50 protein-coding genes and 1 tRNA gene (2 of these 51 running past the window's edge) are annotated in these 56,699 nt (G+C 65.4%); 22 read left to right on the plus strand and 29 right to left on the minus strand.

Going from position 1 to position 56,699, the window contains the following annotated elements:
• A protein-coding gene (locus tag Ga0080574_RS22270; protein ID WP_076704784.1) for a sulfotransferase family protein crosses the window boundary here: on the plus strand, positions 1-754 show its 3' portion. The gene continues 98 nt to the left of window position 1, outside the view; the window shows 754 of its 852 coding nt (coding positions 99-852); its start codon lies off the left edge, out of view; its stop codon occupies positions 752-754.
• Between the two features lie 106 nt (positions 755-860).
• Here Ga0080574_RS22270 and rpsI read toward each other — a convergent pair whose 3' ends face one another.
• The 3 genes from rpsI to Ga0080574_RS22285 form a co-directional block, all read right to left on the minus strand.
• Entirely contained in the window at positions 861-1,349 is a 489-nt protein-coding gene (rpsI, locus tag Ga0080574_RS22275; protein ID WP_076704786.1) for a 30S ribosomal protein S9, read from the minus strand.
• Positions 1,350-1,351: 2 nt separating this feature from the next.
• Positions 1,352-1,810 (minus strand): 50S ribosomal protein L13, encoded by a 459-nt coding sequence (gene rplM, locus Ga0080574_RS22280; protein WP_076704788.1) that lies wholly within the window; start codon positions 1,808-1,810, stop codon positions 1,352-1,354.
• Between the two features lie 171 nt (positions 1,811-1,981).
• Positions 1,982-3,406: an aminotransferase-like domain-containing protein gene (locus tag Ga0080574_RS22285; RefSeq protein WP_083716925.1), complete on the minus strand. Its 1,425-nt coding sequence runs from the start codon at positions 3,404-3,406 to the stop codon at positions 1,982-1,984.
• A 68-nt stretch (positions 3,407-3,474) separates the two neighbouring features.
• Between Ga0080574_RS22285 and Ga0080574_RS22290 the strand changes: the two genes are divergently transcribed.
• Positions 3,475-3,702 (plus strand): DUF1127 domain-containing protein, encoded by a 228-nt coding sequence (locus tag Ga0080574_RS22290; RefSeq protein WP_076704797.1) that lies wholly within the window; start codon positions 3,475-3,477, stop codon positions 3,700-3,702.
• A gap of 67 nt (positions 3,703-3,769) precedes the next feature.
• On the opposite strand, the gene Ga0080574_RS22295 is transcribed toward Ga0080574_RS22290, so the two are convergent.
• Positions 3,770-4,198 carry a PaaI family thioesterase gene (locus Ga0080574_RS22295; protein ID WP_076704799.1) on the minus strand — a complete coding sequence of 143 codons (429 nt, stop codon included), beginning with the start codon at positions 4,196-4,198 and terminating at the stop codon, positions 3,770-3,772.
• A 57-nt stretch (positions 4,199-4,255) separates the two neighbouring features.
• On the opposite strand from Ga0080574_RS22295, the gene Ga0080574_RS22300 reads away from it, so the two are divergent.
• From Ga0080574_RS22300 to Ga0080574_RS22310, 3 genes are all read left to right on the plus strand, one after another.
• Positions 4,256-5,041 carry an enoyl-CoA hydratase gene (locus Ga0080574_RS22300; protein WP_076704801.1) on the plus strand — a complete coding sequence of 262 codons (786 nt, stop codon included), beginning with the start codon at positions 4,256-4,258 and terminating at the stop codon, positions 5,039-5,041.
• Between the two features lie 96 nt (positions 5,042-5,137).
• Positions 5,138-5,335 (plus strand): YgaP family membrane protein, encoded by a 198-nt coding sequence (locus Ga0080574_RS22305; RefSeq protein ID WP_076704803.1) that lies wholly within the window; start codon positions 5,138-5,140, stop codon positions 5,333-5,335.
• 117 nt (positions 5,336-5,452) lie between these two features.
• Entirely contained in the window at positions 5,453-5,812 is a 360-nt protein-coding gene (locus tag Ga0080574_RS22310; RefSeq protein WP_076704805.1) for an excinuclease ABC subunit A, read from the plus strand.
• A gap of 65 nt (positions 5,813-5,877) precedes the next feature.
• Here the strand turns inward: Ga0080574_RS22310 and uvrA are convergent, their stop codons facing one another.
• Positions 5,878-8,748: an excinuclease ABC subunit UvrA gene (gene uvrA / locus Ga0080574_RS22315; RefSeq protein WP_076704807.1), complete on the minus strand. Its 2,871-nt coding sequence runs from the start codon at positions 8,746-8,748 to the stop codon at positions 5,878-5,880.
• Between the two features lie 152 nt (positions 8,749-8,900).
• Here uvrA and Ga0080574_RS22320 point away from each other — a divergent pair, with 152 nt between their 5' ends.
• A complete protein-coding gene (locus Ga0080574_RS22320; RefSeq protein WP_076706102.1) occupies positions 8,901-9,260 on the plus strand; it encodes a rhodanese-like domain-containing protein in 360 nt (119 codons plus the stop codon).
• A 61-nt stretch (positions 9,261-9,321) separates the two neighbouring features.
• On the opposite strand, the gene Ga0080574_RS22325 is transcribed toward Ga0080574_RS22320, so the two are convergent.
• From Ga0080574_RS22325 to Ga0080574_RS22345, 5 genes are all read right to left on the minus strand, one after another.
• On the minus strand, positions 9,322-10,413 hold the full coding sequence (locus tag Ga0080574_RS22325; RefSeq protein WP_076704810.1) for an ABC transporter ATP-binding protein: 1,092 nt from the start codon (positions 10,411-10,413) through the stop codon (positions 9,322-9,324).
• Between the two features lie 16 nt (positions 10,414-10,429).
• Positions 10,430-12,088 carry an alpha-amylase family glycosyl hydrolase gene (locus Ga0080574_RS22330; protein ID WP_076704830.1) on the minus strand — a complete coding sequence of 553 codons (1,659 nt, stop codon included), beginning with the start codon at positions 12,086-12,088 and terminating at the stop codon, positions 10,430-10,432.
• A gap of 18 nt (positions 12,089-12,106) precedes the next feature.
• Positions 12,107-13,360 (minus strand): carbohydrate ABC transporter permease, encoded by a 1,254-nt coding sequence (locus Ga0080574_RS22335; protein ID WP_076704832.1) that lies wholly within the window; start codon positions 13,358-13,360, stop codon positions 12,107-12,109.
• Positions 13,361-13,362: 2 nt separating this feature from the next.
• Positions 13,363-14,337: a carbohydrate ABC transporter permease gene (locus Ga0080574_RS22340; protein WP_076704841.1), complete on the minus strand. Its 975-nt coding sequence runs from the start codon at positions 14,335-14,337 to the stop codon at positions 13,363-13,365.
• A gap of 75 nt (positions 14,338-14,412) precedes the next feature.
• Complete coding sequence (locus tag Ga0080574_RS22345; protein ID WP_076704843.1) at positions 14,413-15,762, minus strand: ABC transporter substrate-binding protein; 1,350 nt, start codon at positions 15,760-15,762, stop codon at positions 14,413-14,415.
• A gap of 258 nt (positions 15,763-16,020) precedes the next feature.
• On the opposite strand from Ga0080574_RS22345, the gene Ga0080574_RS22350 reads away from it, so the two are divergent.
• From Ga0080574_RS22350 to Ga0080574_RS22400, 11 genes are all read left to right on the plus strand, one after another.
• Complete coding sequence (locus Ga0080574_RS22350; protein WP_076704845.1) at positions 16,021-17,052, plus strand: LacI family DNA-binding transcriptional regulator; 1,032 nt, start codon at positions 16,021-16,023, stop codon at positions 17,050-17,052.
• A gap of 11 nt (positions 17,053-17,063) precedes the next feature.
• A complete protein-coding gene (locus tag Ga0080574_RS22355) occupies positions 17,064-18,389 on the plus strand; it encodes a GH1 family beta-glucosidase (RefSeq protein WP_076704847.1) in 1,326 nt (441 codons plus the stop codon).
• 2 nt (positions 18,390-18,391) lie between these two features.
• A complete protein-coding gene (locus tag Ga0080574_RS22360; protein ID WP_076704849.1) occupies positions 18,392-19,360 on the plus strand; it encodes a glucokinase in 969 nt (322 codons plus the stop codon).
• 95 nt (positions 19,361-19,455) lie between these two features.
• A complete protein-coding gene (locus tag Ga0080574_RS22365; protein ID WP_076704851.1) occupies positions 19,456-21,843 on the plus strand; it encodes a glycogen/starch/alpha-glucan phosphorylase in 2,388 nt (795 codons plus the stop codon).
• Between the two features lie 59 nt (positions 21,844-21,902).
• Positions 21,903-24,086: a 1,4-alpha-glucan branching protein GlgB gene (gene glgB, locus Ga0080574_RS22370; protein WP_076704853.1), complete on the plus strand. Its 2,184-nt coding sequence runs from the start codon at positions 21,903-21,905 to the stop codon at positions 24,084-24,086.
• Positions 24,087-24,153: 67 nt separating this feature from the next.
• Positions 24,154-25,419, plus strand: coding sequence for a glucose-1-phosphate adenylyltransferase (gene glgC / locus Ga0080574_RS22375; RefSeq protein WP_076704855.1), 1,266 nt, complete (start codon positions 24,154-24,156; stop codon positions 25,417-25,419).
• Complete coding sequence (gene glgA / locus Ga0080574_RS22380) at positions 25,416-26,828, plus strand: glycogen synthase GlgA (RefSeq protein ID WP_076704857.1); 1,413 nt, start codon at positions 25,416-25,418, stop codon at positions 26,826-26,828. Before glgC ends, glgA begins: the two co-directional genes overlap by 4 nt.
• A complete protein-coding gene (gene glgX, locus Ga0080574_RS22385; RefSeq protein ID WP_076704859.1) occupies positions 26,825-28,882 on the plus strand; it encodes a glycogen debranching protein GlgX in 2,058 nt (685 codons plus the stop codon). Before glgA ends, glgX begins: the two co-directional genes overlap by 4 nt.
• Complete coding sequence (gene malQ / locus Ga0080574_RS22390) at positions 28,879-30,738, plus strand: 4-alpha-glucanotransferase (protein WP_076704861.1); 1,860 nt, start codon at positions 28,879-28,881, stop codon at positions 30,736-30,738. The genes glgX and malQ overlap by 4 nt, the downstream gene beginning before the upstream one ends.
• Positions 30,739-30,750: 12 nt before the next feature.
• Complete coding sequence (locus tag Ga0080574_RS22395) at positions 30,751-32,385, plus strand: alpha-D-glucose phosphate-specific phosphoglucomutase (RefSeq protein ID WP_076704864.1); 1,635 nt, start codon at positions 30,751-30,753, stop codon at positions 32,383-32,385.
• Positions 32,386-32,391: 6 nt separating this feature from the next.
• Entirely contained in the window at positions 32,392-33,264 is an 873-nt protein-coding gene (locus tag Ga0080574_RS22400; protein WP_076704866.1) for a DMT family transporter, read from the plus strand.
• 10 nt (positions 33,265-33,274) lie between these two features.
• Here the strand turns inward: Ga0080574_RS22400 and Ga0080574_RS22405 are convergent, their stop codons facing one another.
• Positions 33,275-34,432, minus strand: a complete 1,158-nt coding sequence (locus Ga0080574_RS22405) for a mechanosensitive ion channel family protein (protein WP_076704874.1) — start codon at positions 34,430-34,432, stop codon at positions 33,275-33,277.
• 238 nt (positions 34,433-34,670) lie between these two features.
• Here Ga0080574_RS22405 and eno point away from each other — a divergent pair, with 238 nt between their 5' ends.
• A complete protein-coding gene (eno, locus tag Ga0080574_RS22410; protein ID WP_076704876.1) occupies positions 34,671-35,945 on the plus strand; it encodes a phosphopyruvate hydratase in 1,275 nt (424 codons plus the stop codon).
• A 90-nt stretch (positions 35,946-36,035) separates the two neighbouring features.
• Here eno and Ga0080574_RS22415 read toward each other — a convergent pair whose 3' ends face one another.
• A complete protein-coding gene (locus Ga0080574_RS22415; protein ID WP_076704878.1) occupies positions 36,036-36,437 on the minus strand; it encodes a cell division protein ZapA in 402 nt (133 codons plus the stop codon).
• Positions 36,434-37,027, minus strand: a complete 594-nt coding sequence (locus tag Ga0080574_RS22420) for a hypothetical protein (RefSeq protein WP_076704880.1) — start codon at positions 37,025-37,027, stop codon at positions 36,434-36,436. Before Ga0080574_RS22420 ends, Ga0080574_RS22415 begins: the two co-directional genes overlap by 4 nt.
• Before the next feature lie 233 nt (positions 37,028-37,260).
• Between Ga0080574_RS22420 and tkt the strand changes: the two genes are divergently transcribed.
• Positions 37,261-39,279, plus strand: a complete 2,019-nt coding sequence (gene tkt / locus Ga0080574_RS22425; protein ID WP_076704882.1) for a transketolase — start codon at positions 37,261-37,263, stop codon at positions 39,277-39,279.
• Between the two features lie 350 nt (positions 39,280-39,629).
• On the opposite strand, the gene Ga0080574_RS22435 is transcribed toward tkt, so the two are convergent.
• Positions 39,630-40,598: a DUF808 domain-containing protein gene (locus Ga0080574_RS22435; protein ID WP_076704886.1), complete on the minus strand. Its 969-nt coding sequence runs from the start codon at positions 40,596-40,598 to the stop codon at positions 39,630-39,632.
• A 241-nt stretch (positions 40,599-40,839) separates the two neighbouring features.
• Between Ga0080574_RS22435 and gap the strand changes: the two genes are divergently transcribed.
• The gene (gap, locus tag Ga0080574_RS22440) at positions 40,840-41,847 is read left to right on the plus strand and encodes a type I glyceraldehyde-3-phosphate dehydrogenase (RefSeq protein ID WP_076704889.1); all 1,008 of its coding nucleotides are present in this window, start codon (positions 40,840-40,842) and stop codon (positions 41,845-41,847) included.
• A gap of 86 nt (positions 41,848-41,933) precedes the next feature.
• On the opposite strand, the gene Ga0080574_RS22445 is transcribed toward gap, so the two are convergent.
• From Ga0080574_RS22445 to Ga0080574_RS22465, 5 genes are all read right to left on the minus strand, one after another.
• Positions 41,934-42,482 carry an NADPH-dependent FMN reductase gene (locus Ga0080574_RS22445; RefSeq protein ID WP_076704891.1) on the minus strand — a complete coding sequence of 183 codons (549 nt, stop codon included), beginning with the start codon at positions 42,480-42,482 and terminating at the stop codon, positions 41,934-41,936.
• A gap of 150 nt (positions 42,483-42,632) precedes the next feature.
• Positions 42,633-43,841, minus strand: a complete 1,209-nt coding sequence (locus Ga0080574_RS22450) for a beta-ketoacyl-[acyl-carrier-protein] synthase family protein (RefSeq protein ID WP_076704893.1) — start codon at positions 43,839-43,841, stop codon at positions 42,633-42,635.
• Positions 43,838-44,098, minus strand: a complete 261-nt coding sequence (locus Ga0080574_RS22455; protein WP_076704895.1) for an acyl carrier protein — start codon at positions 44,096-44,098, stop codon at positions 43,838-43,840. Before Ga0080574_RS22455 ends, Ga0080574_RS22450 begins: the two co-directional genes overlap by 4 nt.
• A gap of 38 nt (positions 44,099-44,136) precedes the next feature.
• Positions 44,137-45,228 (minus strand): UDP-3-O-(3-hydroxymyristoyl)glucosamine N-acyltransferase, encoded by a 1,092-nt coding sequence (lpxD, locus tag Ga0080574_RS22460; protein WP_076704897.1) that lies wholly within the window; start codon positions 45,226-45,228, stop codon positions 44,137-44,139.
• A gap of 30 nt (positions 45,229-45,258) precedes the next feature.
• Positions 45,259-46,893, minus strand: coding sequence for a L,D-transpeptidase family protein (locus Ga0080574_RS22465; RefSeq protein ID WP_076704899.1), 1,635 nt, complete (start codon positions 46,891-46,893; stop codon positions 45,259-45,261).
• A 332-nt stretch (positions 46,894-47,225) separates the two neighbouring features.
• Here Ga0080574_RS22465 and mepK point away from each other — a divergent pair, with 332 nt between their 5' ends.
• Positions 47,226-47,795 (plus strand): peptidoglycan L,D-endopeptidase MepK, encoded by a 570-nt coding sequence (mepK, locus tag Ga0080574_RS22470; protein WP_076704902.1) that lies wholly within the window; start codon positions 47,226-47,228, stop codon positions 47,793-47,795.
• Positions 47,796-47,933: 138 nt separating this feature from the next.
• On the opposite strand, the gene Ga0080574_RS22475 is transcribed toward mepK, so the two are convergent.
• From Ga0080574_RS22475 to Ga0080574_RS22490, 4 genes are all read right to left on the minus strand, one after another.
• Positions 47,934-48,506, minus strand: a complete 573-nt coding sequence (locus Ga0080574_RS22475) for a GNAT family N-acetyltransferase (RefSeq protein ID WP_083716926.1) — start codon at positions 48,504-48,506, stop codon at positions 47,934-47,936.
• A gap of 115 nt (positions 48,507-48,621) precedes the next feature.
• Positions 48,622-48,891, minus strand: coding sequence for a 50S ribosomal protein L27 (gene rpmA, locus Ga0080574_RS22480; RefSeq protein WP_076704904.1), 270 nt, complete (start codon positions 48,889-48,891; stop codon positions 48,622-48,624).
• Between the two features lie 18 nt (positions 48,892-48,909).
• On the minus strand, positions 48,910-49,518 hold the full coding sequence (locus tag Ga0080574_RS22485) for a 50S ribosomal protein L21 (RefSeq protein WP_076704918.1): 609 nt from the start codon (positions 49,516-49,518) through the stop codon (positions 48,910-48,912).
• Positions 49,519-49,711: 193 nt separating this feature from the next.
• A complete protein-coding gene (locus Ga0080574_RS22490; protein WP_076704920.1) occupies positions 49,712-50,530 on the minus strand; it encodes a DUF2059 domain-containing protein in 819 nt (272 codons plus the stop codon).
• 169 nt (positions 50,531-50,699) lie between these two features.
• Between Ga0080574_RS22490 and Ga0080574_RS22495 the strand changes: the two genes are divergently transcribed.
• Positions 50,700-50,789 (plus strand) — tRNA-Ser (locus Ga0080574_RS22495).
• Positions 50,790-50,884: 95 nt separating this feature from the next.
• On the opposite strand, the gene Ga0080574_RS22500 is transcribed toward Ga0080574_RS22495, so the two are convergent.
• The 6 genes in view from Ga0080574_RS22500 to Ga0080574_RS22525 are tightly spaced (at most 57 nt apart) and all read right to left on the minus strand, a layout consistent with a single transcriptional unit that may run on beyond the window.
• Positions 50,885-51,625 carry an HAD-IIA family hydrolase gene (locus tag Ga0080574_RS22500; protein ID WP_076704923.1) on the minus strand — a complete coding sequence of 247 codons (741 nt, stop codon included), beginning with the start codon at positions 51,623-51,625 and terminating at the stop codon, positions 50,885-50,887.
• Positions 51,625-52,479, minus strand: coding sequence for a phosphodiesterase (locus Ga0080574_RS22505; RefSeq protein ID WP_076704925.1), 855 nt, complete (start codon positions 52,477-52,479; stop codon positions 51,625-51,627). The genes Ga0080574_RS22500 and Ga0080574_RS22505 overlap by 1 nt, the downstream gene beginning before the upstream one ends.
• A gap of 57 nt (positions 52,480-52,536) precedes the next feature.
• Complete coding sequence (locus tag Ga0080574_RS22510) at positions 52,537-53,775, minus strand: ABC transporter substrate-binding protein (RefSeq protein ID WP_076704926.1); 1,239 nt, start codon at positions 53,773-53,775, stop codon at positions 52,537-52,539.
• A gap of 35 nt (positions 53,776-53,810) precedes the next feature.
• Positions 53,811-54,704, minus strand: coding sequence for a carbohydrate ABC transporter permease (locus Ga0080574_RS22515; protein ID WP_076704928.1), 894 nt, complete (start codon positions 54,702-54,704; stop codon positions 53,811-53,813).
• Entirely contained in the window at positions 54,701-55,648 is a 948-nt protein-coding gene (locus Ga0080574_RS22520; protein ID WP_076704931.1) for a carbohydrate ABC transporter permease, read from the minus strand. Before Ga0080574_RS22520 ends, Ga0080574_RS22515 begins: the two co-directional genes overlap by 4 nt.
• Positions 55,641-56,699: the 3' portion of an ABC transporter ATP-binding protein gene (locus tag Ga0080574_RS22525; protein ID WP_076704933.1), read on the minus strand. The gene runs 81 nt beyond the window's last position; the window shows 1,059 of its 1,140 coding nt (coding positions 82-1,140); the start codon falls outside the window, past its right edge; it ends in the stop codon at positions 55,641-55,643. The genes Ga0080574_RS22520 and Ga0080574_RS22525 overlap by 8 nt, the downstream gene beginning before the upstream one ends.

The following is a 56,699-nucleotide window of genomic DNA, read 5'->3' on the forward strand; positions in this document are numbered from 1 at the left end:
CCCGCTTGGCGAGATGCAGGTCTGGGATGCGGCCACGGTGCCGGAAAAGGCGCATTTCCTCATGCCCTGCCCGCCCGCCTTCCGCCGCGTGCAATTCGCGTTGGCCCGCCGCCTCGGCCTGCCCCTGCGCGGCAAGGAGCTGCGCTGGTTTCTGCAACAGGATCTGACGCGCTACATCCCCTATTTCACCGGGCTGCTCGCCCGTCCGGGGATCGGTCTCACCGGCGACGTGACCCCGGGCTATGCCGCGCTCTCCGCAGACACGCTGCGCCGCATCGACGAGGGCTTTGCCGCCGAGGGCGTGACGGTGAAAACCGTCTTCACCCTGCGCGACCCGATCGAACGCGCCTGGTCGCTGCTCAAGATGTATCGCCGCAAGAGCAGGCTCTCGGAGGATCTCTCCGACCGCGAGGCATTCCTTGCGATCTTCGCCCCCGGCGGTCGCGGCACCACCGACCCGGACTATCACGTCACGCTGACGCGGCTCGACGAGGTATTCCCGAAAAACCGCCAGTTCGTCACGCTTTACGAGACGCTCTTCACGCCGGAGACGATCACAGCGCTCTCCGCCTATATCGGCATTGCCGCCCGTCCCGAGGCCGGCGGCGCTGCGGTCAACGCCGCCGGCGACCGCAGCGCGCTGCCCGCAGGGCTGGCAGAGCAGGTCTTCCCGAGCTTTGCGAAAGACTATGAGACCGTGCTGAAACGGCTGCCCCAGGCGGAAACGCTCTGGCCGCACGCGCATCTGCTCTGACCCCGCGCCGGCAGAGATTTTTCGTACGAAAAATCTCAAGCCCCCCGGCAAATGCAAAAGGGCCGCCCCAGCGGGCGGCCCTTCGCAATTCCGTATCGCAGAAATATCAGCGCTTCGAGAACTGGAAGCTGCGGCGCGCCTTGCGCTTACCGAATTTCTTCCGCTCGACCACACGGCTGTCGCGGGTCAGGAAGCCTGCCGCTTTCAGCGCGCCGCGCAGCGACGGATCGTAAAGCTGGAGCGCTTTCGAGATACCGTGCTTGACCGCGCCGGCCTGACCGGAGAGGCCACCGCCCTTGACGGTCGCCATCACGTCGAACTGGTCCTCAACACCGGCCACGGTGAAGGGCTGGCGCAGGATCATCTGCAGCACCGGACGGGCGAAATAGGTGTTCAGCTCCTTGCCGTTCACCGTCACCTTGCCCGAACCCGGCTTGATCCAGACGCGGGCAACCGCGTCCTTCCGCTTGCCGGTGGCATAGGAGCGGCCCAGCTCGTCGCGGACGGGCTCGCGGGGTTCTTCGAGGATTTCCGGGGCGGCTTCGATGCCTGCGGCGGAACCCAGTTCTTCCAGAGAGTTGATCTGTTCGGCCATGATTACACCCGGGTGTTCTTTTTGTTCATCGACTTGACGTCCAGCACATCCGGCGTCTGCGCCTCGTGCGGATGCTCGGCGCCGGCATAGATGCGCAGGTTGGTCAGCTGCTGGCGCGCCAGACGGTTGCCCGGCAGCATGCGCTTGACGGCCTGGAAGACCACCCGCTCGGGATGCGCGCCTTCGAGGATCTGGGCCTTGGTGCGGGACTTGATGCCGCCCGGGTGGCCGGTATGCCAGTAGAAGTTTTCCTCACGCTTCTTGCCGGTCATCTGCACCTTGTCGGCGTTGATGACGATGACATTGTCGCCCATATCCATATGGGGCGTGAAGGTGGCCTTGTGCTTGCCACGCAGACGCATGGCGACGATCGAAGCGAGACGGCCGAGAACGACGCCTTCCGCGTCGATCACGATCCATTTCTTCTCGATGTCTGCCGGAGTCGCAGAGAAGGTTTTCATCGTGGGTGCCCTTGAGCTTGTAGTGACGGGGCCCGTGCGGGGGCCCGAATTCCGATTGCGCGGTTATACGCGCCGGGAAACGCCAGTCAAGGGACACATATCCGAATTATAAAAGCAAAAACAGTCACTTAAAATTATGGTATCAATATACCCCAAATTTCAGGGTAGTTTTCAGACCAAAATCTGCTCCGGCGGGTTGTCGAGCAGCCGGCGCAGCCGCGCCAGTGCCGCCTCGAAATCCGCCAGCGCCACCTGGGCGTTCATGCCGATGCGCACCGCATGCGGGGCAAAGCCGTTGCGCGGGGCGAAATCCTCGCCCGGGCGCACCTGCACCCCCTGCGCCTCGGCGGCGCGGCAGAAGGCGGCGGCGCGCCAGCCCGGCGGCAGCCGCAGCCAGACAAAGGGCGCGTGCTCGTGCCAGCTCAGATCGTGTCCGCCCAGCACATTCAGCGTCGCGCGCACATAGACGGCATTGCGCCGGCGCACCGAGCGCACGATCTCGCGGGTCTCGTCACGCGACAGCAGATACTCCGTCAGATCCGCCAGCGGTCGCGCCAGGCCGAAAAACCCGTTCTCCGCCACCCGGCGCAGCTCGGCCCGGCGCGATTGCGGCGCGATGGCGAAACCGATGCGCAGCGCCGGCGTCAGCGTCTTGGAGATCGAGGAAACGAACCAGCCATGCTCGGGCAGCAGTGCGCGATAGGTGGCGTCGCGGCTCTCGCCGAGAAAGGTGCAATCGTCCTCGAGAATGTCGAAGCCGCCGCGCCGCGCCGCATCGGCGATCTCGCGGCGGCGTTTCGGCGGGGTGACCAGCGTGGTGGGATTGTGCAGCTCCGGCGAGGTGCAGAGCAGCTGTGCCTCGTGGCGCCGGGCGATCTCGGCCAGGGCGGAGGGTACAATACCGTATTCATCCATCGGGACCGATACAATCTCGGCCCGCATCAGCTCGGCGGCGCGGCGAAAGCCGGGATAGGCCAGCTCCTCGACCAGAACCACCGGGCGGCGACCGCGCAGCACCGCCTGCATGACCAGCGAGATCGCGCTCTGCGCCCCGTGCGACAGCACCACATCCTCATGCTGAAGCGCCCCCAGCGGCACCCCGCCGAGCCAGCCGACCACCGCCTTGCGGGCCGGCGCGAAGGCGCGCGCCGAGGGGTATTCGAGCAGCGCGCCCGCCGGGCGCTCCGCGAGCTGCGCGAGCCCCTCGTGGATCATTGCAACCTGCCCCAGATCCGGCAGCCTTGCGGTGAAAAGATTGACCATTTCGCCGCCATCCTCGGCATGGCCATGCGGCGAGGACTGGTAGAGCGGCGGGCGCGGCTCCTCGGTGCCGCCGACAAAGGTACCGCGCCCGACCTCGGCGATCAGCACCTCTTCATCGGTCAGGATCGTGTAGGCCCGCGCCACGGTGCCCGGCGTCATGCCCAGCCGCCAGGCCAGATCGCGCACCGGCGGCAGCCGCGTGCCCACGCTCAGCACGCCCTCGGCAATGCCCTGACGCAGCGCCGCGGCCAGTGCCCGGTATTTCGGCCCACCGTTCTGCGTGTCATACAACGCAGATATTGTATCGGTCACAATGTTTTTCTCGACGCTCATTTAGACAGAATGTATCAAGACGCCACGTAAAGCAAGGACATTGTACCAATACAATACTGGAGACGACCATGACCTCGACCACCCAAGCCCCGCTCATCGCCTATCTCGACGCGCAGCGCCCGCTGCCGCCGCAGTCGGCATTTGCGCTGCGCATCGCGGTGGTCCTGGCCAAGTGGTCGGAGCGCCGCCGCACCCGCCGCGCGCTGGCGCAGCTCGACCCGCATTTGCTGCGCGATATCGGATTGGAACGGCACGTCGCCCACAAGGAGGCGCGTCGCATGTTCTGGCAGAGCTGATCCCCGGATCTGCCGGAACCTCTTCCCCTGGGCGCGAGGCACTCCCTCGCGCCTTTTTTGTATATCGCTACCCCGCCGGCACCGGCGGAATCGCATAGGTCAGCGAGGCATGCGCCACCGGCTTCTCCGAGCCGTCGGAGAACAGCAGCACATCGGTGACGCTCAGGCTGCGGCCGATCTTCAGCACCCGCGCCTCGGCCAGAAGATCCCTGCCCGCCTCGGGCTTGCGCATGAAGTCGATCGAGCAATGGGTGGTCACGGTCAGCGGCTGCCGCCCGATCCGCGCCAGCGTCGCCACATAGGCCGCCACATCCGCCAGCGCGAACATCGACGGCCCCGAGACCGTGCCGCCGGGGCGCAGGTGATCGTCCGAGACCAGCAGCCGCATCACCAGCAGATCCTCGCCCATGCGGTCGATGCCGAACATGCCCTCGACCTGCGGAAAGACCTCCGTCAGATAGGCCTCCATCTCCGGAACCGTGAATGCGAGCGCCATGCTTTCCTCCCTGTTGCCCTGCCGCTAAGCTGCCCGCAAACCCAAGGGGAGGACAAGATGGGCCTGCTGGAACGTCACGACACCGGCGCGGTCGCGCGCCTGCACATGAACGCGCCGGAGCGGCTGAACGCGCTCTCCGACGAGATGCTGGCCGCGCTTCAGGCGCAGATCGACGCGCTGGCCGAAGATCGGGCGATCCGCGCGGTGATCCTCTCGGGCGAGGGCAAGGCGTTCTGCGCCGGCCACGATCTCAAGCAGATGCAGGCGGGCCGGCAGGCGGAGGATTCGGGCCGCGCCTATTTCGCCGATCTCTTCACCCGCTGCGCCCGGGTGATGACCGGCCTGCAAAAGCTGCCGCAGCCGGTCATCGCGCAGGTGCAGGGCATCGCCACCGCCGCGGGCTGCCAGCTCGTGGCCTCCTGCGATCTGGCAGTGGCGGCCAAGGGCACGCGGTTCGGCGTCAACGGCGTGAATATCGGGCTGTTCTGCTCGACGCCCATGGTGGCGCTGACCCGCAATATCGCGCCGAAACACGCCTTCGAGATGCTGAGCACCGGCCGTTTCGCCGATGCCGAGGAGGCGCGGCAGATGGGGCTGGTGAACCGCGTCGTGCCGGGCGATCAGCTGGCGGAGACCGCGGAAGAGCTGGCGGCGAGCGTGGCCGGCAAGCTCGGCGCGGCGGTGAAGATCGGCAAGGAGGCGTTTTACACCCAGGCCGGGCTGCCGCTGGACGAGGCCTATGCCTATGCCGGGCAGGTCATGGTGGAAAACATGCTCTGGCGTGACACGGATGAGGGTATTTCGGCCTTTCTCGAAAAAAGAAAACCCGATTGGCAGCAATAAGTTGCGGCTTGTGTGACCAGATCACAGACGCGGCGGCCCGGATGCGGTTAGATGCCGGCACAAGAACGGTAGACCTTTCGAAAAAGGAGAAAGACCATGTTTGCCAAGAATGTCGGCGGGATCGACAAGATCCTGCGCATCGTTGTGGGCGCCCTGCTCATCCTCGCCTATTTCTTCACCGACGGCCCCTATAGCTGGCTCTATCTGCTGGGCATCATCCCGCTGGTGACCGGGCTGCTGGGCACCTGCCCGCTCTACTCGATCTTCGGCATCAACACCTGCCCCCGGAAATAAACCGCCGGCGCGGCATCCGCGCCCGGCGAAGCTCCGCCCATGCGCACCGGTTGCGGAAACCGGACATGGGCGGTCGGCGTTTCTTCTGCAAAGACTTTGCGAAAAAGGAGAAATGCCATGGGTCGCACCCTCGCCATCGCCCTGCTCTCGACCGTCACCGCGCTGAGCCTGCCGCTCGCCGCCAGCGCCTCCCCCAAAGGCTGCCCGCCGGGGCTCGCCAAGAAGCACAATGGCTGCAACCCGCCGGGTCTGGCCAAGAAAAAGACCGTGCGTGACCGTGACGACCGCGATCGTGTCTATCGCTATCGCATCGGCGAGCGGATCTCGGACGATTACGTCATCCTGCGCGAGCCGCGCGATTACGGGTTGGTTCCGGATTATACCTATTATCGAAGCAACGATACGGTGTACCGGGTTGATCCCGAGACGCGCAAGGTGCTGGATGTGATCGGCGCAGTCTCGGCCTTGCTGGACTGAGCCGCGGCTCTCCGAAATACCAAAAAGGGCCTGTCGCGTGACAGGCCCTTTTCACGTCATGCGCCCTATTCGGCGGCCACCCGGCCCGCCGCGAGCATCGGCTTGAGATAGTGGCCGGTATGCGAGCGCTCGACCGCCGCCACCTCTTCGGGGGTGCCGGTCGCGACGATCTCGCCGCCGCCATCGCCGCCCTCGGGGCCGATGTCGATGAGGTGGTCGGCGGTCTTGATCACGTCGAGATTGTGCTCGATCACCACCACGGTATTGCCCTGCTCCACCAGCTCGTGCAGCACTTCGAGCAGCTTGCGCACATCCTCGAAATGCAGCCCCGTGGTGGGCTCGTCGAGAATATAGAGGGTGCGGCCCGTCGAGCGTTTCGCCAGCTCCTTCGACAGCTTCACCCGCTGCGCCTCGCCGCCCGAAAGCGTCGTCGCCTGCTGGCCCACCTTGATATAGCCGAGCCCGACGCGCATCAGCGCATCCATCTTTTCGCGGATGCTGGGCACCGCCTGGAAAAAGCCCTGCGCCTCTTCAACCGTCATATCAAGAACGTCGGCGATACTCTTGCCTTTGAACTTGATTTCCAGAGTCTCGCGATTGTAGCGCGCGCCCTTGCAGGTCTCGCATTCGACATAGACGTCGGGCAGGAAATGCATCTCGATCTTGATGACGCCATCGCCCTGGCAGGCCTCGCAGCGCCCGCCCTTGACGTTGAACGAAAACCGCCCCGGCTTGTAGCCGCGCGCCTTGGCCTCGGGCAGCCCGGCAAACCAGTCGCGGATGGGCGTGAAGGCGCCGGTATAGGTGGCGGGGTTGGAGCGCGGGGTGCGCCCGATGGGCCGCTGGTCAATGTCGATGACCTTGTCGAGATGCTCGAACCCCTTGATCGTCTCGCAGGGCGCCGGTGTCTCGCGCGCGCCATTCAGCTTCATCGCGGCGTTCTTGTAGAGCGTTTCGATGGTCAGCGTCGATTTGCCGCCACCCGACACACCGGTGACGCAGACGAACTTGCCCAGAGGGAAATCGGCCGTGACCTTCTTGAGGTTGTTGCCGGTCGCCTTGACCACGGTGAGTTTCTTCTTGTTGCCCTTGCGCCGCTCCGCCGGCACGGCGATCTCGCGCGTGCCGCAGAGATACTGGCCGGTGAGGCTGGCGGGATCGGCGGCGATGGCGTCCGGCGTGCCGTGGCTGACCACCTGCCCGCCATGCACCCCGGCGCCGGGACCGATGTCGAAGACGTAATCCGCCTGGCGGATCATGTCCTCGTCATGCTCGACCACGATCACCGTATTGCCCTGATCGCGCAGGGATTTCAGCGTACCGATAAGGCGGTCATTGTCGCGCTGATGCAGGCCGATGGAGGGCTCGTCGAGCACATAGAGCACGCCGGTGAGGCCGGAGCCGATCTGCGAGGCCAGCCGGATGCGCTGGCTCTCACCACCCGAAAGCGTGCCCGCCGCGCGGCTCATGGTGAGATATTCGAGGCCGACATTGTTGAGGAAGCCCAGCCGCTCGCGGATCTCCTTGAGAATGGCGCGGGCGATCTCGTTCTTCTGGCCGGTCAGCGCGTCGGGCACGGTGCCGATCCAGGCATAGGCCTCCTTGATCGACATCTGGACGACCTGACCGATATGCAGCAGGTTGCCGGGCTTGCCGATCTTCACCGCCAGCGCCTCCTCGCGCAGCCGGTAGCCGCCGCAGCTGCCGCAGGGGCGGTTGTTCTGGTAACGCTCGAATTCCTCGCGGATCCAGTTGCTGTCGGTCTCGCGATAGCGGCGTTCCATATTGGGGATCACCCCCTCGAACACCCGCTCGACCTGATAGACCCGCCCGCCCTCGTCGTAGCGGAAGGGAATCTCTTCCTTGCCGGACCCGTAGAGAAAGACCTGCTGCACATGCGCGGGCAGATCCTTCCAGCGCTCGTTCTTGTTGAACTCGTAATGCTTGGCGATGCTCTCGATGGTTTGCAGGAAATAGGGCGATTTGCCCTTGCGCCAGGGCGCGATGGCGCCATCGGAGATCTTCAGCGTGGCGTCGGGCACCACCAGCCGTTCGTCAAAGAACAGCTCGACGCCCAGCCCGTCGCATTCCGGGCAGGCGCCGAAGGGCGCGTTGAAGGAGAACAGCCGCGGCTCGATCTCGGGGATGGTGAAGCCGCTGACGGGACAGGCGAAATTCTCCGAGAAGGTGATCCGTTCAGGGTCACCTTCCTTCGGCGCCGTTTCCAGAATCGCGATGCCGTCAGCGAGGTCGAGCGCGGTGCGGAAACTGTCGGCGAGCCGCGTCTCCAGCCCCTCGCGCACGACGATGCGGTCAACCACCACGTCGATATCGTGGCGGAATTTCTTGTCGAGCGTGGGCGGCGTGTCGAGCTCGTAGAACTCGCCATCCACCTTGACCCGCTGGAAGCCCTGCTTGCGCAGCTCCAGGAACTCTTTCCTGTACTCACCCTTGCGGTCGCGGATGATCGGCGCCAGCAGATAGCCGCGCGTGCCCTCCTCCATGCTCATGACCCGGTCGACCATGTCCTGCACCTGCTGCGCCTCGATGGGCTGGCCGGTGGCGGGCGAATAAGGCGTGCCGACGCGGGCAAAGAGCAGCCGCAGGTAATCGTAGATCTCGGTCACCGTGCCGACGGTGGAGCGCGGGTTCTTCGACGTGGTCTTCTGCTCGATGGAAATCGCCGGCGACAGGCCCGCGATGTGATCGACATCGGGCTTTTCCATCATGTCGAGGAACTGCCGCGCATAGGCCGAGAGACTCTCGACATAGCGGCGCTGCCCCTCCGCATAGATGGTATCGAATGCCAGCGACGACTTGCCCGAGCCCGACAGGCCGGTGATCACCACCAGCTCGTCGCGGGGAATGTCGACATCGATCGATTTCAGATTGTGCTCGCGCGCGCCGCGCACTTCGATCTGCTTCAGCTCAGCCATGAGACCTCCGGATCCGGATGCACGTTACATAGGCGAAAGCGCCGGGATCGCCAATCGCAAAATGAGAACATAGCGCGAACTTGAACGCGGCGCCTTTACATTCTTGAAACTGAATGCATATCGCTTGTGCAACCGAGCCGATGGAGATGCCGATGTTCGCCTTTCTGACCGGAAACCGTGCCGCGCGGATGAGCGCCGAGGAGGCGGTGCAGAAATCGCGCAGAGGCGATGTAGTGGTGATCGACATCCGCGACGGATCGGAGCTGGCGGCCACCGGCAAGGCGAAAGGCGCGCTGCATGTGCCGATGGCGGCGCTGGCGATGCGCTGCGATCCGCAGAGCCCGGACTGCCTGCCCGAGCTCAGGTCCGGCAAGCCCATCGCGGTCTATTGCGCCAGCGGCGCGCGCTCGGGCATGGCCTGCGGGACGCTGCGGCGCATGGGCCATGCGGCGGTGCACAATATCGGCGGTCTGGCGAAGTGGCAGCGCGCCGGGGGCGAGATCACCCGCTGAGCGCCGAAGCAAGATCCTTCGAAGGATCTTGCAAATCTCTTCGAAGAGATTTGTCGCGGCCTCACCGGTAGAGCAGCGATGTCCCCTCGGCGAAGAGATGCACCTTGGAGGGGTCGGCGGCCAGCCCGACCTCATCGCCGCGCAGCCCCTTGTGAATGCCGGGCAGCTTGGCGATGACCGGCTCCTTCGCGCCCTCGTCTGCCGCGAAATGCAGCAGCGTCACCTCGCCGAGCGCCTCGGTCATCTCAACCTTGCCGCGATAGAGCGCCGCCTGCTTGGCGATGGTGAAATCCTCCGGCCGGATGCCGACATTCACCTTCAGCCCCAGATCCGCCTCGGTGCTCGGCACATCCGAGGCCGCCGTGCCGCCGCCGGCGAGCTTTACCTTGGTGCGCGTGCCGGTGCCGGTGATCTCGCCGGGCAGCAGGTTCATCGCCGGGGAGCCGATGAACTGCGCCACGAATTCGGACTTCGGCGTCTCGTAAAGCTCCAGCGGCGCGCCGACCTGCGCGATGCCCTTGTTGGCCAGCACCACGATGCGGTCGGCCAGCGTCATCGCCTCGACCTGATCGTGGGTCACGTAGATCATCGTGCGGTCCGGCATCGCCTCCTTGAGCTGGGCGATCTCGATCCGCGTCGCCACCCGCAGCGCCGCGTCGAGATTGGAGAGCGGCTCGTCGAAGAGATAGACCTTGGGATCGCGCACGATGGCCCGCCCGATGGCCACGCGCTGGCGCTGCCCGCCCGAAAGCGCCTTGGGCAGCCGGTAGAGATAGGGCTCCAGTTGCAGCATCTTCGCCGCGCGCTCCACCGAGGCCGTGATCTCCTCCTTCGACTTCTTGGCGATCTGGAGCGCAAAGGCCATATTGTCGCGCACGGTCATATGCGGGTAGAGCGCGTAGCTCTGGAACACCATGGCGATGCCGCGCTGCGCCGGCGGCACGTCGTTGACCTTCTGCCCGTCGATCTCCAGCGTGCCGGCGGTGATCTTCTCCAGCCCCGCGATCATCCGCAGCAGGGTGGACTTGCCGCAGCCCGACGGCCCGACAAAGACGATCAGCTCGCCCGCCTCGATATCGAGGTCGATATGCTTTAGCACCTCGACCGTGCCGCCATAGGTCTTGCCCACATCGCTCAGTTTCAGATCGGCCATCGGCGCCTCCTCCCCGTTATTGCTTCAGTGCCAGCACGGGCTGCCAGCGCCCGAAATGCAGCTTGCCATCCGGTGCCGGCCCCGCCGAGCCCAGCTCGCCGCCGACCTGATGCCAGCGGCCCGCCGGCGCCTCGATGGTCACCGGCGCGTCGCCGATATTGAAGGCGCAGAACAGCTCTTCGCGGTCGAGACAGCGGCGGAAGGTCAGCACCGTGCCCTCGCAGCAGACCTCGGAAATCGCGCCGGTCTTCAGCGCGGCGTGGCTGTGGCGGAAGGCGATGGCACGGCGGTAGTGGTGCAGCATCGCCAGCGGATCCTTTTCCTGATCCGCCACGGTGCGGCTGAGATGATCGTGGCTCACCGGCAGCCAGGGTTTCATATTGCTGCTGAACCCGCCGTTCAGCGCATTCCCGTCCCAGACCATCGGCGTGCGGCTGCCGTCGCGCCCCTTGAAGGCCGGCCAGAAGCGCTTGCCATACGGATCCTGGATATCCTCGAAGCTCAGCACCGCCTCGGGCAGCCCCAGCTCCTCGCCCTGGTAGAGACAGGCCGAGCCGCGCAGGCACATCATCAGCGTCATGTAGAGCCGCGCCGCCTCCTCCGGAATGTTCCAGCGGGTGATGTGGCGCACCACATCGTGGTTGGAGAACGCCCAGCAGGCCCAGCCGCCCGGCGCCTTCTCCTCCACATCGTCCATGACCTGCTTGATATAGGCCGCCGTCGGCGCGTGATCCGACAAGAGCTCGAAAGCATAGGACATGTGCAGGTGCTTGTCGCCGCGGGTGTAATCGCCCAGCACCTCGAGCCCGCGCTGATCCTCGCCGATCTCGCCCACCGCTGCGGCGTCGTAGCCGTTCATCAGCGCGCGCAGCCGCGCGAGGAAATCGAGATTCTCCGGCTGGGTCTTGTCGTAGAGATGGTTCTGCCAGGTATAGGGGTTCACCGCCGGCGCGGTGATCGGGTTGCGCTCTTCGGGCGCGAGCGGAGGATTGTCGCGCAACTGCTTGTCATGGGTGTAGAAATTCACCGTATCCAGACGGAACCCGTCGACCCCCCGGTCGAGCCAGAACTTCGCCACGTCGAGCAGCGCGTCCTGCAGGGCCGGCTCGTGGAAATTCATGTCCGGCTGCTCGGTGAGGAAATTGTGCAGGTAATACTGGCAGCGCGTCGGATCCCATTGCCAGGACGAGCCGCCGAAGATCGACAGCCAGTTGTTGGGCGGCGTGCCGTCGGGCTTGGCATCGGCCCAGACATACCAGTTGGCGCGCGGATTGTCCCTGGAGGAGCGGCTCTCCCTGAACCACGGGTGTTCGATGGAGCTGTGCGACATCACCAGATCCATCAGCACCTTGAGCCCCAGCATATGGGCGGAATGGATCACCTCGTCGAAATCCGACAGCGTGCCGAACATCGGATCGACATCGCAGTAATCGCTGACGTCATAGCCGAAATCATGCATCGGCGAGCGGAAAAAGGGTGAGATCCACACCGCATCGACCCCAAGCGAGGCCACATAGGGCAGCCGCTGCGCGATGCCGAGCAGATCGCCCACCCCGTCGCCATTGCTGTCCTGAAAGCTGCGCGGGTAGATCTGGTAGATCACCGCGCCGCGCCACCAGTCGGGGTCTTTCTTGAGGTAGCGGTTGGCCGCGCTCATGTCCGGCATTTCGGTCATGGTGTCGTGTCGTCCTTGTTATTTCACCGAGCCGGCCAGCAGGCCGCGCACGAGGTATTTCTGCATTGCGAAGAAGACCAGCAGCGGCACCGCGATGGAGACAAAGGCGGCGGCCGCCAGAATGCCCCAGTCGCCCCCGCGCGAGCCCAGAAGATCGTCGGCGATCTTGACCGTCATCACCCAGCTTTCGCTGTTGGACGGCAGGAACACCTTGGCGACCAGCAGGTCGTTCCAGGTCCAGAGGAACTGGAAGATGGCAAAGCTCGCCAGCGCCGGGAATGACAGCGGCAGCACGATCCGGGTGAAGACCTGGAAATCGGTGGCGCCGTCGACCTTGGCGCTCTCGATGATGTCGCGCGGCAGCCCCACCATGTAATTGCGCAGGATATAGACCGCGAGCGGCAGGCCGAACCCGGTATGGGCCAGCCAGATCCCGACAAAGCTCTGCCCGATGCCGATCTTGTTGTGCAGCGTCAGCATCGGCACCAGCGCCAGTTGCAACGGCACCACCAGCAACCCGACGACGATGGCCACCAGCCAGCCGCGCCCGGGAAACTCCATCCAGGCCAGCGCATAGGCGGCGAAGGCGGCAATCAGGATCGGGATCACCGTCGCCGGGATCGTCACCGTCAGCGTGTTGATAAAGGCCTGATCCATATTGTTCGAGGTCAGGATCGTCTCGTAATTCTGCAAGCCGAAATCGGGCGGCTGTGTCGAAACGACATAAAGCGCCGGCGCCCGCCTCGGCTCGCTCGCCTGCCGCCAGACGTAATCGCCATTGGGCTGCATGGTCAGCGCCCGGTCGATCGTATAGCCCTGCACCGCGCGCCCGTCCTCGTCGGTCTCGGGAATCTCGGGCGTGCCGTCCACCGGCCAGGCGGTCTCATAATTCTCGGTATCCGGCTCGCCATCCTCGTCCAGAACCTCGAGCTTCAGCCGACCATAGGTCTGGCCCGCCTCCGCCGCGCCCGGGGCGCGCGAGGTGATGCCGAAGGCGGCGACAGACCCGCTGCCATCCGCACCAAAGACATTGCCCGAGACCACATAGAGATCACCCTCCTGCGTCACGTCGCCCATCTCGGGCGTGATCCGCACCGCCTGCTCGACGGGGAACAGCGCCAGCCACCAGCCGGTTTCCGAGATCTGCTCGCGGTCGCGGAAGGACGACACCAGCAGCCCGATGGTCGGGATCAGCCAGAGCACCACCAGCGCCAGCACGCTGAGATTGGTGACGATGGAGAGCCCGCTTTTCTTGCCCGCGATATTGTCCATCTTTACAGCTCCCTGCGTGCCTGGCGGATGTTCCAGATCATCACCGGCGTGACGATCACCATGATCACAAAGGCCACCGCCGTGGCGCGCCCGTCATCACGGAACATGTAATCCATCATGTAGCTGGGCAGGATCTCGGTATCGAAATTGCCCCCCGTCATCGTGTAGACGATGTCGAATACCTTGAGCGTCAGGAAGGTGATGGTGGTCCAGACCACCACGATGGTGCCGGCGATCTGCGGCACCTTGATGCGAAAGAAGATCTGGAACGGGTTGGCGCCGTCGATGATCGCCGCCTCGATGGTTTCCTCGGGAATGCCGCGCAGCGCCGCCGAGAGGATCACCATGGCAAAACCGGTCTGCATCCAGACCATGATGAACATGATGAAGAAGTTGTTCCAGAACGGGATCTGCATCGGATCCACCGGGGCGGCGCCGAAATAGTCGCGGATGGCATTGATGATGCCGATATCGGGATCGGCGGCATAGACGAATTTCCAGATCAGCGAGGCGCCGACAAAGCTGATGGCCATGGGCATGAAGATCAGCGATTTCGCGATATTGCCCCATTTCAGCCGGTCGGTGAGCTGCGCCACCAGCAGCCCGAAAAACGTCGCACCGGCGGGCACGAACACCACCCAGAGGAAATTGTTGAAAAGCGCCACGCGGAACCCGTGCTCGGAAAACATCTGAACATAATTGCCGAGGCCCACGAATTCCTCGCCCGAACGGTTGTAGAGCGAGCGCAGAAAGCTGCCCACCACCGGATAGACGAGGTAGAGCCCCAGCGCGAGGATCGCCGGCAGCAGAAAAAGCCACGGGCGCACCATGGTGGCGCGACGAATATTGCGGCCCTGATCGTCGGTTTTCGGGGGAAAGATCACACGGTCGAGCAGGATGTTCGAGGCGTAGAAATAGCCGATACAGCCGCCCACCCCGATGATGATGGTGAGAATGCCCTGAACGATTGGCGACATGCGCGATCTCCTCCCTGAGCCATGGCCCGCACCCCTCCGGGAGCGCGGGCCATGAACCTGAGTTAGTGCAAAGGCTTACTTGATCGAGTCCCAGCGCGCCTGAATGCCCGCGGCGACGTCCTCGGCGGACTCGCCGGTGACGTAATCCACCATGCCGCTCCAGAAGGCGCCGGCGCCGATCTCGGCGGGCATCAGGTCGGAGGCGTCGTAGCGGAAGGTCGTGGCATTGGCGATGATCTCGCCCATGGCGCGCTGCGCGTCGGTGGCATAGACATCGAGATTGACCCCCGCATGCGCGGTCAGGAAGCCGTCCTGCGCCATCCACAGCTCATGCGCGATGGGCAGCTTGAGGAATTCGAGCATCGCGCTCGTCGCCTCAGAGGGGTTGGTGATCGAGAACAGCGTCCCTGCCCCCAGCACCGGGCTGCCGAGATCGTTTTCCTCGATCGCCGGGAAGTAGAAGAAATCCGCATCTGCGCCCAGCTCCACCTCGTCGGGGAAGAAAGCCGGGATAAAGCTCGCCTGGCGGTGCATGTAGCATTCCGGCGGCACCGCGAAGAGCCCGTTGGGGCTGTCGCGGAAATCGGTGGTGGCCACTGCCTGCGTGCCGCCCTGCACGAAATCGTCGTTGAGCGCGAACCAGCCGAATTCCTCGATGGCGCCAACCACCGCCGGATCGTCGAACGGGATCTCGTTATCGACCCACTGGTCGTAGACCGAGGGCTCCTGCGTGCGCAGCATCATCTCCTCGACCCAGTCGGTGGCGGGCCAGCCGGTGGCCGCGCCAGAGCCCAGGCCGATGCACCAGGGCGTACCACCGTCATCGACGATCTGCTGGGTCAGCTCCTTGAGCTCTTCCATGGTCTCGGGGATCTCGTAGCCCATCTCGTCGAAGGCGATGGGCGAGTACCAGACGAGGCTTTTCAGATCGACGCGGAAGAACATACCGTAAAGGTCTTCCTCCCCGTCCGGGCCCTCATAGGTGGCCAGATCGACCCAGCTGTCGCCGGCGGCGAAATTCTCCGCCACCCAGTCGCCCATCCCTTCGGGCATCGGCGTCAGGAAGCCCTGGCTGGCCATGTCGGCGGCGAGCCCCGGCTGCGGGAAGACCGCGAGATTGGGCGCGGTGCCGGCGCGGGCCGAGATCACGATATCCTGCTCGAAACTGTCGGAGCCGGAATAGTTCACCGTCGCGCCGGTGGCCTCCTCGAAATAGGAAAAGACCACATCGACCTTTTCCTTTTCAAAGCCGGTCCAGGGGCCGGTGATCTCGACCGTCTCGCCGCTCAGATCGTAATTCTCGGCAAAGGCCTCGTAGCCGTCCCAGTGAAAGCCGCCCTCGCCGGGCGTGAACATCATCTGTGCCTGCGCCGTGCCAGCCGTCAGGGCCATCACCGCGACACCGTTGAGAAAAGTCCGCTTCATGAAGTGCAATCCTCCCGTTGTGTGCGGCCGCGACCGCACCGGATTTCGCTCAAACACCGGCCAAACCTGTGTCAAAGCGCTTTGAAGATACCCGAGCGTCCCGCGATTCAAACCGCATGTCAATCTGAAGCAGCCGGTTTTTTCATCATAAATTATGCTGCACCGCAGCTTTTGAGGGCGCCCAGAAAACCCCTTCCCGCAAGTCACCTTTTGCGGTTACGGTGCTTGACACCCGAAGCGCTTTGGACTTGCAGGACGATGAATCTCAAGATGCTCGCCGCCCATCTCGGCCTGTCGCAGACCACGGTCAGCCGTGCCCTGAACGGCTATCCGGAGGTCAGCGAAGAGACACGCAAGCGCGTGACCGAGGCCGCGCGTGAGCTGAACTATTCGCCCAATGCCCGCGCCAAGGGGCTGGCCACCGGACGGGCGATGGCGATCGGGCATGTGATTCCGATCTCCACCCAGCACGAGATCGTCAATCCGGTCTTCGGGGATTTCGTCGCCGGCGCCTCGGAGGCCTATCTCAAGGCCGGCTACGACATGACCCTGTCGCTCACCGGCGACGAGGACGAGGCGCAGAACTATCGCCGCCTCAAGGCCAAGGGCAATGTCGACGGCATCATCCTGCACGGCCCCAAGATGAAGGACGGGCGCATCCCCTTTCTGACCGGGCTCAAGATGCCCTTTGTGGTGCATGGCCGCGCCTCCGAACTCGACCAGCCCTATTGCTGGGTGGATGTGGACAATGCCGGGGCGTTCCGGCGGGCGACGAATTTCCTGCTCGATCTCGGCCACCGCCGCATCGGGCTGATCAACGGGCTGGAATTCATGGATTTCGCCCATCGCCGGCGCGAGGGCCACGAGGAGGCGCTGGCGGCGCGCGGCCTCTCGCCCGACCCGGCGCTGCGGCGCAGCGGCGAGATGACCGAACCCTATGGCTATCTCGCCGCGCATGAGATGCTGGCGCGGGCCGACCCGCCCACCGCCTTTCTGACCTCCTCGCTGATCACCGCCATCGGGGTGCGCCGCGCCATTCACGAAACCGGACACGAGATGGGCCGAGACGTCTCGGTCGTCACCTATGACGACGATCTCAGCTATCTCTCGAACGGGCGCGACGTGCCGATCTTTACCGCCATCCGCTCTTCGGTGCGCGATGCCGGGCGCATCGCCGCAGAGATGCTGCTGCGCCATGTGGCCACCCCGGCGCTGCCGCCCGAAACCGCGCTGCTCGAAGCGCAGCTGATCATCGGAGGCTCCACCGGGCCGGCTCCGGCAAAACATTAGGATCGAGCGACATGCAACTGAACCGGAAAGACTTTCCCGAAGACTTCCTCTTCGGAACGGCAACCTCGAGCTATCAGATCGAAGGTCATGCCTTTGGCGGTGCCGGGCGCACCCATTGGGACGATTACGCCGACACGCCGGGCAATGTGGTGCGCGCCGAGAACGGCGCCACCGCCTGCGATCACTATCACCGCTATGCCGAGGATCTCGACCTCGTGGCCGCCGCCGGGTTCGACGCCTACCGCTTCTCGATCTCCTGGGCGCGGGTGCTGCCCGAGGGGCGCGGCACGCCCAACCCCGACGGGCTCGATTTCTACGACCGGCTGACCGACGCGATGCTGGAGCGCGGGCTGAAACCCTATGCCACACTCTATCACTGGGAGCTGCCCTCGGCGCTTGCCGATCTCGGCGGCTGGCGCAACCGCGACATCGCGGCCTGGTTCGGCGATTTCACCGAAACGATCATGCGTCGGCTCGGCGACCGGATGGACACCGTCGCCACCATCAACGAGCCCTGGTGCGTCGCCTGGCTCGGCCATTTCCTCGGCGGACACGCGCCGGGTCTGCGCGACATCCGCGCCGCCGCCCGCGCCATGCATCATGTGCTGCTCGCCCATGGTCGCGCCATCGAGGTGATGCGCGGGCTGGGGATGGAGGGGCTCGGCGGCGTCTTCAACCTGGAATGGGCGCATCCCGCCGATGACAGCGAAGAGGCCTATGAGGCCGCCGCGCGCTATGACGGGATCTACAACCGCTGGTTCATGGGCGGCGTGTTCAAGGGGCAATACCCGGATATCGTGCTGGACGGTCTGGCGCCGCATATGCCCGAGGGCTGGCAGGACGACATGGCGCTGATCTCGCAACCGCTCGACTGGTGCGGCATCAACTACTACACCCGCAAGCTGCTCGCTCCCGCGAAAGGCCCCTGGCCGTCGCTCAAGGAGGTGCCCGGCATCCTGCCCAAGACCTATATGGACTGGGAGATCTATCCTGAGGGACTGCTGAACTTTCTCGAACGCACTGCAAGCGAATATACCGGCGATCTGCCGATCTATGTGACCGAGAACGGCATGGCCTCGCATGACGATCCGGTGGCGGGCGAGGTGCAGGACGAGCACCGTATCGCCTTTATCGAGGCGCATCTGGCCGATGTCCGGCGGGCGCTGGCGCGCGGGGTGCCGGTGAAGGGCTATTTCGTCTGGTCGCTGCTCGACAATTACGAGTGGAGCTTTGGCTACGACAAGCGCTTCGGGCTGGTGCATGTGGATTTCGACACGCTTGCACGCACGCCGAAAGCCTCCTACCACGCGCTGAAGAGAGCGCTAACAGGAGAGTAGGCATGAGCCACGGGATCACGGCGGTTCTGGCGGATATCGGCGGCACCAATACCCGCGTCGCGCTGGCGCATGGGGCAGATGTGGAGACCGGCAGCATCCGCCGCTTCCGCAATGCCGAACATGCCGGCATCGGCGATGTGCTGCGCGCCTATCTCGCCGAGGAACAGGTCGCGCCGCAGGCCGTCTGCGTCGCCATGGCCGGCCCGGTGCGCGACAGCGCCGGCACGCTGACCAATCTCGACTGGGAGGTGAACCGCGAGATCCTCGCCGAAGCGACGGGGGCCGAGACGCTGGCGGTGCTGAACGACCTTCAGGCGCAGGGCCACGCGCTGGGCCATATCGCGGCGGACAAGCTCACCACCCTCCTGCCCGGTCAGCCCGCCAGCCCGCAATCCGCGCGGCTGGTGATCGGTGTCGGCACCGGCATGAACGCGGCACCGGTCTATCGCCTCGGCGACCGCACGCTGGTGCCGCCGTCGGAGGCCGGCCATGCCACGCTGGCGCTGCGTTCCGACGATGAGCTGCGGCTCTTTCAATATGTCTCTCGCAAGCATGACGGCGCCGGGGTCGAGCATTTCCTCTCCGGGCGCGGGTTCGAGCGGATCTGGAACTGGCTCTGCGACGAGGACGGCATCGAAGACGAGAAACCCGCCGCCGAGATCATGGCGCTGATGGAGGCCGGCGACGCCCGCGCTACCCGCGCGGTCGAGACGTTCTCGATGCTGCTGGGCCGGGTCTGCGGCGATCTGGGGCTGGTCACCCTGCCCTTTGGCGGCATTTACCTCGTCGGCGGCGTCGCGGCGCATTTCGGCCCGCATCTGATGAATTGCGGCTTTGCCGAGGGCTTCCGCGACAAGGGCCGGTTCAGCACGTTCATGGACCAGTTTCCGGTGCATCTTGTGACAGACGACTATGCGGCGCTTACAGGATGTGCATGCCACTTAACCGAACAGTTGCAAATGCAGGGCTAATACCGGTCCCAAACTTGCCTTTCACAAAATAAGCCTATTGATACCCTAACACTCACGCCAGTGTGCAAGATCCATAATCGAGCGAGTTCAGAACGATGCTTCAGATGAAGACACCGCCCCTCCGCGACGCCATTCTGCGCCATCTGACCTATTCCTTCGGCAAGGATCCCGAACACGCCATCCTCGAGGACTGGCGCATGGCGCTGAGCTATGCGGTGCGCGACCGGATCGTCGACGCCTGGTTCAAGGCCACGGGCAAAACCTATGACACCGGCGCCAAACGGGTCTATTACCTGTCGATGGAGTTCCTGATCGGGCGGCTGCTCGAGGACGGCATCGTCAATCTGGAACTGGTCGAAGAGGCAAAGGCCGCGCTCGCCGATTTTTCCAAGGATTATCACGAGGTGCTGGCCGACGAGCCCGACGCGGCGCTCGGCAATGGCGGGCTCGGCCGGCTCGCCGCCTGTTTCCTCGAAAGCCTCTCGACCATCGGCTGCCCGGCGCATGGCTACGGCATCCGCTACGAGCATGGCCTCTTCCGGCAGAGCTTTGTCGACGGGCGCCAGGTCGAGCAGCCAGAGCTCTGGCTCAAGCAGCGCCACGCCTGGGAATTCGAACGCCCCGAGGTGCGCTATCGCATCGGCTTCGGCGGCCACATCGACACCCGCGGCGAAACCGTGCGCTGGTATCCCGCCGAAGAGGTCGAGGCAGAGGCCTTCGATACGCCCATCGTCGGCTGGCGCGGGCACTGGGCCAATACGCTGCGGCTCTGGTCGGGCCGCGCCATCCACCCGTTCGATCTCGACGCTTTCAACCACGGCGATTACGCGCGTGCCGCCGCCCCCGAGGCGCTGGCGCGCACGATTTCCCGCGTGCTCTATCCCGACGACACCACCGAACAGGGCAAGGAGCTGCGGCTGAAGCAGGAGTATTTCCTGACCGGCGCCGCGCTACGCGACATCCTGCGCCGCTTCAACAACCAGTTCGGCGATCTGCGCAAACTGCCCGAAAAGGTGGCGATCCAGCTCAACGACACCCACCCGGCCATCGCCGGGCCGGAGCTGGTGCGCATCCTGCATGACGAGCGCGGCATCGAATTCGACGAGGCGATGGAGATCGCGCGCGGCACGCTTTCCTACACCAACCACACGCTGCTGCCCGAAGCGCTGGAAAGCTGGGACGAAACCCTCTTTGGCCGGCTGCTGCCGCGTCACATCCAGATCATCGACCGGATCGACAGCACGCATGCGGCCAAGAACCCCTCGCGCACCCAGTCGATGCGGGCCGATCATCAGGTCAAGATGGGCCAGCTCTCCTTTGTCATGGCGCATCACGTCAATGGCGTCTCGGCGCTGCATACCGAGCTGATGAAGACCACCGTCTTCGAAGAGCTGCACCGCCTGCACCCCGAGCGCATCGTCAACGAGACCAACGGCGTCACGCCGCGCCGCTGGCTCCTTGCCTGCAACCCGCGCCTCGCCGGGCTGATCACCGAATCCATCGGCGAGGATTGGGTCGACGATCTCGAACAGCTCGAAAAGCTCGAACCCTATATCGAGGATGCCGGCTGGCTCGACCGCTACGCCCGGGTCAAGCGCGACAACAAGACCGAGCTGTCGAACTGGATGGGCCAGACCTACGGGCTGCATGTGAGCCCCGACATGCTCTTTGATGTGCAGATCAAGCGCATGCACGAATACAAGCGCCAGCATCTCAACATCCTCGAAACCATCGCCCACTGGCAGGAGATCCGCGACAACCCCGATGCCGGCTGGGTGCCGCGGCTGAAGCTCTTTGCCGGCAAGGCGGCGCCGGGCTATTTCTTTGCCAAGGACATCATCCGCCTGATCAACGACGCGGCGGCGGTGATCAATTCCGATCCGGTGACCGGCAAATATCTCAAGGTCGCCTTCCTGCCGAACTACAACGTCTCGCTGGCCGAGCGGCTCATTCCCGCCGCCGATTTGTCAGAGCAGATCTCCACCGCAGGCAAGGAGGCCTCGGGCACCGGCAATATGAAATTCGCGCTGAACGGCGCGCCCACCGTCGGCACGCTCGACGGCGCCAATGTCGAGATCCGCGACCATGTGGGGGCCGAGAACTTCTTCCTCTTCGGCCTGACCGCCGAGGAGGTGGTCGAGCGCCGCAGCGTCGAAAACCATGCCTGGAAGGCGGTCGAGGCCGATCCGCGCCTCAAGCGAGCGCTCGACGCGATCCGCGAGGGCCGGTTCTCGCCGTCGGAGCCCGAGCGCTATCACGGCGTGGTCGATAATCTGCAAGGCGCCGATTACTTCCTCGTCTGCTCGGATTTCAGCGATTACTGGCGCGCGCAGCGCGAGGTGGATCAGGCCTTTGCCGAGCCCACGGGCTGGGCGCGCATGGCCGCCTACAACACCGCGCGCTCGGGCTGGTTCTCGTCGGATCGCACGATCCGGGGCTATATGTCTGATATTTGGCAGGCGAAGAGCCTGCTCGACATCTAAGCCGCTAACAGGCGCCGCCGGGCATTGCAGCCCGCGCGGATCGCACTAAAGTCCGGGGCATGACCGATGCAAATCACCCCACCGCCCCGGACTTTCAACGCCTGATCAACGGGCATCACGACGATCCCTTCTCCATTCTCGGACCGCACTCGCAGGACGGCGCGCGCAGCGTGACCGCCTTCGATCCCGGTGCCCGCGAGATGTGGGCGGTGATCGGCGACAAGCCCCACCCGCTGGCGCCGGTCGACGGCGCGCCGGGAGTGTTTCGCGGCAAGGTGCCGGGCGATAAACCCTATTTCCTGCGCGGCGCCGCCGGCGGCAACAGCTGGGAATTCGAAGACGCCTATCGCTTCGGCCCGGTGCTGGGCGAGATCGACGAATATCTGCTCGGCGAAGGCAGCCATCTGCGGCTCTGGGAAGCGCTCGGCGCCCATGTGATCGAGCATGAGGGCGTGCGCGGCACACAATTCGCAGTCTGGGCGCCGAACGCTAAGCGCGTCTCCGTCGTAGGCGATTTCAACTGGTGGGACGGGCTGCGCCACACCATGCGCCGGCGCGGCGCCACCGGCGTCTGGGAGATCTTTGTTCCCGCGGTCGGCGACGGCGCGCTCTACCGCTACGAGATCGTCGGCCCCGACGGCCAGCTCCAGCCGCATAAATCCGACCCGGTGGGCTTTGGCTCCGAACACCCGCCCGCCAACGCCTCCATCGTGCGCGATATCGAGGGCTATGGCTGGTCGGATGGCGACTGGATGACCTCGCGCCAGGCGGCGCAGAACCGCGAGGCGCCGATCTCCGTCTACGAGGTCCACCTGCCCTCCTGGCGGCGCAAGGACTGGGGCCGCCCGATCTCTTACGTCGAGGCGGCGACCGAGCTGGTCGACTACGTCAAGGAGATGGGCTTTACCCATATCGAGCTGCTGCCGATCAGCGAATACCCGTTCGACGGCTCCTGGGGCTATCAACCCATCGGCATGTTCGCGCCCACCATCCGCTGCGGCCTGCCGCATGAGTTCCGCGATCTGGTCAATGCCGCGCACCGCGCCGGGCTGGGGGTGATCCTCGACTGGGTGCCGGGGCATTTCCCCTCCGACCCGCACGGGCTGGGCAAGTTCGACGGCACCGCGCTCTATGAGCATGCCGACCCGCGCGAGGGGTTCCACAAGGACTGGAACACTCTGATCTACAATTACGGCCGGGCGGAGGTGTCGAACTTCCTGACCGCCAACGCGCTCTACTGGCTGGAGGAATACCATGCCGACGGGCTGCGGGTGGATGCGGTGGCCTCGATGCTCTATCGCGACTATTCGCGCCAGCCCGGCGAATGGGTGCCCAACAAGGATGGCGGGCGCGAGAATTACGAGGCCATTTCCCTGCTGCAACGGATGAACACCGCCACCTATGGCGAGAACCCGGGCATCGTGACCGTGGCCGAGGAAAGCACCGCCTATCCCGGCGTGTCGCAGCCGGTCGATCAGGGCGGGCTGGGCTTTGGCTTCAAGTGGAACATGGGGTGGATGAACGACACCCTGGAATACGTCAAGAAAGACCCGGTCTACCGCCAGTACCATCACCACCAGATGACCTTTGGCCTGGTCTATGCGTTTTCCGAGAATTTCATCCTGCCGATCAGCCATGACGAGGTGGTGCACGGCAAGGGCTCGATGATCGGCAAGATGCCAGGCAGCGACTGGGAGAAATTCGCCAATCTGCGCGCCTATTACGGCTTTATGTGGGGCCATCCGGGCAAGAAGCTGCTGTTCATGGGCCAGGAGCTCGCGCAGTGGTCGGAATGGAACCACGACGCCCAGGTCGACTGGGATTGCCTGCAAAACCCGGCCCATGCCGGCATTCAGGCGCTGGTGCGCGATCTCAACCATCTCTACCGGGACACGCCGGCGCTGCATGCAAAGGATTGCTATGCGGACGGGTTCCAGTGGATCTGCGGCGACGACGCGCAGAATTCCGTTTTCTCCTGGGTGCGACGGGGAGCGCCCGGAGATCCCGAAGTTGTGGTGATCTGCAACTTCACCCCGCAAGAGCAAGGGTCGTATCGCATGGGGATGCCTGCGACCGGACGCTGGCGCGAGGCCCTGAACAGCGATGCCGAGATCTACGGGGGCGGCAATCGCGGAAACTATGGCGCCGTCGAGGCGCATGCGGGGGATCATCACGGTCAGCCGGCCTATGCCGACGTGACCATTCCGCCGCTCTCGACGGTCTATCTGATACGGGACAGTTGATATAAGTTTTACAATCGGTTGTCAGAACTCGGGGCACGACAACCTCTCAGCATGAAGAGGATCTGACATGCCATGGAGAAACCAGAGGCTGGCGGGGCGGAGCATGGCTTTCGTCCTCGCTGGCGGGCGCGGATCGCGCCTGCATGAGCTGACCAATTACCGCGTCAAACCCGCCGTCTATTTCGGCGGCAAGACGCGGATCATCGACTTCGCGCTGTCCAACGCGATGAATTCCGGCATCCGCAAGATCGCGCTGGCCACCCAGTACAAGGCGCATAGCCTGATCCGGCACGTCCAGCGCGGCTGGAGCTTTTTCCGCGCCGAGCGTCACGAGTTCCTTGACATCCTGCCGGCCTCGCAGCGGGTTTCCGAGGGCATGTGGTATCGCGGCACGGTCGATGCGGTGGCGCAGAATATCGACATCATCGACAGCTATGACGTGGATTACATCGTGATCCTCGCGGGCGACCACATCTACAAGATGGATTACGAGCTGATGATCCGTCAGCATGTGGAGACCAAGGCCGATGTCACCGTCGGCTGCCTCACCGTCGACCGCCCCGAGGCCAGCGCCTTTGGCTGCATGGCGGTGGACGACAAGGACCGCATCACCTCCTTCCTGGAAAAGCCGGTGGATCCGCCCGGCCTGCCCGACGATCCGGAAAAGACGCTGGTTTCCATGGGAATCTATGTGTTCGACTGGAAATTCCTGCGCGAGCGGCTGGTCGAGGATCTCGACAACGACGCCTCCAGCCACGATTTCGGCAATGACATGATCCCCGAGATCGTCGCCAAGGGCACGGCCCAGGCGCATCGCTTCGAGGATAGCTGCGTGCGCTCGCGCCCCGGCGCGCCGGCCTATTGGCGCGACGTCGGCACGATAGATGCGTTCTGGAAGGCCAATATCGACCTAACCGATTTCACCCCCGATCTCGATCTCTGGGACACGGACTGGCCGATCTGGACCTATTCCGAGCTGCTGCCGCCGGCGAAATTCATCCATGACGAGGAAGACCGGCGCGGCTCCGCCGTCAGTTCGCTGGTCACCGGCGGCTGCATCATATCCGGCACCGAGATCCGCGAGTCGCTGCTCTCGACCATGTGCCACACCAATTCCTATGCCTCGCTCTATCGCGCGGTGGCGCTGCCCTATGTCTATGTCTCGCGGCACGCGCGCCTTAAAAACGTGGTCATAAATCGTGGGGTACATATCCCCGAGGGGCTCGTCGTCGGCGAGGATCCCGAAGAAGATGCCAAATGGTTCCGCGTCAGCCCCGGCGGTGTGACCCTGATTACCCAGCGCATGCTGGACCGGAGAGAAGCCGAAAAATGACAAGAGTCCTGTCCGTGGCCTCGGAATGCGTCCCCCTGATCAAGACCGGGGGGCTCGCGGATGTGGCCGGCGCCCTGCCCGCCGCGCTGGCCCCTCACGGGGTCGAGATGCGCACGCTGCTGCCGGGCTACCCTCCGGTGATGCAGGCGATCACGCGGAATCACCAGGTGGCCGAATGGGACGATCTCTTCGGCGGCTTCGCGCGTGTCTTTCGCGGCAAGCTCGGCGAGCAGGTGGTCTATGCGCTCGACGCGCCGCATCTCTACGACCGCGACGGCGGCCCCTATATCGACGCGCAGGGCCGCGACTGGCCCGACAATCCCGAACGCTTCGCCGCGCTCTCCAGCGCCGCCGCGATGATCGCCGCCGACGGGATCGAGGGCTGGGCGCCGCAGGTCCTGCATTGCCATGACTGGCAGGCGGGCTTTGCGCCGCTCTATCTGCGCGAGCTCGGCGCCGGCGACCGGGTCGCCTCGCTGATGACGATCCACAATATCGCCTTTCAGGGCATCACCCGCGCCTCTATGATCTCCACGCTCGGGCTGCCGCGCTCCGGGTTTAACGAGAAGGGTTATGAATTCTGGAACAATATCAGCGCGCTGAAGGCCGGTCTTGTCTATGCGGATAAACTGTCCACCGTCTCGCCCACCTACGCATCAGAGCTGATGACGGAGGAGTTCGGCAACGGGCTCGACGGTCTGCTGCGCGAGCGGCAGGAGGATCTGGTCGGCATCCTCAACGGCATCGACGAGGCGCTCTGGACACCGCCCTACAAGACCCCCGTCGGCAAGGCCAAGCACCGCGCCGCCCTGCGCGAAGAGCTGGGCCTGCCCGACTGGCCCGGCCCGGTCTGCGTGCTGATCTCGCGGCTGACCTCGCAGAAAGGCCTCGACATCCTGCTTCAGGCGCTGCCCGCGCTGCTCGATCGCGGCGGCCAGCTGGCGCTGCTCGGCACCGGCGAGCGCGAGCTGGAACGCGCCTTCATGGCCTATGCCGAGGCGCATCCGGGCGTGGCCGTCACCATCGGCTATGACGAGGCGCTGGCGCGGCGGCTGGTCGCCGGCGGTGACGCCATCCTCGTGCCATCCCGATTCGAGCCTTGCGGCCTCACCCAGCTTTACGGGCTGCGCTATGGCACGCTGCCGCTGGTGGCGCTCACCGGCGGTCTCGCGGACACGGTGATCAACGCATCGCCTGCCGGATTGGCAGCCGGCGCGGCAACCGGGCTCCAGTTCCACCCGGTGACCGCGCAGGCCCTTGCGCAGGCCCTCATGAAACTGGTCAAACTCTATGAGGACCGTGCAACCTGGACCAAGATGATGAAAAACGCCATGGCGGCCCCGGTCAGCTGGGAACATTCCGCCGCCGACTACGCGACGCTCTACCGCGAGATGGTCAAAGCTGAATGACCGGCCCCGAGATTCTGGCAGGACACGCCGCACCGCTGGGCGCCACGTTCGACGGCGACGGGGTGAATTTTGCCGTCTTTTCGCAACACGCCGAGGCGGTGACGCTCTGCCTCTTCGACGAACACGGCACCGAAAGCGCCCGCCTGCCGCTGCCCGAACGCGACGGCGATATCTGGCACGGCCGGGTGCCGGGGCTGACCCCGGGCCAGCTCTACGGGCTGCGCGCCGACGGGCCCTTTGCCCCGCGCGACGGCCACCGTTTCAACCCGGCCAAGCTGCTGATCGACCCTTACGCGCGCCGCCTCACCGGCCATCCGGTCTGGCACGATGCGCTGATGGGCGGGGCCGAGGCGCCGGACGAGCGCGACAGTGCCCGGTTCATGCCGAAATGCGTGGTCGAAGACCCGAGCTACGACTGGGGCCGCCACAGCGCGCCCGACTGGCCGCTTGAGGAAAGCGTGATCTACGAGGCCCATGTGAAGGGCCTGACCAAGCGCTTTCCCGGCGCCGACCATGCCGGCCATTTCCTGGCGCTCGCCTCCGACCCGGTGCTGGAGCATCTGGTCAAGCTCGGCATCACCGCCATCGAATTGCTGCCCGTGCAGGCGTTCCTCAACGACCGCTTCCTGATCAAGAAGGGGCTGGTCAATTACTGGGGTTATCAGACGCTCGGCTTCTTCGCGCCCGAGCCGCGCTATCTCAGCCAGGGCCGGCTCTGGGAATTCCAGTACATGGTGGCGCGGCTGCATTCCGCCGGGATCGAGGTGATCCTGGATGTGGTCTATAACCACAGCTGCGAAGGCGACGAGAACGGCCCGACGCTGAGCTTTCGCGGGCTCGACAACCGCTCGTACTACCGGCTGCATGACGACAAGCGCTATTACATCAACGACACCGGCACCGGGAACACGCTGAACCTCGAACATCCGATGGTGCTGCGTATGGTGATGGATTCCCTGCGCTACTGGGCGACGACCATGGGTGTGGACGGGTTCCGCTTCGATCTCTGCTCGACGCTGGGGCGCACCTCCAACGGCTTCGATGCCAACTCGGCCTTCTTTAAGGCGATCCGACAAGACCCTGTTCTGGCGCAGAAAAAGCTGATCGCAGAGCCCTGGGATATCGGCCCGGGCGGCTATCAGCTCGGCAGCTACCCGCCGCCCTTCGCCGAATGGAACGACCAGTATCGCGACGGCGTCCGGCGGTTCTGGCGCGGCGATGTCGGCCATGTGCCGGTGCTGGCCGACCGCATCACCGGCTCTGCCGGGCATTTCGATCACTCCGGCCGCGCGCCCACCGCCTCGGTCAACCTGCTCACCGCGCATGACGGCTACACCCTCACCGATCTGGTGAGCTATGTGGAGCGTCACAACGAGGCCAATGGCGAAGACAACCGCGACGGCCACGGCGAGAACTATTCTGACAACTTCGGCGTCGAAGGCCCTACGGATAATGAGGAAATCCTCGCCGCCCGCGCCCTGCGGCGGCGCAATATGATGGCGACGCTGCTGTTCAGCCAGGGCACGCCGATGATCCTTGCGGGCGACGAGCTGGGCAATTCGCAGATGGGCAACAACAACGCCTATGCGCAAGATAACGAGATCGGCTGGATCGACTGGGAAAATGCCGACGAAGAGTTCATGGCCTTCACCCGCGGGCTGATCAGCTTCCGCAAATCGCACCCGATCCTGCGGCAAAAGCGCTATCTGCATTCGCAACCGCGCAAGGTCGACGGCGTGCCCGATCTGTTCTGGTGGCGCCCGGACGGCACCGAAATGACCCGCGCCGACTGGACCAACGGCCATTTGCAGGTGCTCTGCGCCGAGCTGCGCATTGCCAGCGGCACGCCGCGCTATGCCCAGCGGGAAGAGGCGATCTATCTCGCCTTCAACGCCGGTGACGAGGTGCAGTTGACGCTGCCCGGCCTGCCCGATGGCTTTCGCTGGGTGCGCCATGTGGATACCGCACAGCCGCTGACCCCGGCGGAACCGATGGGGCTGAGCCTGAGCATGGCGGCGCATTCCGTGCTGGCGCTGGTGGAGGAACCGGGATGAGCGACCCTGCCCTCGACGACCGCGCACACAAAGCCGGAATAATCTCTGAATTCAGGGATTTGTTCGGCAATATTCAGGTCGCGCCTGAAGAAAGCAAACTGGCTATTCTCGCCGCGATGGGGCTTTCGGAGGCGGATGACACGCCCGAGCCCGCGCTGCCGCGCTGGCATGTCTGCGCCACCGAGGAACCGCCCGCGCTGGCGGTGCCGGGCGACTGGCGCATCGTGCTGGAGGATGGCAGCGAGCGCGAGGGGCGCGGCCCGCTGCCGGCGCTGCCGCTGGGCCGGCACCGGCTGGAGAGCGAGGGCGCGCGCTGCTGGCTGCTCTCGGCGCCGCCCCGGCTGCCGCTGCCCCGGCACCTCTGGGGGCTGATGGCGCCGCTCGCCTGCCTGCGCAGCACCGCACAGGGCGGGATCGGCAGCTATGACGATCTCGCGCAGCTCGCCGAGGGACTGGCCGCACAGGGCGCCGCCTTTGTCGGCGTGAACCCGATCCATGCGGGCTTTCCCGCCCATCCCGACGGGTTCAGCCCCTACACCCCCTCGCACCGCCGCCGCTTTGCGCCGCTCTACCTGCCCACCGCCGCGCGAGCCGCCGAGCCCGGACCGCTGCTGATCTTCTCCGAAGAGCTGCCCGCGCGCATGCAGGCGCTGGAGGAGGAGTTTCGCGCCGCGCCGCCAGGCGCCGCCTTCGAGCGTTACCTCCGCCACGAGGGCGAGGCGCTGCACCGTTTCGCCACCCATCAGGCGCTGTCGGAAAAGCTCGGCGCCTATTGGGACAGCTGGCCCGCGGCTTATCACGATCCGCAAAGCGCCGAGGTGGCGCAGGCGGCGCATGATCTGGCCGAGCGCGTGCGCTTTCACGCCTGGCTGCAATACAAATCCGAGGGCGCGCTGGCCGAGACCCAGAGCCGCGCCAAAGATGCCGGGATGGACCTGGGGCTCTATCTCGACCTCGCGGTCGGCACCCACCCGCATGGCGCCGAGACCTGGGACGACCGTCAGAGCTTTGCCTTCGGCGCCAGCCTCGGCGCGCCGCCGGATGCCTTTGCGCCGCAGGGGCAGAACTGGCATCTGGCGCCCTTCAACCCGGCGCATCTGATCGACACCGGTTTCGAGGCGCTGGCGCTCACACTGCGCCAGCAGCTGCGCTTCAGCGGCGCGCTGCGCATCGACCATATCCTCGGCTTCGAGCGGGCCTTCTGGGTGCCCGATGGCGACCTGCCCGGCGCCTATGTCGCCATGCCGCGCGAGGCGATGCTGGCGGTCGCGCGGATGGAGGCGGCGCGCGCCGGCGCGGTCATCGTCGGCGAGGATCTGGGGGTGATCCCCGACGGGCTCCAGCAGGCGCTGAGCGACAGCGGCATTCTCGGCTGCCGGCTGATGTGTTTCGAACACGATGGCGATCCGCCCTGGTATCGCGCGCCCAAGGACTATCCCGAGGGGGTCATCGCCAGCTTTTCCTCGCACGATCTGCCCACCTGGAAGGGTTGGCGCGAGGGGCGCGAGATCCTGCTGCGCCGAGAGATCGGCATCCTCCCGCCGGAGCATGTGGACGGCATGCTCTCGTGGCGCGGTCGCGAGGTCGAGGGGATGGACGGCGCCACCTCGCCCTATCGCAATGGCTATGGCCCCGAGGCGCCGGAGGCGATGGCGGCGCTGCTGGCGGAAACCGCCGCCTGCATGACGGCGTTACAGGTCGAGGATATTCTGGGCATGGACAATCAGCCGAACCTGCCGGGAACGGTGTCCGAATACCCGAACTGGCGCCAGCGCCTGCCCGCCTCGCCGGAAGAGATCGCCGCCTCGCCGGTGCTTGCAAATGCCGCTCGGATCATGAAACGTGCCGGGCGATAGGAGACCTGATTTATGACCACCATTCGTACCGTCCCCACCGAGCCGATCGAAGGCCAGAAACCCGGCACCTCGGGGCTGCGCAAGAAGACACCGGTGTTCCAGACCCACCATTATCTGGAGAACTTTGTTCAAAGCATCTGGAACGGCATCGGCGGCGTCGCGGGCAAGACGCTGGTTCTCGGCGGCGACGGGCGGCATTTCAACAGCCAGGCGGCGCAGGTTGTGCTGCGCATGGCCGCCGCCGGCGGCGCGAAAAAGGTGATCGTCGGCAAACGCGCGATCCTGTCGACCCCCGCCGCGTCGAACCTGATCCGCACGCGCGGCGCCGATGGTGGCATCATCCTCTCGGCCAGCCACAATCCCGGCGGGCCCGAGGGCGATTTCGGGGTGAAATACAACACCGCCAATGGTGGCCCGGCCCCCGAGGGCGTGACCGCAAAGATCTTTGACGCGACCAAAGAGATCGCCGAATTCGCCATCACCGAGAGCCAGGATATCGGCTTGCGCATGACCGATACGGTGAGCCTGGGAGAGATGGAGATCGAGATCGTCGACCCGGTCGATGATTACGCCGCGCTGATGGCGGAGCTTTTCGATTTCGATGCCATCCGCGCGCTGTTCCGCTCCGGCTTCCGCATGCGGTTCGACGCGATGCACGCGGTGACCGGCCCCTATGCGACGCGCATCCTCGAAGAGATGCTGGGCGCACCGCCGGGCACGGTGATCAACTCGATCCCCCTGCCCGATTTCGGCGGCGGCCACCCCGACCCGAACCCGACCTGGGCCAAGACGCTCTGGGACGAGATGATGAGTGAGACCGGCCCGGATTTCGGCGCGGCCTCGGATGGCGACGGCGACCGCAACATGATCGTCGGGCGGCAATGCTATGTCTCGCCCTCCGACAGCCTCGCGGTGCTGGCGGCGAATGCCACGCTGGTGCCCGGCTACAAGGACGGGCTGAAGGGCGTGGCACGCTCCATGCCCACCAGCGCCGCGGTGGACCGGGTCGCCGAAAAGCTCGGCATCGACTGTTACGAGACACCCACCGGCTGGAAGTTCTTCGGCAACCTGCTGGATGCGGGCCGCGCCACGCTTTGCGGCGAGGAGAGCTTTGGCACCGGCTCCGACCATGTGCGCGAAAAAGACGGGCTCTGGGCGGTGCTGTTCTGGCTGAACGTGCTGGCGGTGAAGAAACTCTCGGTCAGCGAATTGATGGCAGCGCATTGGGCCGAATACGGGCGCAACTACTATTCCCGCCACGATTATGAGGCAGTGGACAGCGACGCCGCCAGCGGGCTGATGGCGCATGTGCGCGGCCAGCTCGCCTCCCTGCCCGGCCAGAGCTTTGGCGCGCTGACGGTCGAGAGCGCCGACGAGTTTGCCTATGACGATCCGGTGGACGGCTCGCGCGCCGAGGGCCAGGGCCTGCGCGTGGGCTTTGAAGGCGGCGCGCGGCTGGTGCTGCGGCTTTCCGGCACCGGCACCGAGGGCGCGACGCTGCGGGTCTATCTCGAAAAGCTGGAGAGCGATCCCGACGCGTTCGGCCTCGATCCGCAGGAGGCGCTGGCCGAGGTCATTGCCGCCGCCGAGGCGATTGCCGAGATCACATCCCGCACCGGACGCGACGCGCCCGACGTCATCACCTGACCGCGCATGGACACGCTTCGCGCCATTCTGCTGATGGTGCTTGCCATGGCGTTGCTCGCCTGTAGCGACGCCTTTCTCAAGCTCGCGTCGCAACATGCTCCTGTCGGGCAGGTCATGGCCATGCTCAGCCTTGGCGGCACTGCGCTGTTCATCGTCTTCGCCCGGCTGCGGCGGGTAAAGCTGCGCCTTGCGGAGGTGTTCGAGCGGATCGTGATCCTGCGCAACGCCTTCGAGATCATCGGCGCCGCCGGCATGATCGTGGGCCTGTCGAAGATCCCGCTGTCGCTGATGGCGGCGATCATGCAGACCGCGCCGCTGGTGGTGACGGTGGGCGCCGCGATCTTCCTGCAAGAGCCGGTGGGCTGGCGCCGCTGGACCGCGATCGGCGTCGGGCTCGCAGGCATGCTGATGGTGATCCGCCCCTTCGGCGCCGAGTTCACCGGCTGGGAGATCTTTCCGGTGATCGGCGTCACCGGGCTCGCCGCGCGCGACCTGGTGACGCGCATGGTGCCCCAGCGCATCCATTCTCTGGCGGTCTCGACCTATGGCTTCGCCGCGATCTTCCCGGTGGGGCTCGCGCTGATGCTGATCTCTCCCGCGCCCTTCGCGGCCTCGCCGCCGGTCTTTCTCTACATGGCCGGGGCCATCGCGGTGACCACGGCGGGCTATCTCTCGGTGACCACGGCGATGCGTATGGCGACGGTCTCGGCGGTGGCGCCGTTCCGCTATACGCGGCTGATCTTCACCACCGGGCTCGGCATGGCGATATTCGCCGAACGCCCGGACGGCTGGACGCTTGCCGGATCGGCGCTGATCCTCGGCGCGGGGCTCTACAGCTATCTGCGCGAACGCCGGCTGAGCCGCGCCGCCATGATCTGAGCCGCCACGCTCAGGGCGCCGGCCCGTCCAGCACCGCGATTCCCGGCGGCATTGGCCTGCCGCTGCCATCGACCGAGACGGTCTCGCGCATGCGCGGCAGCGCCTGCGGCATCTCTTGCTGCACCCAGGCGATGAGCTTTTCGCGGATCTCGCAGCGCAGCTCATAGGTCACCGGCGCGTTTTTGGCCGAGGCCAGAACCCGCACCTCCATCACCCGCTCGCGGAAATCGGTGACCTGCACCGCGAAAACCTCGCCATCCCAGCGCTCCGAGCCCTCGACCACCCGTTTCGCCTCTTCCCGAAGGGCCGAAATATCGGCGGTGTGGTCGAGATAGAGCATCACCACCCCAATGAGCGACGAGGTGTCCCGCGTCCAGTTCTGAAAGGGCTGCTCGATGAAATACGAGAGCGGCACCACGAGGCGGCGCCAGTCCCAGATCTTGATCACCACATAGCTGCCGGTGATCTCCTCGACCTCGCCCCACTCGCCCTCGACGATCACCGCGTCACCGATGCGGATCGGCTGGGTCACGGCAAGCTGCACCCCGGCGATGAGGTTCTTCAGCACCGGTTGCAGCGCGAAACCCACGACAATGCCCGCAGCCCCCGCAGAGGCCAGCAGCGACACGCCCCATTGCCGCACGCCCTCGAAGGTCATCAGGATCGCCGAGGCCGCGACCACGGTAATAATCCAGCCCACCAGCCGCACCAGGATGCGGCTCTGCGTGACATGTTTGCGGGCGAGGTAACTGTCCTCCGCCCCCAGCGTGAACTTGCGCAGATGCACCGTCGTCCAGATATGCAGCGCCGTGTGCAGCACCCAGGCCACCAGCACCATGAAGGCGATGAGCAGCGCGTGCTGCGCCAGATCGGCGCCGTCCGGGTCGAGCGGCGCCACCGGCACGCCCACGCTCAGCGCCGCGACCACCAGCCCCAGCCGCAAGGGCCGGCGGGTGCGCGCGACGAGGCTGCGCCAGAACAGATCCTTCCTGGCCACCGCCCGGGTGAGCAGCGCAAAGACCACGCGAAAGGTCATCACCCCGACCAGAAAGGCCAGCCCCAGCACCGCAAGCGGCATCGCCCAGTCCGGCAGCACCGGCAGCAGCCGCTCGATATCGCTGGTGATCACCTCGACCTGCTGTTCGAGCTGTTCCAGTTCCTCTTCCATGACGCCTCCTGTCCCCCCGGCGCCCCTGCGGCCGCCGGCGGATCCGATCCGTTGTCATTGCTGCGTTGCAAAAGAATTAGCTGCGCTGCGGCATTTGGCAAAACAAAGCGCGCGCACCCTGCCCCCGTTAGCGCAATCTGCTGCCGGTTCGGGCCGTTAGCGCCAGCGCAAGTTTACATTCGTGCCCTGCCTGCTATAGCTCGCCCGAACCTATGCTGGACCTAAGGGACGGACCTTCATGAGCACCATCATCGACATTCACGCCCGCGAGATCCTCGACAGCCGGGGCAATCCCACCGTCGAAGTCGACGTCACCCTGGAAGACGGCGCAATGGGCCGTGCCGCGGTGCCCTCGGGCGCCTCGACCGGCGTGCATGAGGCGCATGAGCGCCGCGACGGCGACAAATCGCGCTATATGGGCAAGGGCGTTCTGGAAGCGGTGGCCGCGGTCAACGGCGAGATCGCCGAGGCGCTGGTGGGCTTCGACGCCACCGAGCAGCAGGCCATCGACGGCGCGATGATGGAGCTCGACGGCACCGACAACAAGGGCCGGCTCGGCGCCAACGCCATCCTCGGCGTGTCTCTGGCGGTGGCCAAGGCGGCGGCGGAATTCACCGCGCAGCCGCTTTACCGCTATGTCGGCGGCACCTCCGCCCGCGTCCTGCCGGTGCCGATGATGAACATCATCAATGGCGGCGAGCATGCCGACAACCCGATCGACATCCAGGAATTCATGATCATGCCGGTGGCGGCGGAGAACATCCGCGAGGCCGTGCGCATGGGCTCGGAAGTGTTCCACACGCTGAAGAAAGAGCTCTCGGCGGCGGGCATGTCCACCGGTCTCGGCGACGAGGGCGGCTTTGCCCCCGAGCTGGGCTCGACCCGCGACGCGCTCGATTTCATCCTGAAGAGCATCGAAAAGGCCGGCTACAAGCCCGGCGAGGATATCTACCTGGCGCTCGACGCCGCCTCGACCGAGTATTTCAAGGACGGCAAATACGAGATGAAGGGCGAAGGCCTGTCGCTCACCTCCGCCGAGAATGTCGATTATCTCGCCAAGCTCTGCGCCGATTACCCGATCATCTCCATCGAGGACGGTTGCGCCGAGGATGACTGGGACGGCTGGAAGATCCTCACCGAGAAGCTGGGCGACAAGGTGCAGCTCGTGGGGGACGACCTCTTCGTGACCAACCCGGAACGCCTGGCCATGGGCATCGAACAGGGCGTCGCCAACTCCATGCTGGTCAAGGTGAACCAGATCGGCTCGCTGTCGGAGACGCTGAAGGCGGTCGATATGGCCCATCGCGCGCGCTACACCAATGTGATGTCGCACCGCTCGGGCGAGACCGAGGACGCCACCATTGCCGATCTCGCCGTCGCCACCAATTGCGGGCAGATCAAGACCGGCTCGCTGGCGCGCTCGGACCGGCTGGCCAAGTACAACCAGCTGATCCGTATCGAGGAACTGCTGGGCGACGTGGCCGAATATGCGGGCAAGTCGATCCTGCGCTGAGGCCGGTATCAAATCTCTTCGAAGAGATTTGCAAATTCTTTCCAAGGAATTTGCGCGGGGCGGCGACCGAAAGGCGCCGCCCCGATGCGTTTACGAGGCCGCCTTGTCCTCGACAGCCTCCGCCAGCGCCTCGGCCCGTGCCGCCATCTCGGCCAGGGTTTCCGTCACGCTCGCGGGAATGACCGGCACCTCGACCCGCTCCGGCTCCGGTGCCGGGCGATTGCGCAGGTCGCGCAGTTCCTCTGCCATTTCGCCCAGCTTGTCCTCGGCGGCGCGCAGCCGGTCCTCTAGACCCGCCGTCTTGTCCGCCAGCATCAGCCCGGCCATCAGCAGCATGCGCGATTCCGGCATGCGCCCGATCTGGTCCACCAGCACCTGCGCCTCGGTGTCGAGCATGCGCGCGGCGGTGAGCAGATACTGCTCCTCGCCCTGCTGACAGGCGACATCGAATGTCCGCCCGCCAATGGTGATCTGCACTTCCATCTGGCTCATTGCACGGCCTCCCCGCCCGATGCCGCATCCGTACCGGCGGCCTCTGCCAGCACCGGCTCCAGCGCGCCCAGAACGGCGCGCATCTCGGCCTCCTCGGCGGCACGCGCGGCGCGCAGCGCCTCCAGCTCCGCCAGCATCGCCTTGTTGATCAGATGCGGCTCGCCGACATTGGCCTCCAGCGCCGCGCGCATCTCTTCGCTGGTGCGGCGCAGCATGTCGTTCGACAAGCGCAGCCGCTGCAATTCCGTGTCGAGCTCGGCCATGCCTTCGCGCTGCGCGGCAAGCTGCTCCTGCAGCGCCGCGTCGGGCTCGGGCGCCGGCGCAGGTGTCACCTGCTCCTCAAGCCGGACATGCAGCATCCTCACCCGCTCCTCGAGCTGGGCATTGGCCATCTTCTCCTCGTCGAGCGCCACCTGAAGAGCGGCGATCTCGGCCTCCGCCGCGCCGCTGTCCACCGGCTCGGCAGGCGCGTCCGGCACGGGCTCGGGCTCCGGTACAGGTGCGGGCGCGGCGGACAAGCCCTCCACCCCCTGTGAAATACGGTCCAGCGCCCGCGTGATGCGCGACTGCAACTCGTCGATCTGGGTCATCTTGCCCTCTCTACTATCTGCCTTCAGGGCCTGTCTCGCCGCCAGATACGAATCGGCACCGCCCCGTTTCGGTCGAGTTTAGCAAGCGCAATGAAAAATTGCGCCCCTATATGTTCCAAGGTGTTATAGGGCAGAGTTCATCCGATGCCAGTGCAATGGTGGCGCAAACGCTTGAACTTCGGGGGAACGCTGCTATTAGCCCGGAAACGCCTGTGGGAAGAGAGGACGCCCCCGTGGATATCAATGCCCTTCGCGACGCACATCCCGATCACTGGAATCGCGCAGCCGCGATCCGCGTGCTGACGCTCGACGCGGTGGCCGCAGCCAATTCCGGCCATTCCGGCATGCCCATCGGCATGGCTGACGTGGCCACGGTTCTGTGGTCCAAACACCTGAAATTCGATGCGAAAAACCCGGCATGGCCGGATCGCGACCGGTTCATCCTGTCGGCGGGCCACGGCTCGATGCTGATCTATTCGCTGCTCTATCTCAGCGGTGACGAACAGATCACGCTCGACGAGATCAAGAATTTCCGCCAGTGGGACTCGCGCACCGCCGGGCATCCGGAAAACACCCACGCCGCCGCCATCGAGATGACCACCGGGCCGCTCGGCCAGGGCATCGCCACCTCGGTCGGCTTCGCCATGGCCGAGGAAATGCTGCGCGCCCGCTTCGGCAAGGGCGCGGTCGATCACCACACCTATGTGATCGCCGGCGACGGCTGCCTGATGGAAGGCGTCAGCCAGGAGGCCATCGGCATCGCCGGACGCTACGGGCTCGGCCGGCTGGTCGTGTTCTGGGACAACAACGACATCACCATCGACGGCAAGGTGTCGCTCTCCGACCGCACCGATCAGGTCCAGCGCTTCAAGGCCGCCGGCTGGCATGTGCAGGAGATCGACGGCCACGATCCCGAGGCCATCGACGCCGCCATCGTCGCGGCCAAGGCCGCACGCGATGTGCCCTCGATGATCGCCTGCAAGACCCATATCGCCCTGGGCCACGCCGCGCAGGACACCTCCAAGGGCCATGGCGCGCTGACCAATGCCGAGCAGAACGCCGAGGCCAAGGCGCTCTGGGGCTGGACCACCGGCCCGTTCGAGGTGCCCGCCGAGATCAAGTCCTGGTGGGAAGAGGTCGGCAGCCGCGGCGCCACGGCGCGCGGCGAGTGGGAAACCCGCCTCGCCGCCCTGTCGGACCGCAAGCAGGCGGAATTCGCCCGCGTCACGGCCGGTGAGGCACCGAAAAAGCTCTCCTCGGTGATCCGCGCGCTGAAAAAGCAGAACTCCGAAGCCGCGCCCAAGGTGGCGACCCGCAAGGCCTCGGAAATGGTGCTGGAAGTGGTCAACCCGGTGATGCCCGAGACCGTGGGCGGCTCCGCCGATCTCACCGGCTCGAACAACACCAAGACCGGCGACATGGGGGTGTTCGACACCACCGACCGCAAGGGCCGGTATGTCTACTGGGGCATCCGCGAACACGGCATGGCGGCGGCGATGAACGGGCTGGGCCTGCATGGCGGGCTGCGCCCCTATGGCGGCACCTTCATGGCCTTCACCGATTATGCCCGCCCGGCGATGCGCCTCGCCGCGCTGCAAAAGACGCCGACGGTGTTCGTCATGACCCATGACAGCATCGGGCTCGGCGAGGACGGCCCGACGCACCAGCCGATCGAGCATCTGGCAATCTCGCGCGCCACGCCGAACATGCTGGTCTTCCGCCCCGCCGACGTGATCGAGACCGCCGAGGCCTGGGAGATCGCGCTGACGCAGACCGAGACGCCTTCGGTGCTGTCGCTGACCCGGCAGAACGTGAAAACCGTGCGCACCCAGCACAAGACCAATAACCTCGTCGAGAAAGGCGCCTATGTGCTGGCCGATGCCGAGGGCAAGCGTCAGGTGATCCTGATGGCCACCGGCTCCGAGGTCGAGATCGCGCTGGCGGCGCGGGATCTGCTTCAGGCCGAAGGCATCGGCACCCGCGTGGTCTCGATGCCCTGCTGGGAGCTTTTCGAGGCGCAGGACGAGGCCTATCGCAAGCGCGTGCTGCCGGGAGGCCCGGTGCGCGTGGCGGTCGAGGCCGCGGCGCGGTTCGGCTGGGACAAATGGCTGCTCGGCGAGCGCGGGCGCGAGGCCAAGGCGGCGTTTGTCGGTATGGAGAGCTTCGGTGCGTCGGCGCCTGCGGATGTGCTCTACGAGAAATTCGGCATCACCGCCGAGGCCGTGGCCGAGAAGGCCAAAGCGCTGCTCTGAGCTCTGAAAGCAGCCCCCGGGAATCTTCGGGGGCTGCCTTCATTGCGAGATCAATCCCCTCACCATTGGCCCGGAATCAAGGGCGTAGCCCGCCGGGCCCAGCGGCTGCCCGTCCCGGCGGGCTGCCGCTTTGGTGAAGCTGGTGCTCAGCTGAGAGATCTTTCGGATCTGGCAGGGGTAAATCAAGGAATTCAGACCGTCGGTGCGGCACCCCACGGGCAGCCGCCGGGCCCGGCTTGCGTTGCGCTCATAGTCTCTGAGGGCAACTTCCGATAGAGATGCCGCATCCGTGCGGTCCAAGAGTGCTAAGGCGGCCTGTGGGACCGCCTGTTTCATCGGTCATATGACAATCAATGCGCCGCGCGCTTACCGGCAAAGAGCGGCATCACCAGCTTGGTCACCACCGGCACCAGCACCACGCCCCAGATGAGCCCCAGCACCCCGTCGATCGTGGCTGTGGTCGTCCAGAGCGCCGCGCCTTCGAGCTCCGGCCCCACCAGATGCGCCACCGCTTCGGCGGCGTGGTGGATCGTCTCCTCCGGCAGGTGCCAGCCCATCTGCGCCAGCGAATGCACGATGATCGAACCGCCGACCCAGAGCATCGCCACGGTGCCCACGGTGGAGAGCAGTTTCATCACCCAGGGCATGCCCTTGACGATGCTGCGCCCCAGCGCGCGGGTGACGCCCAAGCGACCCACCCGGGTCAGCCACAGCCCGACATCGTCCATCTTCACGATCACCGCCACCGCGCCATAGACCAGCGCTGTGATGCCAAGCCCCACAAGCGCCAGCACAACCGCCTGAATCCAGACCTCGCCGCTTTCTATGGTCGAGAGCGCCAGCGTCATGATCTCCGCCGACAGAATGAAATCGGTCTTGATCGCGCCCTTGACCCGCTGCTCTTCGAGATGCGCCGGATCGCCCACATCGTGGCTGCCATCGGGTCCGCCGGAATGATCGTCATGCGGCATCAGCACATGCAGGATCTTTTCCGCGCCCTCGAAACACAGGTACGACCCGCCCATCACCAGCAGCGGCGGCACCAGCCAGGGCGCAAAGGCCGCCATCAATAGCGCCGCCGGCAGCAGGATCACCAGCTTGTTGAACACCGAGCCACGCGCGATGCGCCAGATGATCGGCAGCTCGCGCGCTGCCTCGAAGCCGTGCACGTATTTCGGCGTCACCGCCGCGTCGTCGATCACCACGCCGGCGGCCTTGGAGCCGGCCTTAGCGGCATGGGCCGAGATATCGTCGACCGAAGCCGCCGCGATCTTGGCGATGCCCGCCACGTCGTCGAGAAGCGCCAAAAGCCCGCTCATGCCTGTCTCCTGTCCTGCACCGGCCAAAGCCTAGCGCGCCCCGGCAAAGCTGCAAGCCATGGCCCGCGACGCCGGCAAGATATCCCCCGTTCGCAATGTTATCGCAACCCCTTCCCCGCCGTTAGCGCAACCCCATGAATTTAACGCTAACATGCTGGCATGGAACAGCTTTTAAGGATTGGCATATTAGCATACGTCCGTATACAGGACGCAGCGAACGGACAATCTAGGAGACCCGCCCATGACCGTCACCGTCGGAATCAACGGTTTCGGCCGGATCGGCCGCTGCACCCTGGCGCATATCGCGGAAAGCGCGCGCAACGATGTGCAGGTCGTCCGGATCAACGCCACCGGCCCGATCGAGACGGCAGCCCACCTGATGCGCTACGACAGCATCCACGGGCGCTTTGCGGGCGAGGTCAAGGTGGTCAATGGCAACGCGCTCGATCTCGGTCGCGGCCCCATCGACGTGATGTCGACCTATGACACCTCCGAGCTCGACTGGTCGGGCTGCGACGTGGTGCTGGAATGCACCGGCAAGTTCAACGACGGCGACAAGGCGGTGCAGCACATCCATCAGGGCGCCAAATCCGTGCTGATCTCCGCCCCGGCCAAGAACGTGCAGAAGACCATCGTCTATGGCGTCAACCACCGCGAACTGGTTCAGGGCGACGTGATGATCTCGAACGGCTCCTGCACCACCAATGGCCTCGCGCCGCTGGCCAAGGTGCTCGACGAGGCCATCGGCATCGAGAGCGGCGTGATGACCACGATCCACTCCTATACCGGCGACCAGCCGACGCTGGACCGCCGCCACAACGACCTCTACCGCGCCCGCGCCGCCGCCATGGCAATGATCCCCACCTCCACCGGTGCCGCCAAGGCGCTTGGCGAGGTTCTCCCGAATCTGAAGGGAAAACTGGACGGATCGGCCATCCGCGTGCCCACGCCGAACGTTTCTGCTGTTGACCTTACCTTCCAGGCGTCCAAAGATGTCACTGTCGAAGATGTGAACGAAGTCGTGCGCGAGGCTGCGGCGGGCCGCATGGGCATGGTGCTCAGCTACGATCCGGAACCCAAGGTCTCGGTCGATTTCAACCACACTACGGCAAGTTCGATTTTTGCGCCCGACCAGACCAAGGTGGTCGGCAAGCGCACCGTCCGTGTCCTGGCATGGTACGACAATGAGTGGGGCTTTTCTGCCCGTATGGCCGATGTGGCCGCGGCCATGGGTCGCCTGCATCACTGACCCGCACGGGTCCGGGCCTTGTCCCACCCTGAGAGGCGGCGGAGGGGAGACCGCCGCCTCTTTTACGTTTTACCGACCTTTGCGGTTTACGACAGCTTGTCGATCCAGGCGTCGAAACTGGCCATGAAGTTGCTCAGAAACGCCTTGGTGTCCGCATTGGTCAGATTTCCGCTGTCGTCGAAGAGTTCTGCCAGCCTGCCGATATAGGCCTCGGGCTGCTGCATCGGCGCGGCGTTCAGGAACACCAGCGACTGGCGCAGATGGTGGTTGGCACCAAAGCCGCCGATACCGCTTGGCGAGCCGGTGGCGATGGCCGTGGGCTTGCCGTCCCAGACACTTTCGCCATAGGGGCGCGAGCCGACGTCGATGGCGTTCTTCAGGCTCGCCGGCACCGAGCGGTTGTATTCCGGCGTCACGAAGAGCACCGCATCGGCGCGCGACAGCGCATTGCGGAACGCGGTCCATTCTTCCGGCGGGTTTTCGTCGAAATCGGGGTTGTAGAGCGGCAGCGCGCCGGTGCCCACAAAGGTGAACTCCATCCCCTCGGGCGCGAGCCCGGCAAGCGTCTGCGCGAGTTTGCGGTTGTCCGAGCCCTCACGCAGAGAGCCGACGATGACAGCGATATGTTTCGACATGGGAACCTCCAGAAATCATTGATCCGAAGGTAACCCCTGCCTGGCGCGCACATAAGACAGATATCCGCACCGGTTCTGTGCGCGATTTGACGGAACCGATGTCGCCGCTTTATGTTTCTGTCATGATGCGCGGCAAACGCGAGATGTGGCTCAGGCCTTGCGTAGCGCCAGCACCGCGTTCAGCCCGCCAAAGGCAAAAGCGTTGGACAGCACCACCGAGACCTCCGCCTCGCGCGCCTCGTTCGGCACCACGTCGAGCGCGCATTCCGGGTCGGGCTCTTCATAGCCGATGGTGGGCGCGATCACCCCTTCGCGCAGCGCCATGATGCAGGCCAGGAGCTCGACAGCCCCGGTGCCGCCGATGCAGTGCCCGTGCATCGCCTTGGTCGACGAGATCATCAGCCTGTCGGCCTGCGGCCCCATCGCATCGGCCACCGCCGCGCATTCGGTCTTGTCATTCGCCGCCGTGCCGGTGCCGTGGGCGTTGATATAGCCCACCTCCTCGCGCGCGATTTTACCGTCGCGTAGCGCGCCGGTGATCGCCCGCGCAGCCCCCTGTTTCGACGGCATGACGATGTCGGAGGCGTCGGAGGTCATGGCAAAGCCCACCACCTCGGCAAGGATCTCGGCGCCGCGTGCACGGGCATGCTCGTATTCCTCGAACACATAGACGCCCGCGCCCTCGCCCTGCACCATGCCGTTGCGGTTGGCCGAGAACGGGCGGCAGGCGTCTTTCGACATCACCCGCAGCCCTTCCCAGGCCTTCACCCCGCCGAAACACAGCATCGATTCCGAGCCGCCGGTGATCATCACCGAACAGGCGCCAGAGCGCACCATCTGGAAGGCCAGCCCCATCGCGTGGTTCGAGCTGGCACAGGCGGTCGCCACCGTGAAGGTCGGCCCGCGCAGGTTCATCTCCATACTCACATGCGAGGCGGCGGCATTGTTCATCAGCTTTGGCACGACGAAGGGGTGAACGCGGTTCTTGCCCTCCTCATAGACCGAGCGGTAATTCTCGTCCTGCGTGGTCAGCCCGCCGCCGGAGGTGCCCAGCACCACGCCCGAGCAATCCGCCAGATCACCGTGAAAGCTGAGCCCCGATTGCGCGATGGCCTCGCGCGCGGCGATAAGCGCAAACTGGGTGAAGCGGTCGTAAAGCGCCAGTTGCTGGCGGTTGAAGGCCGCCTCGGGCTCATAGCCCTTGACCTGCCCGCCGATGCGGATGGAGAGCCGCTCCACATCGCGGAATTCCAGCTCGGAGATGCCGCAGCGGCCCTCGCGCATCGCCTCCAGCGTCGCCGGCACGTCGCGCCCCAGCGCGTTGACCGTGCCCGCGCCGGTGATGACGACCCGTTTCACTTGGCCTGCTCGGCGATGAGCTTTTCGATCCCGGCGACGATGGTCGCCACCGACGAGATGTCGAAATCGCTCTGCTCGGGCTCGTTGGCGTTGAACGGCACCGAGATATCAAAGGCTTCCTCGATGGCAAAGATGCTCTCCACGAGGCCGAGGCTGTCGATGCCCAGATCCTCCAGCGTGCTGTCCATCGTCACGTCCGATGGTTCCAGAACGGCCTGTTCGGCGATAATCGCGATCACCCGGTCCTTCACACTCATGGCGGCGCTCCCTCTTCGTCGCTCGATGCAGGGTCCGTCTACTCATTCCCCGCGAGCTTGGAAACCGCTTTCTTCAGCTCCGCCACGTCGCGGAAGAGACGCGGCAGACGGCGCAGCCCCTTGTAGCTTTCCACATGGCTGTCCATCTTGGTGGCCGGGTAGCCGAGCATCGCCCGCCCCGCCGGCACATTGGCCATCAGCATGGTGCCGGCGCCGGTGATGACGTTGTCGCCGACAAAGATATTGTCGACCACGCCGGTCTGCCCGCCCAGCACCACGTTGTTGCCGAGCCGGGTCGAGCCCGCGATGCCCACCTGGCCGCAGAGCAGGCAGTTTTCGCCCACCACCACGTTGTGGCCGACCTGCACGAGATTGTCGATCTTGGTGCCGTTGCCGACCCTCGTGTCGCGCACGGTGCCGCGGTCGATACAGGCATTGGCGCCGATCTCGACGTCGTCACCCACGGTGATGCCGCCCAGCGAATGGATGCGCGCCCAGACCTGCGCCTGCGCGTCGCCTTCCTTGCCCAGCGTCTCGCGCACCTTCTCGACGCCGGAGGGCTCGGGCGTGACAAAGGAGAACCCGTCGCCGCCCAGCACCGCGCCCGGCTGCGCGATGAAGCGCGCGCCGATGGTGACGCGGGCGCCGATGGTGACGCCGGAATGCAGCAGCGCGCCCTCGCCCAGCACGCTGTCCCAGCCGACATGGCATTGCGGCCCGATCACCGAGCCCGCGCCGATCCGCGCCCCGGCGCCGATCACCGTGAAGGGGCCGACCGAGACACCCTCGCCCAGCTCGGCGGAGGGGTCGATCACGGCGGAGGGGTGGATGCCCGCCGCATAGCCGGCGCCGGGATCCATCATCGCCGAGAGGCCGGAAAGCGCGTGCCGGGGGCGCTTGGCGAGAATCGCGGCGCGCAGCCCGTAGCTCTGCCAGTCGGCGCCATCCCAGAGCATGGCGGCGTGCGCCTGGCCCTGCCCGATCTGCGCGGCGAAATCCGGTTTCATCGCCAGTGCCAGCTGCTCCGGCGCGGCCATGGCGGGCTCGGCCACGCCGCTCACACGAAGATCGGTTTCGCCCTGCGCCTCCAGCCCGAGCGCTGCGGCGATGTCTGCGATGCTGTGCGACATGAAAGCCTCCGGGATCGTTCCCGGTTGGACTTAACTCTGCGGAGCCGCCAGCGCCACCCCTGCGGCAGAAAGCGCATTCCAGAGCTTGGCGTCGCGCCCATACATGTCGTCGCGGTAATTCACCTTGCCCTTCGCCTGGGTAAAGGCGGTGCGGTAGATCAGATGCACCGGCACCGGATCGTCGAGATTCACCCGGCTTTCGCTGCCGGTGCGCAGGCGCGCCTGGAAAAAGCCAACCGGATCGTCGGTCTGCCGCGCCAGCAGCGCATAGGCGAAATCCTTCGGATCGCCGAGCCGGACACAGCCATGCGAATAGGTCCGCCGCGTGTGATCGAACAGACTTTTCGACGGCGTATCATGCAGATAGATGTTGTACTTGTTGGGGAACATGAACTTCACCTGCCCCAGCGCATTACGCGGCCCCGGCGGCTGGCGCATGGCAAAGGGGAAGCTCGCGGCGGTGTATTGCGAAAAGCCCCGACCGCGATTGACCCGCCGGCCGCGGCTGTCGGTGATCTCCAGATGCCCCACCGCGCCGGGGTTGCGGCGCAGCAGCGGCAGGTATTCGTTCACGATGATCGAGCGCGGCACATACCAGGACGGGTTGATCACCATGAACTCCATCACGTCGGAAAACTCCGGCGTGCGCCGGTCGGGATCCTGATGGCCGATCACCGAGCGGGTCTCGAAGCTGACCTTGCCGTCGTCGATGATGCGGGCGTGGAAATCGGTGAGATTGACGAGGATGTGCCGTTTCCCCAGCCCGTCAGGCAGGTTCATCCAGCGCTCGCGCTCCATCGCCACGATGACCGATTTCAGCCGCTCCTCGGGGCCGATATTGATGCTCGACAGGGTCGAGGCACCGGCGACGCCGTCGGTTTCGAGCCCGTGATCCTCCTGAAAGGCCGTCACCGCCGCGCGCAGCGGCTCGTCATAGCTGGCCGAGAGCGACGGCGCCAGATAGCCCATCGCCACCAGCCGGTCACGCAGCGCCACGACAGGCGCGCCGCTCTGCCCCGGCTCGAGCTTACCCGTGCGGATCGCCGGGCCCCAGCCACCATGGGCAATGCTGTGTTCAAGCATCAGCTTTTCGCGCATCAGCCGGGCATATTCCGGGCTCTGCGGCGCCAGTCCGCGCAGCACCGCGCGCGGCTCTTCGCTGGCCAGACGCTCCAGCAGCAGTTGCGAAGACAGCCTTTGCGGCGCGCGCTTGATGCCGGAATCGACGCGGCGCCCATCGAGAAGGCCGCCGTTCAGATCGTGTGCGAATTGCAGATAAGCGCGGCTCAGCGCCACCTCGGCCAGGCCGCGTGCGCGGTCGCCGCGCACCGTGCGCAGCTCTGTCATAAGCCCGTCCACATCGTAGCGTTGTACCGGAAGCCCGTGCAGATCCGCCTGCGACAGCGCCTCGATCAGCGCGGCGCGGCGCTCGGTCGCTTTGGCATCGGCAGAGGTCCAGAGCGGCTCGAATCCCCGCGCCCGGTAGAAGGCCGCGAGCCCCTCGTCTTCGGAAAGCGACTCCGCCACCGCCTGTTTGTAAGCCGTCAGCGCCAGTGTCTGCGCAGACGCGCCACCGGGCACCGCCGCCGTCATCCAGCCAGCGGCAAGCGCCACTGCCAACCCGGCCTTGATCCCCGTTGCGAACTGCCTGCGCGAATTTGTCATATCTAACCCCGAAATAACGCTTTGAAGAGCCAAACTATTCTTGTTCGTCAAATGCCTAGACTGTCTACTCACTTTTCCGCCAAATGCCAAGTTTCCCGCCTTGCGCGGCGACACTGCATCGCCCCCGAAAGCTCGGCGCAAACGCGCCACAGGTCTGCGGAGATTTGCGCAGGAATTCGCCGAAACCTCTTGATAGTTACGATTCGTCCTAAAAGCGACTTTCAGCACGATTCGAATTGTGGCATATACTACGTGCATCTGGGGATAGATGGCAGGGTCGCCCAACGAGGCGACACAACAGGTACAGCGACTAACGGGACAGGCGCTTTCATATGACCGAACAAACTGCAGGCGGCCTCACGCGCCGCGGCCTTCTTGGCGCATTCGCAGCCACACTCGTCACAGCAGCTCCGACTTACGGCCACGCGGCAGGGTTCCTGCGCGGCGCCGGCGATATCCGACGGATCAAGATGTATTCCGCCCGCACCGGCGAGAAAATCGACATGATCTATTGGATCGAGGGCGAGTATATTCGCGAATGTCTCAAGGAAATCAATTACTTCATGCGCGACTGGCGGACTGACGATATCAAGAATATCGACGCCCGCACCGTCGACATCATGACCGCCGCGCACAACCTCATGGACTGCTCCGAGCCCTATATGCTGATCTCGGGCTATCGTTCGCCCAAGACCAACGCCATGCTGCGCGCGCGCAGCTCCGGCGTCGCCAAGAACTCCCGCCACCTGCGCGGTGAGGCGGCGGATCTGCATCTCAACTCGCGCTCCGTCAACCAGATGGCCCGGGCCGCACAAGCTTGTCGCGCCGGTGGCGTCGGGCGCTACACCAGCTCGAGCTTCGTTCACATGGATTGCGGGCCGGTTCGCAGCTGGGGAAGCTAAAATCCGGCCTTCTCTTTCCATGACAGTATAACGTCCCGAAAGGCGTCCGGTTCCGGGCGCCTTAATTTTTTTCTACATTTTTTCGAAAAGAGCCGCGGACCGGTCCGGGCGGCGGCGCAAATGCCCGCCGCCCCGCAATCAGCCCATGCGGCGCAGATAGGTCCAGGTCGGCACCTTGGCGTTGCGCGCCACCGAAAACGCCTCGGCATCGCCGATATATTCGAAGCCGCAATTGGTCAGTACCCGCGCCGAGGCCGGGTTGTCCTGGAACACACTCGCGAACAGGGTCGCCGAGCCATAGGGATTGGCCTCGACCAGCGCGCGCAGCGCCTCCGAGGCAAGCCCGGTGTTCCAGTATGGCGGCGCGACCCAGTAGCCGATTTCGCTCTGGTTGCGATCCATCCGTTCCAGCGAGATCACCCCCATCACCTCTGCCCCGTCATGCGCCGAGGCATCCATGACCCAGACCTCTTCGCTGCGCTTGGGGTCGGCGGCGCGGGCAATATAGGCCTCGGTCGCGCCGGGCGGCAGCGGATGTGGGATGGAAGTGGTCATATGCGCCACGCGCACATCGCCGCTGTAATGCTCCAGCAGCCCGGCATCGGAGCGGCGCAGCGGCCGCAGCGAGAACCGCTCGGTGACGATCACCGGCGGCGGTGCAGAGGGTTCCGGCGCGGCGGCCGGCGGTTGCTTCATCTGGTCGAGAATCATGTGCATGCTCCTCTAATGCACTTGCTCGGATGGATCGGCGCCACTCCCCCTGAAACGCCGAAGGGGACCGGCTTGTCAGCCGATCCCCCCATGTTTCGCGTATCGCGAGATCGGCTTATTCGGCAGCCTCCGCCGCCGGAAGCACGGATACGAAGGTGCGGCCCTTGAGGCCCTTGTGGAAGGTCACGGCACCGGTATCGGTTGCAAAGATCGTGTGATCCTTGCCCATGCCCACGCCTTCGCCCGGCCAGAACTTGGTGCCGCGCTGACGGATGATGATGTTGCCCGGGATGGCGGCCTGGCCACCGTAGAGCTTCACGCCAAGACGGCGACCGGCGGAGTCGCGGCCGTTACGGGACGAACCGCCTGCTTTTTTATGTGCCATGGGTCAGTCTCCTTTGTCTCAGTTACCGGCCAGGTCTTTGGCCTGGTCGATCCAGCCTTCGCGCTCGATACGGCCCTTGAAGGACAGTTTCTCGTCCATCTCGGCAATATCGGCTTCGGTCCAGGCGGCGATCTGCGCAAAGCTGGTCACACCGGCCTCGTGCAGTTTCTTCTCGAGCGCCGGGCCCACGCCCGACAGTTTCTTGAGATCGTCGGCGCCGGCAGCGGCGGCCTTGGCTTTCGCCTTCGGAGCAGCGGCGGCGGCGGGAACGGAGCCCGCGCCGGCGGCGGCCTTGACGCCGGTGGCGTCGGCGCCCGAGGCGAGGATCTCGGTCACGCGCAGCAGGGTCAGTTGCTGACGGTGGCCCCTGGTGCGCTGCGAACTGTGCTTGCGGCGACGCTTGACGAAGTTGATGACCTTGTCACCCTTGATCTGGTCGATCACCTCGGCCTGCACGGCGGCACCTGCCACCAGCGGCGCCCCCACGGTGACGCTGTCGCCACCGAGCATGAGGATCTCGTTGAACTGAACGGTTTCACCCGCATCTGCGGCCAGCTTCTCCACGCGGAGCGTATCGCCCGCCTGAACCTTGTACTGCTTGCCGCCGGTTTTCATCACCGCGAACATCTGCGTCTTCCTTCGTTTCCCGCGTCCTGTGGCGCCCTTTCGGGTCTTTCCGGGCCTTTCGCCCGCCTCGGACAGCGCGCCCTTTTGGGGCTGCCGTTGATATATGAATCGAAACCGGGGCCGCAATAGCCCCGCTCCGAGCCGCGCTTATCGGAGGATCGCAGCCATTTGTCAACCGGAGCTTTAGCCGGCGCTACAATTCCTGCGCCATCATCTGCTCGGCGGCGGCCAGCCCCAGCGCATAGGAGATCTCGTCATACATGGCGTTGAACCCGGCAAAGAGCGCGCGGTTCATCGCCCTGCCCTCCGGGCTCACCGACAGCGCCACATAGGTTTCGAGATCCTCCTGCGCGATCGGCCCGTAGGCCATCAGCAGGAACCCGTATAGCCATTCGCGGGTGTCGATGCGGGTCTCGGCCTCCTGCGACCAGACCTCGGTGAGAATGTCGCGCTCGGTCATCTCCAGCGCGCCGCCATTGGTCAGCCCGAGATAGAACTGGTAGCTGGCATTGAGCGCGCCGACCACATTGGCCTCGACCAGATCGTTTTCCTGGACGAATTCGGTGATCGTGGCGAGCCGCGGATCGGAGGAGCCGTCGAGCCCGCGAAACGCCTCGCGCGCGGCGGTTTCCACATCGTCGTCGATCATCGCGCGGCGCGCCGAAAGCTCGACATCCACGATGCGGCTGCCGGTCTCGCCGGTGAAGAAGGTCAGCAGCGGCGTGGCGTCGGTCTCGCCGAAGCTCTCGGCGAAACGCGCGCGCACCATGTCCTCCATCGCGCCGGTGTCATAGATCGTGCCGACAGAAGCCTGCCAGGCGGGAGTCGCCCCGCCGGGCATCAGGTCGATGGCCATTTCGCGGGCATAATCCATGCCCTCCTCGCGCATGATCTGCACGATCTTCGGCAAACCGAGCGCGTCGAGCAGCGCATCCGTCGGTTCCACCGGATCCGCGGCGACGGGCCAGGCAAGGGCGGCGGCGAAGAAGGGAGCGGCAAAGCGCAGGGCCATATAAGAGATTCTCCGGTTCTCGGGTCACCGGCAGCCTAAGCGCGGCGCGGCGCTTTTCCAAGGCCGCAACGGGTCCGGCGCGCGCTCCGGCGGGTTGTGGCGCAATCGGCGAAATTTCCCTGTTGCACCGGCCCGCGCATCCCGCTAAACGGCCCTCCACGACCCCCGCGGAGAGGTGCCGGAGTGGTCGAACGGGGCGGTCTCGAAAACCGTTGACCCTTCACGGGGTCCCAGGGTTCGAATCCCTGTCTCTCCGCCACCTGCCGTTGATTTCATTGCGAAATCGGCAGGTCTCCAAAGCTAAAAATGCATCGCCACTCTCCCGGATTCAGCCGCCTATTCAGTGGCTTGACATCAGGCGGCCTCAGGAAACTCTGCGAGATACCGGTCGAGATCGGCCCAACGCCGCGCATGCGGACCGACCAGGACAAAATCCAGGCCGAGGCGTTCGGCGCCTTCGGCATCGGTCAGCGGGTTGTCTCCGATCGCCAGAACCCGTTCGGGCCGTATCGCGTAACGCGAAAGCGCAGCATGGTAGAGCGCCGGCTCGGGCTTGCCGATCACATCATAGTCAACGCCGGGCAGAATGCTGAGGATCGCGGCAAGGCAGCTTCCCGTTTCCGGAACCGGCACGCCGTCCGGCCCGGGATGGCTGACATCGGGATTGGCCACGACCAGATGCGCGCCGCGCGTGAGAAGGCCAATCACGTCCTGTAGCTCCCGGTATCCGAAGGTCGGATCCTTGGCGAGAAGGAGGTGGGTGACCTCTTCACGCGCCTCGGTGAGGCCCGAAGCGACCGCGTGGGCGCGCAGCGCCGGGCTGGCGAACAGGCGCACCCGCGCGCCGGGCAGCGCGGCGAGATGGGCAACCGCCGCAGTGCCGGCCAGAACGATCCGCGTGGGCGGCACCGCGAGGCCCATGGCCGCCAGCCGGGCGCTCAGGGTCTCGGCGGTCTCGGTGGAATTGTTGCTCAGCAATGTCAGCCGGTCGCCCGCCCGCGCCAACAGTGCCTGCGCGCCCGGCAGCAGCACATCGCCGGAGATCAGGCAGCCGTCGAGATCGCACAGGATCGCCTCGTAATCCTCGGGCCGCATCAGCGGGTCACCAGATCCTCGGGCGCGGCCACGGCGGCCGCATCGGGGGACTCGAGGTCGAAGACCGGCCCGTCATAGGTGAAGGAACAGTCATGTATCAGCACATCGCCATCCCGCACCGTGACATAGGCAAGGTCGGGGGATTCCAGCGCCCCCATAATCCGTCCCGACCGGTCGAACTCATGGTGGACCTGGTGCATCAGCGCGCGCTGGATGTGATAGGGTATGCCATGCCACAGGCCGGTGATCGGACGGTGGATATGGCCCATGAACAGGATCTCCGGTTTGCGCCCCACCCGCTCGAACACGGCCAGTTCCGCCGCGCCGTCGCGCAGGCGAATGGCATCCATCGGCGGGATCGACAAGGTCATCGGGGGGTGATGCTGGAACAGGAGCACAGGCCGGTCGGCGGGCGCCTCGCGCAGCGCCTTTTCGAGGAAGGCCAGCCGGGTGTCGCACAGATGTCCGTGATGGCCCGGTTCGGCCTCGTCCAGCGTATCGAGGGTGATGAGGCTGGCCTGCCCGAAGACATGCAGCCCCTGCACAAAGCCGTTGCCGTCGTCGGGCGCGGCCGGGAAGGCCGCCCGGAAATGGCCGCGGTTGTCGTGGTTGCCGACCATGAGGATCACCGGCACCGGCAGATCCGCGAGCGCGGCGCGCAGGCTGTCATAGGCCGCCGGCTCGCCGCGGTCGCAAAGATCCCCGGCGATGACGAGGAAATCGACCTGCGGCAGCGTGTCGAGGAAGGCCAGCGCACGGCCAAGGCAGGCGCGCGGATCAAAGCCATAGATCGTCTGGCCTTCGGGCACGAAATGCAGATCCGTCAGGATCGCGAAGCGAAGGGCGTTTGTCATCCGGGTCTCCTTTGCAAGACGGCGCGGCGGATCGACCGCCGCGCCCATCGGCCACAATCAGCGCGGCAGCAGCGCGTTGACCTCGTCCACCATCTCGTCGCGCAGCTCTTCCATGTCGGTGGCATCGCCCACGAGGATCGCCTCCAGGCTGTCGTGGATCACCTGCGTCACCGCCAGACCGTTGTCACCGGGGTAAGCGAACCATTCCGAGAGCAGCGGCAGCTGATCGACGGCGGTCATCTTGTTGGGATTTTGCGCATAGAAATCATCCATCAGCAGCGCGTTCGCCTTCTGGTTCGGCGGCACGTAGCCGGTGGTCAGTGCGACGGCGGCGGCCCCCTCCCCCGAGGTGGCGAACTTGATGAAGTCCCATGCGGCGGCGCGCAGTTCGGGGTCGTCGGAGGCGGAGGTCATCATCGCCGCGTTGCCGCCGGCAGGCAGGGCCTGCGGCGTGCCGTCGAGCCCCGGATAGGGCGCGGTCACGAACTCCCAATCCCCCAGCTTGGAGCGATCGACAAAGCTGACATACGCGGTGGAGGAGAAGAACATGCCCAGCTCGCCCGCCGCAAAGGCCTTTGACGCATCGCCGCCGCCGGTGTTCTTCATCTCACAATCGCGAAAGATGGCGTGCGCGGTTTCCAGCGCCTTCAACCCGGCGTCATTGTCCATGTTCAGCTTGCCGTCTTTGATCATCGGCACGCCCTGGCTCCACATCTCGGCCTGGAGCATCCAGTTGCCCGAGATATCCCAGTGCCAGTAAAGCGCCTCCTGCCCGTTGGCGGTCATTGCCTTGCAGGCGGCGATGACCGCGTCCCAGGTGGCGGGCACCGTGTCGATGCCGGCGCCGCGCAGCATGTCCATATTGTAAAAGCCGATGGGGGTGGAAACCGAGAATGGCAGCCCGTAGATCGCGCCGTCGAAACGCGACAGGTCCAGCATGGCCTTGTGATAGCCCTCGGTTTCGAACCCCTCCTCGCCGGCGATGAACGGGTCGAGCGGCTGGGCGATGCCGCGCTCGACGAGGATCTGCTGACGGTTCAACGCCTGGAAGGAAACATCCGGCACGGTGCCCGCGACGGCCTCGCGCAGGATGGTGTTGGTGGCGTCCTCATAGTTCTCGTAGGTGGCACGAAAGGTCACCTTGATGTCCGGGTGCGCCTGTTCGAAGGCCTGCGTGATCTGCGCGAAGGTCGGATCGAACAGCGAGGAATAGGCATAGGCCACCTCGATCTCGGTCGCATGGGCGGCGGGCGCAAGAAGGGTCACGGCGGCCGCCGTGGAAAGAAGGCGTTTCATGGGAAGTTCCTTATTTGGTCGGGAGGGGAGATTGGTCACTTCATGCCGGTCAGGGTGATGCCGTCGATGAAGCGTCGTTGGGCCACCAGAAAGGCCGCCACCAGCGGGGTGACGATGACCAGCGCCGTGGCCATCATCGGACCATAGAAGGTGCCGTCGAGATCACCCTTGAACTCGCGCAGGCCGAGCGGCGGTGTGAAGAGGCTGCGCTCGCCGGTGATGACGATGCGCGGCCAGAAGTAATCGTTCCAATGCGCCACCACCGAGAAGATGGCGAAGGCCAGCAGCGCGGGAATGGCCGTGGGCAGCATGACGCGCCAGATGATCGCGAATTCGCCCATGCCGTCCATGCGGGCGGCGTCGATCAGGTCATCGGGCACGGTCAGGAAGAACTGCCGCATCAGGAAGATGCCGAAGGCCGAGACGATCCAGGGCAGGATCAGCGCGGCGTAGCTGTTCGTCAGCCCGAGATGCGCCAGCATCAGATAGAGCGGCAGCGCGATGGCGTGGACCGGGATCAGCAGGCAGAACATCACCAGCGCGAAGGCGGCGTCGCGGCCCCAGAACCTCAGCTTGGCCAGCGCATAGGCCGCCGGCACCGCGATCAGCGTTTGCAGCAGGAAAATCGCGGCGGTCACGATCACCCCGTTCAGCAGGTAGCGCCAGAGCGGCGCCTTGGTGAAGGCCTGCCGGAAATTGTCGATCGCGGGCCGGGTCATGCAATCGGCCTCGCTGCCGCCCTGCATCAGACATGCCTCGCTCGGCATGGGTGCCTGTGCACCAAAGAGCCCGCCGGTGCCGGAGGCGATCTCGACCGGGGATTTCAATGCGGTGGCGACCATGACGTAGAACGGCAGCAGCACCACAATGGCGCCGAGGATCAGCACGGCGTGGATCAGCGTCTGACGGGTGGAAAAGCGGTGGATCATGCGTAATGCACCTTCCGTTCGACAAAGCGGCGCTGCGCGACCGAGATCAGCATCACGAAGCCGAGGAACAGCACGGTGATGGCCGCCCCCATGCCGACGAGGTTCTGGGCGATGCCCTTTTCGTAGATCGCGTAGATCATCACATAGGTGGATTTGGCCGGGCCGCCGTGGGTCAGCGCCTCGACCGTGTCGAAGACCTGAAACGAGCGGATGGTTGAGATTGTGATTACGAAGACCGTCGTCGGCCCCAGCATCGGCCAGGTGATCAGGCGAAAGCGCTCCCAACCGCTGCGCACCCCGTCCATTTCGGCGGCGGCGTACAGATCGCGCGGCACCGAGGTCAGGCCCGCGAGGTAAAGCACCATGTTGAAGCCGAAGCTCTGCCAGATGCCGATGAAGGCCAGTGTCCAGAGCGCATAATCACGGTCCGACAGCCACATGGGAAACCCGTACGAGCAGCCCCCTGCGAACCACGGCCAGCCCTCCAGCCATGTGCCACAGCCTTGTGCGAGCGTGCGGTTCACCAGCCCCAGAGAGGGGTGCAGCGCGAACTCCCACACGATGGCCATGGCCAGCAGCGAGGCCATCACGGGCAGGAAATAGACCGTGCGGTAAAAGCCGGCCCCGGCGCCGACCGAGCGGATCAGCAGCGCCGCGCCCAGCCCGAGCGCGACCGACAGCGGCACGGTCACCGCGACATAGAGCACCGTTGCGGTGATCATCTTGCGATAGCTCGACCTGGCGAAAATGTCGGCATAGTTCTCGATCCCCACCCAGCCGATGCCACTCCGGCCCAGCGTGTAATCGCTGAAGGACAGGACGGCGGCGACGACGACCGGCAGGATGAGGATCAGCAACAGCAGCAGGACCGCCGGCGCGATCAGCGCGCGACCGGCGCGGGCCTGGCGGTGTTCCGGGCGGTTGAGGCGCGGGATGTCAGGCATCGGCGAAAACCTCCGCCCGGAGCGGCACGGCGAGGCCCATGCTGTCGAAACCGCGCACCCGGCCCTGACGCGTCCGCAGATGCATCAGGCCGCCGACGGCGATCTTGCCGCGAGCGTCGGAGGGCAGCCGCACCGTAACCGGCTCTGGCATCTCCGGCACGTCGAGCTGGACGAACAGATCGGAGCCGAGATTCTCGACCAGCCGCGCGCGGCCCGACAGCAGCGGATCGCGGTCGCAGGGCTCCAGCGCCTCGGGCCGGATGCCCAGATAGGCGACCGGCACCGGCCCGGCGCGCAGCGCGGTCTCGCGCCCGGTCAGGCGGATGCGCCCGGCGCCGTCCGTCTCGACCGGCAGCAGGTTGATCGCGGGCGAGCCGATGAACCGGGCGACGCGGATATCGGCGGGCGCGTCGTACAGCACATCCGGCGTTCCAACTTGCAGCAGCTCTCCATCCATCATGACGGCGATGCGGTCCGACATGGTCATCGCCTCCGCCTGATCGTGGGTGACATAGACAAAGGTCGCGCCGAGACGGCGGTTCAGCTGCGCGATCTCGGCCCGCATATGCACACGCATCTTGGCATCGAGATTCGAAAGCGGCTCGTCGAGCAGAAAGGCAGCGGGATCGCGCACCAGAGCGCGCCCAAGGGCGACCCGCTGGCGTTGCCCGCCCGAGAGCTGCCCCGGCTTGCGGTCGAGCAGGTCGGCGATCTCGAGCGTCTCCGCGGCCTCGCGCACCGTTTCCACGATCCCTGCCCTGCGGGTGCGTGCCCCCGGCATGAGCCGGCCGCAAAGCGGCAGCCGGTCGGTACGGCGCAGCCGCCGCATGGTCAGCGGCACCGCGATGTTCTGCGCCACCGTCAGGTGCGGATAGAGCGCATAGCTCTGAAAGACCATCGCAAGGTCGCGATCCGCCGCGCGCACCCCGTCGACCGCCGCCTCTCCGATCCGCACGGAGCCCGCGCTCTGGCTCTCCAGACCCGCGAGGATGCGCAGCAGCGTGGACTTGCCGCAGCCCGAGGGGCCCACCAGCGACAGAAACTCGCCGTC

The sequence above is a fragment of the Salipiger abyssi genome (assembly GCF_001975705.1).
GTDB classification, from domain to species: domain Bacteria; phylum Pseudomonadota; class Alphaproteobacteria; order Rhodobacterales; family Rhodobacteraceae; genus Salipiger; species Salipiger abyssi.

What these genes read in the sequence shown, in the direction of transcription:
- rpsI (WP_076704786.1), bottom strand. Translation starts at nt 1,349, where the DNA reads ATGGCCGAACAGATCAACTCTCTGGAAGAACTGGGTTCCGCCGCAGGC.
- rplM (WP_076704788.1), bottom strand. Translation starts at nt 1,810, where the DNA reads ATGAAAACCTTCTCTGCGACTCCGGCAGACATCGAGAAGAAATGGATC.
- Ga0080574_RS22285 (WP_083716925.1), bottom strand. Translation starts at nt 3,406, where the DNA reads ATGAGCGTCGAGAAAAACATTGTGACCGATACAATATCTGCGTTGTAT.
- Ga0080574_RS22290 (WP_076704797.1), top strand. Translation starts at nt 3,475, where the DNA reads ATGACCTCGACCACCCAAGCCCCGCTCATCGCCTATCTCGACGCGCAG.
- Ga0080574_RS22295 (WP_076704799.1), bottom strand. Translation starts at nt 4,198, where the DNA reads ATGGCGCTCGCATTCACGGTTCCGGAGATGGAGGCCTATCTGACGGAG.
- Ga0080574_RS22300 (WP_076704801.1), top strand. Translation starts at nt 4,256, where the DNA reads ATGGGCCTGCTGGAACGTCACGACACCGGCGCGGTCGCGCGCCTGCAC.
- Ga0080574_RS22305 (WP_076704803.1), top strand. Translation starts at nt 5,138, where the DNA reads ATGTTTGCCAAGAATGTCGGCGGGATCGACAAGATCCTGCGCATCGTT.
- Ga0080574_RS22310 (WP_076704805.1), top strand. Translation starts at nt 5,453, where the DNA reads ATGGGTCGCACCCTCGCCATCGCCCTGCTCTCGACCGTCACCGCGCTG.
- uvrA (WP_076704807.1), bottom strand. Translation starts at nt 8,748, where the DNA reads ATGGCTGAGCTGAAGCAGATCGAAGTGCGCGGCGCGCGCGAGCACAAT.
- Ga0080574_RS22320 (WP_076706102.1), top strand. Translation starts at nt 8,901, where the DNA reads ATGTTCGCCTTTCTGACCGGAAACCGTGCCGCGCGGATGAGCGCCGAG.
- Ga0080574_RS22325 (WP_076704810.1), bottom strand. Translation starts at nt 10,413, where the DNA reads ATGGCCGATCTGAAACTGAGCGATGTGGGCAAGACCTATGGCGGCACG.
- Ga0080574_RS22330 (WP_076704830.1), bottom strand. Translation starts at nt 12,088, where the DNA reads ATGACCGAAATGCCGGACATGAGCGCGGCCAACCGCTACCTCAAGAAA.
- Ga0080574_RS22335 (WP_076704832.1), bottom strand. Translation starts at nt 13,360, where the DNA reads ATGGACAATATCGCGGGCAAGAAAAGCGGGCTCTCCATCGTCACCAAT.
- Ga0080574_RS22340 (WP_076704841.1), bottom strand. Translation starts at nt 14,337, where the DNA reads ATGTCGCCAATCGTTCAGGGCATTCTCACCATCATCATCGGGGTGGGC.
- Ga0080574_RS22345 (WP_076704843.1), bottom strand. Translation starts at nt 15,762, where the DNA reads ATGAAGCGGACTTTTCTCAACGGTGTCGCGGTGATGGCCCTGACGGCT.
- Ga0080574_RS22350 (WP_076704845.1), top strand. Translation starts at nt 16,021, where the DNA reads ATGAATCTCAAGATGCTCGCCGCCCATCTCGGCCTGTCGCAGACCACG.
- Ga0080574_RS22355 (WP_076704847.1), top strand. Translation starts at nt 17,064, where the DNA reads ATGCAACTGAACCGGAAAGACTTTCCCGAAGACTTCCTCTTCGGAACG.
- Ga0080574_RS22360 (WP_076704849.1), top strand. Translation starts at nt 18,392, where the DNA reads ATGAGCCACGGGATCACGGCGGTTCTGGCGGATATCGGCGGCACCAAT.
- Ga0080574_RS22365 (WP_076704851.1), top strand. Translation starts at nt 19,456, where the DNA reads ATGCTTCAGATGAAGACACCGCCCCTCCGCGACGCCATTCTGCGCCAT.
- glgB (WP_076704853.1), top strand. Translation starts at nt 21,903, where the DNA reads ATGACCGATGCAAATCACCCCACCGCCCCGGACTTTCAACGCCTGATC.
- glgC (WP_076704855.1), top strand. Translation starts at nt 24,154, where the DNA reads ATGCCATGGAGAAACCAGAGGCTGGCGGGGCGGAGCATGGCTTTCGTC.
- glgA (WP_076704857.1), top strand. Translation starts at nt 25,416, where the DNA reads ATGACAAGAGTCCTGTCCGTGGCCTCGGAATGCGTCCCCCTGATCAAG.
- glgX (WP_076704859.1), top strand. Translation starts at nt 26,825, where the DNA reads ATGACCGGCCCCGAGATTCTGGCAGGACACGCCGCACCGCTGGGCGCC.
- malQ (WP_076704861.1), top strand. Translation starts at nt 28,879, where the DNA reads ATGAGCGACCCTGCCCTCGACGACCGCGCACACAAAGCCGGAATAATC.
- Ga0080574_RS22395 (WP_076704864.1), top strand. Translation starts at nt 30,751, where the DNA reads ATGACCACCATTCGTACCGTCCCCACCGAGCCGATCGAAGGCCAGAAA.
- Ga0080574_RS22400 (WP_076704866.1), top strand. Translation starts at nt 32,392, where the DNA reads ATGGACACGCTTCGCGCCATTCTGCTGATGGTGCTTGCCATGGCGTTG.
- Ga0080574_RS22405 (WP_076704874.1), bottom strand. Translation starts at nt 34,432, where the DNA reads ATGGAAGAGGAACTGGAACAGCTCGAACAGCAGGTCGAGGTGATCACC.
- eno (WP_076704876.1), top strand. Translation starts at nt 34,671, where the DNA reads ATGAGCACCATCATCGACATTCACGCCCGCGAGATCCTCGACAGCCGG.
- Ga0080574_RS22415 (WP_076704878.1), bottom strand. Translation starts at nt 36,437, where the DNA reads ATGAGCCAGATGGAAGTGCAGATCACCATTGGCGGGCGGACATTCGAT.
- Ga0080574_RS22420 (WP_076704880.1), bottom strand. Translation starts at nt 37,027, where the DNA reads ATGACCCAGATCGACGAGTTGCAGTCGCGCATCACGCGGGCGCTGGAC.
- Ga0080574_RS22435 (WP_076704886.1), bottom strand. Translation starts at nt 40,598, where the DNA reads ATGAGCGGGCTTTTGGCGCTTCTCGACGACGTGGCGGGCATCGCCAAG.
- gap (WP_076704889.1), top strand. Translation starts at nt 40,840, where the DNA reads ATGACCGTCACCGTCGGAATCAACGGTTTCGGCCGGATCGGCCGCTGC.
- Ga0080574_RS22445 (WP_076704891.1), bottom strand. Translation starts at nt 42,482, where the DNA reads ATGTCGAAACATATCGCTGTCATCGTCGGCTCTCTGCGTGAGGGCTCG.
- Ga0080574_RS22455 (WP_076704895.1), bottom strand. Translation starts at nt 44,098, where the DNA reads ATGAGTGTGAAGGACCGGGTGATCGCGATTATCGCCGAACAGGCCGTT.
- lpxD (WP_076704897.1), bottom strand. Translation starts at nt 45,228, where the DNA reads ATGTCGCACAGCATCGCAGACATCGCCGCAGCGCTCGGGCTGGAGGCG.
- Ga0080574_RS22465 (WP_076704899.1), bottom strand. Translation starts at nt 46,893, where the DNA reads ATGACAAATTCGCGCAGGCAGTTCGCAACGGGGATCAAGGCCGGGTTG.
- mepK (WP_076704902.1), top strand. Translation starts at nt 47,226, where the DNA reads ATGACCGAACAAACTGCAGGCGGCCTCACGCGCCGCGGCCTTCTTGGC.
- Ga0080574_RS22475 (WP_083716926.1), bottom strand. Translation starts at nt 48,506, where the DNA reads ATGATTCTCGACCAGATGAAGCAACCGCCGGCCGCCGCGCCGGAACCC.
- rpmA (WP_076704904.1), bottom strand. Translation starts at nt 48,891, where the DNA reads ATGGCACATAAAAAAGCAGGCGGTTCGTCCCGTAACGGCCGCGACTCC.
- Ga0080574_RS22485 (WP_076704918.1), bottom strand. Translation starts at nt 49,518, where the DNA reads ATGTTCGCGGTGATGAAAACCGGCGGCAAGCAGTACAAGGTTCAGGCG.
- Ga0080574_RS22490 (WP_076704920.1), bottom strand. Translation starts at nt 50,530, where the DNA reads ATGGCCCTGCGCTTTGCCGCTCCCTTCTTCGCCGCCGCCCTTGCCTGG.
- Ga0080574_RS22500 (WP_076704923.1), bottom strand. Translation starts at nt 51,625, where the DNA reads ATGCGGCCCGAGGATTACGAGGCGATCCTGTGCGATCTCGACGGCTGC.
- Ga0080574_RS22505 (WP_076704925.1), bottom strand. Translation starts at nt 52,479, where the DNA reads ATGACAAACGCCCTTCGCTTCGCGATCCTGACGGATCTGCATTTCGTG.
- Ga0080574_RS22510 (WP_076704926.1), bottom strand. Translation starts at nt 53,775, where the DNA reads ATGAAACGCCTTCTTTCCACGGCGGCCGCCGTGACCCTTCTTGCGCCC.
- Ga0080574_RS22515 (WP_076704928.1), bottom strand. Translation starts at nt 54,704, where the DNA reads ATGATCCACCGCTTTTCCACCCGTCAGACGCTGATCCACGCCGTGCTG.
- Ga0080574_RS22520 (WP_076704931.1), bottom strand. Translation starts at nt 55,648, where the DNA reads ATGCCTGACATCCCGCGCCTCAACCGCCCGGAACACCGCCAGGCCCGC.